The organism is Aurantimonas sp. 22II-16-19i (genome assembly GCF_002088275.1).
Taxonomy (GTDB): Bacteria; Pseudomonadota; Alphaproteobacteria; order Rhizobiales; family Rhizobiaceae; genus Jiella.
Window position 1 is genome coordinate 1 of the sequence record NZ_AQQS01000040.1, and the last position, 54,636, is coordinate 54,636.

Below are 54,636 nucleotides of genomic sequence, written 5' to 3' on the forward strand. Positions count from 1 at the left end.
AACGGGCGGCGCCGGATGGCGCCGCCCGCGGAAAGTCTGGCAGCCTGCCCAATCCTGGGCTGTGGCATCACTCGGCCGGCGCTTCCTCGGCCGGAGCCTCGGCGGGCGCGTTCTTGGCGGCCTCGGCCTCGGCGGCAGCGGCAGCGGCGTCCGCTTCCTTCTGCTTGCGCTCGGCCTCGCGCTCCTGCGCCTTCTTGCCCGGCAGGCCCTTGGTCGGGTTCTTGCGCTCGCCGCGCGACGCGATGCCGGCCTTGTCGAGGAAGCGCAGGACGCGGTCGGTCGGCTGGGCGCCCTCGGACAGCCAATGCTTGATCCGGTCTTCCTTCAGGGCGACGCGCTCGGCGTCCTTCGGCAGCATCGGGTTCCACGAGCCGATCTGCTCGATGAACCGGCCGTCACGGGGCGAACGGGCGTCGGCGACGACGATGTGGTAGTAGGGGCGCTTCTTCGAGCCGGCACGGGCCAGGCGCATCTTCAGGGGCATTGTTCACTTCCTTCTGAGTTTTCTCGGCACCGGCCTTCTTGTGTCGCCGGCATCCGTATCGTTGGGTTCATGGAACGTCGTGTGAGGCCGGAGCCTCGGTTACTTCTTCTTGCCCGGCAGGCCGGGCAGGCCTGGAAAGCCGCCGGGCATTCCGCCGCCACCGCCGAAGCCGGGGGGCATGCCCTTGGGCATTCCCGGCATGCCGCCGGACTGGGCGGCCTTCGCCAGCGCCTCGAGCTCCTTCGGGTCCATCTTCGACAGGTCGGGCATCCCGCCCCCGGGCATCCCGCCGCCGGGCAGGCCCATCTTGCCGGCGAGGCCGCCCATCATCTTCTGCATCATGCCGCCCTTGCCGCCCTTGCCCATGGCCTTCATCATGTCGGCCATCTGGCGGTGCATCTTCAGGAGCTTGTTGATGTCGGCGGCGCCGGTGCCGGAGCCCGCCGCGATGCGCTTCTTGCGGGAGTGCTTGAGAAGGTCGGGATTGGCGCGCTCGGCCGCCGTCATCGAGGAGATGATCGCCAGCTGGCGCTTCAGCATCTTGTCGTCGAGCCCGGCGGCGGCCATCTGGCCCTTCATCTTGCCCATGCCGGGCATCAGGCCCATCATCCCGCCCATGCCGCCCATCTTCTGCATCTGGCGGATCTGATCGGCGAGGTCGTTCAGGTCGAACTTGCCCGACTGCATCTTCTTGGCCATCGCCGCGGCCTTTTCCGCGTCGATGTTTTCCGATGCCCGCTCGACCAGCGAGACGATGTCGCCCATGCCGAGGATGCGGTCGGCGATGCGCGAGGGGTGGAAGTCCTCCAGCGCATCCATCTTCTCGCCGGTGCCGATCAGCTTGATCGGCTTGCCGGTGACGGCGCGCATGGAAAGGGCCGCACCGCCGCGCCCGTCGCCGTCGACGCGGGTCAGAACGATGCCGGTGATCCCGACGCGCTCGTCGAAGGAGCGGGCGAGATTGACCGCGTCCTGGCCGGTCAGCGAGTCGGCGACGAGCAGGATCTCGTGGGGCCGGGTCCTCGCCTTGATGTCGGCCATCTCGACCATCAGCGGCTCGTCGATATGGGTTCTACCGGCGGTGTCGAGGATGACGACGTCGTAGCCGCCGAGGCGGGCGGCCTGTTCGGCGCGGCCGGCGATCTCGACGGGGCCCTGCCCCGCGATGATCGGCAGGGTCGCGACGCCGGTCTGCTCGCCCAGGATCTTCAGCTGCTCCTGCGCGGCCGGGCGCCGCGTGTCGAGCGAGGCCATCAGGACCTTCTTCTTCTGGCGCTCGGTCAGCCTTTTCGCGATCTTGCCGGTGGTCGTCGTCTTGCCGGAGCCCTGCAGGCCGACCATCATCACCACGACCGGGGCCGGCGCGTTGAGATCGATCGGCACCTGGGTTTCGCCGAGGGTGGCGACCAGCTCGTCATGGACGATCTTGACGACCATCTGGCCGGGCTTGATCGACTTCAGGATCTCGGCGCCGACGGCCTTCTCGCGCACCCGGTCGGTGAAGCCGCGCACGACTTCGAGCGAGACGTCGGCCTCCAGGAGCGCCCGTCGCACCTCGCGCAGCGCCGCCGACACGTCCTTGTCGGAGAGAGCGCCGCGGCCGGTGAGGCCGTTCAGGATGGACCCGAGGCGGTCCTGGAGCGAATCGAACATCAAGCTTCCTTCCGTCCTTCCGGTGTCACCCGAAAGGTGGGGCGGACAGGACCGGCTCGCAAACCCTCAGTGCCCGGCCGAGCGAACGGCACACAGCATGAGCGCATCCCCGGGCGAAACTCGCTGGGGGATGGGGACCTCCGGGCGGCTCGTGATCATCGAGAGGATCAGTCGAGGGGCCCGGTCGGCGGATCGCGGACGGCATGTCGCGGATTTGAGGGCGGTTTCAATCAGGAAGAGGGGCGGATGTCAAGTTTGGCGGCAAAGCGGGCGTCGAAAGCGCCCTCCTGCGTCTCGCTGACGCCGGGCTTTCGGGCGAGGCCAGACATCCGGACCACGCCAGACGCCGGGACCAGGAAAGCGGACGCTCGGTCATTGGCTCCGTCTGCCCTTGTCCCGCATGGTCGGCGGCATCGAGGCCGCCGGCCGGCCCGCTCCGCGCGGGAAACCGGCCCCAAGCCGGGATCGGCCCCCATGATACGAAGAGAGCTTCCCATGCGCCAGATGCTCGCATTCGCCATCGTCCTGTCGGCTGCCGCTGCGAACCTTTCGCCCGCAGGCGCCCAGCCCGCCGGCAAGTCGGTGCCGCCCTCAGCCTTCGTCGATCCGCTGGTGGAGACCTGCTTCGCCCGCTCCTATTCGCCCGAGCACATGCGCAGCCATCCGCGCCAGACCGTCACCGACATCGCCGTGATCTACCGCCCCGTGCTGGTCCTCGACGGGGTCGAGACGCCCCAGTGGGACGCCAGCGGCCCCACCACCCTGATCAACGTCGCGATCGCCGTCCGGGTGCGGGGCGGCCCGCCGGCGCCGATGCTCGGCTTCGGCTACTGCCAGCCGACGTCCCGCGACAAGCTCGACTGCGGCATCGACGAGGATGGCGGCCAGTTCAGCCTGCGCCGGACCAAGGGCGGCTATATGCTCGAGAACCCCGACCGCCTGCTGGTGATGCCGGCGGGCAGCCGCAACGACGACGGCACGAGCCACAGCGTGACGATCGCCCGCGCCGACGACAACGGCGAATTCCTGGTCAAGCCGGGCAAAGGCGGCCTCTGCGACGCCAAATATCCGGCGGTCAACCAGGGCGACTGGAACTGAGATGTGCGACGGGACCTCGGCGGAGCGCCGCCGGGCCCCGCCGAAGAGCCCCCTCACGCCCGCGTTTCTCCTGCGCGTCCCGCTGCGGCGCGAGCCCCCTCACCCCCTCTCCCCGAACAGATCCCGCTGGTTCTTCTCCATCTCCTCGGCGTAGCGTTTCCTGACGAAGCTCTCCGACAACAGCCCCAGCACCTGGCCTTCCGCGCCGATGACCGCGAGTTCGTCGGCGCTGGCGGTGTCGAAGGTCTGCATCACCTGGCTGATGTCCATCTCGGGCCGCAGCGCCGCATCGGTCAGCACCGCGACCTCGGCGATGGGAGCGGCCGTGTCGAGGCTGTCGGCATAGGCGGTGGGAGTGACGACGATGCCGGCATAGCGGTCCTGGTCGTCGATCAGGACGACGCGGGTGGTGGAGCCGAGGGGATAGCGGCGGCGGAACTCGGCGATGGTGAGGGCGGCCGGCGTCGCCCGGGTCTCGCGGCGCATCATGCGGCCGGCGGTCAGCGTCTTCACCCAGCCGACGTCGCGCGCCGAGCGGATCGTCTCGCCGCGCAGATGCAGCCGCCAGGTGGAGAAGGAATAGCCGAAGAACACCCGGACGAGGGTGCTCGCGACCAGCGAGGCGACCACCACGACGCCGGTGAGCGAGAGGTTCTGGGTCGTCTCGAGGACCAGCATCGCCATGGTCAGTGGCCCGCCGATCACCGCAACGGCGAGGCCCGCCATCGCCACCAGCGCCGCATGGGGCTGCTCGACGACGACATGGCCGAAGACGAGGAAGAGCGTATCGGCATAGAGCTGGCCGAACAGCGAGCCGACGAAGAGCGAGGCGAAGAACAGACCGCCCCGGAAGCCGAAGCCGAGCGAGATGATCGAGGCGGCGCATTTGGCGAGGATGACGGTGATCAGGAAGCCCATCGGCAGGCCCCCGGAAATGTCCAGATAGAGCGCCGAGTGGCCGGAGGAGAGCACCTGCGGGGTGATCCAGGCGAGCGGCATCAACAGCGCGCCGCCGACGGCCGGCTTGGCGAAGGCCGGCAGGCGCGCGCGCTTGATCAGCGCCTCGACCACCGAGATCGCCCGCATCAGGAAGATGCCGAGGCCGGCGCAGAGGGCGGCGAGCGCGACATAGAGGAGATAGTGGGTGAGGTCGATCGGGCCGGAGCCGCCGGAGGCGATGAGGTAGGGCGAATGGCCGAGGCCGCGGGCAGTCAGGACGGCGGAGACGCAGGCCGCGGCGATCGGCGCGATGGTCGAGGGCGTATAGGCGCCGATGACGATCTCGAAGGCGTAGAAGGCGCCGGCGAGCGGCGTGCCGAAGGCGGCAGCGATCCCCGCTCCCGCCCCGGCGCCGACCAGCGTGCGCAGGTCCGAGCGGCGCACGGCGAGGAAGCGGCCGGCGAAGGAGGCAAAGCCCGAGCCCATCTGCGCATAGGCCGCCTCCAGCCCGACCGAGGCGCCGACGCCGTTGGACAGGAGCGTCTGGCCGGAGACGATGACGCTGTCCTTCATGGACATCTGGCCGCCATGCAGCGCATTCGCCTCGACCGCGTCGACGAGGGCCCGCTTGCGCGCCCGGACCAGAAAGGTGAACAGCGCCAGCGCGGCGCCGCCGAGCGGCAAGGCGAGAAGCTGCAGCCAGGAGAGCGAGGTCTGGGTGCTGAGACGCTCGGACATGGAGAGCCCGTAGAGCAGCGCCTGGATGGCGTGGGCGGCGACCTGCAGTCCCACCGTCATCGCACCGGCCGCAACGCCGAGCAGCGCTGCCAGCGCGGTGAACCAGATCTCGCTCGAGCGCAGCTGCGCCCGCAGTCGCTCGACCAGGCGAGCGGGCAGGCGGGCCGGCAGCGGCGCGGGCGGGGCGGCATCCGCGCCTTCGGTCTCGCTCCCGCCGGTGCCCGGGGGGCCGCCGGCGCTCGAAGATGGGGTCTTGACGGAGGACATCGGACGGGCGGTGACCTGAGCTTTCGAGGGGCCGGACCTGCGGGGCCTTCGGGCTCCCGGTTCTCTGCCACAGCGCTCGCGGCGGTGCCACCCGTGCCCGCTTCGCGGCAAGCCCTGCGCCGGGCTCCGGTGGCGGGCTGGAGGGCGGTGGAGCCTCGAAGCAGGAGGTCGCCGGCCGTTGCCGATCCGACGAACTTGCAGCCTTACCAAATCGTCGATAAACTTGACATATTCAGTCGATGACGCGTCGTCGTGGTGAATTGGCGGGAAGGAACGCGGCCGAAGACTTCGCTGGCGGACGACGTCCCTGCGGCATGGATCGGAAGACGAAAGGGCCGCCGGGCGGGATGGAGACGCGACACCGCCGGAACAAGCGGCGCCAAGCGCGCCGGTCTCGCCGGGCGGGCGAACCAGTCGGCCGGCCGGCCGCGGGCATGGCCGCCGCCTCTCTCGATCGCGGGCCGAGCGTTTCGGACCCGCCGAACACGACGCCAACGCAAGAGCCGCCGGACCCTGGATGAGCGAAACCACGAGCAGACTGACCCGGGCCCTCGACGGGCTCTATGACGCGCTCGAGCACGGCAGCGACTGGCAGGAGACCGTGCGCTGCGGCGCCGAGGCGACCGGCGCCGAGCGGTTCAACCTGATCACCGCCGGCGGCGACGGGGCGGCGCGGCAGTTCAGCCATCCCTTCGACCCGGATTCGGCCCTCGAATATCTCACCGCCTATCTTCCCCGCGACATCCGCCTGCCCCGGCTCGCGGCCCGACCGAGCGGGCTGGTGACGACGCGGGACCTGATGAGCGAGGACGAGATCGCCCGCTGCCCGGTGCATCAGGAGTTCTATCGCCGCCATCCCGAATGCTGGAACATGACGATGGTGTTCGGGCGCAGCCAGGGCGGCATCGTCGCGGTGACGGCGCATCGCCGGCAGGACCGGCCGGCCCTCGACCGCGACGAGGAGGCGGCGTTGATGGTGCTGGCCAACCAGGTGGCCCGCATCGCCCATCTGAAGGACATCCTGCCGAGCGGCGCGATCGCCCGGGAAGGCGCGCTCGCCGCCTTCGACGGGCTGCCCGACCCGGTGGCGATCTTCGACGTCAACGGCCTCGTCATCCACCTCAACCCGGCGGCGCGGAGCCTCGTCGACAGCCGCAACGGGCTGCGGCTCGCCGGGCGCCGGCTGATGGCCTGCCAGCCCGAGGTGACCGACGCCATCACCCGGGCCGTCGCCCGCACGATCCGCGTCATCACCGGCCGGTCGATGACGCTGCCGAGCCCGGTCGCGGTGCCGCATCCGGCCTTTGCCGCGCCGCTCTTCCTGCGGTTCTTCGCCACGCCCTCCGGCAATGGCGGGAGCCGCTACGGCGTCGTCAAGTTCGTCGACCCGGCGGCGAGGCGCATCCCCGACATCACCTTCGTGCGCAGCGCCACGGGCCTCAGCAACGGCGAGGCAGCGCTGGCGATCGGCATCTATCGCGGGCTGACGGTGAAGGCCTTCGCCAGCGAGGCCGGGCTGTCGGAACAGACCATCCGCAAGCGGCTGAAACACGTCTGCGACAAGCTCGGCGTCCACCGCCAGCCGGAGATCGCCACGCTGATCGCAGCCCTCGCCAGCGTCTGAACGCATGTCCGAGCCAAGGCTCCGCCGCGTCTCTCGACGCGTCTTCTCGCCCTCCCCCGCAAAGATCGCTCCAGGCTTTCCACTGATCGGGCGAACGGCAGAGGAGGCCTCGATTGCCCCCGTTTGGGGGCTGGCGAAACGCTCGCGCACGCGCATTGTGTAAGCGTTCCAACAACGAGCTCACGGAACTCTTTCGCTCGCTTCAACGCCCCAAAAGCGAGCCGAAAGGTGGGACCAGCGCGGCCGAGAGGCCGCGCTGTCTCGTTTCGGGATGGGCTTGCGGCACATCGCGGGCCGGTCGGGCCGGTATGATGCGGGATATTTCTCCGCTCCAGCCATGGAAGCTGCGCGGCGGGTGAATAGTTGGCACCGTGCAATCCCGGGGCTCGTCAGCGCCGTGCATCGCCATCTCACCGATCCAGCCGGAGCCCTCGAACGACATGACGTATCTCTTCGCAGCTCTCACCCTGTTCCTCCTGGCTGCGACGGGCATCTCGTTCCTGCGGATCTCCCACGGCTTCGTGCGGGTGTTCTCCTTCCCAAGGCTGCAGATCCTCGCCATAGCGATGATCCTTGCCATCCTCGCCATCTGGCTGCTGGCCTGGCCGGCGCGCGAGTGGATCGTCGGCGGCCTGCTGGTCGTCGCCGGAACGCAGCTCGCCTGCATCGCCCAGTTCTCGCCGCTGCGCTCGCGGCAGTCGAAGCGCTACGAGGGCGATCCGAACGGTCCCGACACGGTCTCGGTGATCTCCTCCAACGTGAAGATGTCGAACCGGCGATATCAGGACGCCATCGACATGGTGCGGCGGGAGGAGCCGGAGATCGCCCTGTTCATGGAGGTGGACGAAGGCTGGGCCAAGGCCCTCGAGCCGCTCGGCGAGACCATGCCGCACGTCGTCTCCCGGCCGCTCGACAACAGCTACGGCATGATCGTCTATTCCCGGCTCGAGCTCTCCGACGTGCGGATCGAGACGCTGGTGATGGACGACGTGCCGTCGATCATCGCACGGGTGCGGCTGCGCAGCGGCCACGACTTTCGCCTCTACTGCATCCATCCCGAGCCGCCGGTTCCCTATGCGGATTCGGCCGGACGGGACGCCGAGCTGATCGAGGTGGCGCGGCTGGTCGGCGAGGACGACCTGCCGGCGATCGTCTGCGGCGACCTCAACGACGTCGCCTGGTCGCACACGACGCGGCACTTCCAGCGGATGTCGCGGCTGCTCGATCCGCGGGTCGGGCGCGGCTTCTACAACACCTTCGACGCGCGCTACCCGCTGCTCCGCTGGCCGCTCGACCACCTGTTCCACAATGCCCGCTTCGATCTCGTCGCCATGAAGAGGTTGCCGCATATCGGGTCGGACCACTTCCCCATGCTGTTCAAGCTGGCGCTGACCCGCAGCGCCGACGGGGCCGACTACCCCGCCGCGGCCGACGAGAACGACCGGGAGGAGTGTCGCGACATCGTCGAGGATGCCGCGCAGCTCGACCGCAAGGCGATCGGCACCGACTGGGAAAAATGAGATCGCCGCGTCCTCCCGGGACGGAACGATAGGCGCCTGGCGACATTCATGCGGATGAAGGGTAACGCCGCACGCCGTCCCTTTCGCGGCACGACTGCCGCGCAGAGGGACGCCCGGTCGCGGCCAATTTGGAGGACATCACCATGAGCAATACGGGCGGACGCAGGCCGGACGGAGATCGCGCGACGATCGTCAACAACGACCGCGGAACCGGCGGTGGCGGCGGCGGCGGCGGTTCCAGCTGGCTGATCGCGGGCATCGTCATCGTCGTCGTGATCGTCGGCGGGTATTTCCTGCTCAACGGCAATTATTTCGGCACGCAGACGGCCGGCGACGGCGTCGTGACCACCGAGGAGCCGGCAACCACCGGCGACGCCGCCGCTCCCATGACGACCACGGCACCCGATGCCGCGGCGCCGACCACCACCGGCACCGATACGGGCGCTACGACGGGCACGGGCACGATGGGCACGGGTACGATGGGCACGGGTACGGAGACCGCCCCGGCCGACGGCGCGACGACGGCTCCCGCCACGGGCGGCGAGACGACCCCGCCGGCGACGAGCAATTGATCGCGGCCAGCGCACAGTCCAGGAGACACCCATGAGGAAAGGCGCAACCGCGCTCGCAGGGCTGCTTCTCGTCGCATCCGCCGCCTCGGCCGAGGCGGCGGGAGCATGCGGTGCCCAGGCGGAGGTTCGGCCCGGCGACACGATCAGCTCGATCGCCAGCCGCTGCGAGGTGAGCGAAGGGCTCATCCTGCGGGCCAATCCCAGCGTCGACAGCTCGGCCGACCTGCAGATCGGCGGGACCGTCAGCCTCACCGGCCCGATGGACCGGCTGAAGTCGATGGCCTCCGACGCCGGCGAGGGACTGTCCCAGGCAGCCGGCGATGTCGGCTCCAGCGTGAGATCGTCGGTCGACGGCTTCCTGAACGACAATCCGCAGCTGCAGTCGAACATCCGCGACATCGGCACGCGTCTGGGACTGTCGGAGGGCGAGCAGCCGGCCGAGGTGACCCTGGAACCGGCGGCGCCGGCGCCGGGCGGAACCGTGACGGTCTCGGCCACCGGCCTGCCCAAGGACACGCCCGTGGTCATCGGCGGCGGCAGCCCGGGGGCCGCCTTCGCCGAGCTCGACACCACGCGCACCACGCCGGAGGGAACGCTGCAGGCGGCCATCAAGCTGCCGGTGGACCTTCAGGGGGATCGCTACCAGATCTCGGTGCGCGGCGAGGACGGCGCCTGGAAGGCCGTGGCGCCCGCCTTCGCCGTCACCCGCTGAGCTTCGCCTGCCCCCATCGTTGAACATCCAGACGCCGCCGGATCTCCGGCGGCGTGTGGCGTCGTATCGGCCGGCACGGCCCCCCGGTAGCAATCCGGGAGGTTTCTTGCCATATACGCTGCGATTTCGCTCGAAGCGTCCGGCAGGAAAGTCTTGGCAGTACCCTCCGTCCCCTTTGCCCGCATGAATGGCTGCGGCAACGAGATCCTCGTCGCCGACCTGCGCCAGACGAGCGCGCGCGTCGGTGCCGCGGCGGCGCAGGCGCTCGCCGCGCGGCCCGAGACGCGCTTCGACCAGATCATGGCGATCCACGCCCCCGTCACCCCCGGCACGGACGCCTATGTGCGCATCGTCAACCGGGATGGATCCGAGGCGGGGGCCTGCGGCAACGGCACGCGCTGCGTCGTCCAGGCGCTGGCCGCAGAGACCGGGCAGACCCGCTTCACCTTCGAGACGCAGGCCGGGCTGCTTCTGGCCGAGGAGCATCCGGACGGCACGATCTCCGTCGACATGGGGCTGCCGCGCTTCGGCTGGCAGGACATCCCGCTCGCCGAGGAGTTCCGCGACACCCGGGCGATCGAGCTGCAGATCGGGCCGATCGACGCGCCGGTGCTGCATTCGCCCTCCGTCGCCTCGATGGGCAATCCGCATGCGATCTTCTGGGTGAAGGGGGACGTTGCCGCCCTCGCCCTCGACCGCTTCGGGCCGATCCTGGAGAATCATCCGATCTTTCCCGAGCGGGCGAACATCTCGATCGCACAGGTGACGTCGCCGTCCTCGCTGACCATGCGGACGTGGGAGCGCGGCGTCGGGCTGACCCGCGCCTGCGGCTCGGCGGCCTGCGCCGCCGCCGCCTCCGCCGCCCGCACGCGGCGCACCGGGCGAACGGTCGCGGTCACCCAGCCGGGCGGCACGCTGACCATCGTGTGGCGCGACGACGACCATGTGGTGATGACCGGGCCGGCGGAATGGGAATGGTCGGGCCGCCTCGACCCCGAGACCGGCGCCTTCTCCCGCGATGATGCGGCCGAGACGCGGGACGTCGTCTGATGGGCGTCGAGATCGTCTCCTTCGGCTGCCGGCTCAACACCTACGAGGCGGCGGTGATGAAGCGCGAGGCCGAGGAAGCGGGCCTCGGCGAGGACGCGCGCGGCGCCATCGTCTTCAACACCTGCGCGGTGACCGCCGAGGCCGTCCGCCAGGCCCGCCAGCAGATCCGCAAGGCGCGGCGCGAGAATCCGGACGCCCGCATCGTCGTCACCGGCTGCGCGGCGCAGACCGAACCCGGCCGCTTCGCCGGAATGGACGAGGTCGACGCCGTCATCGGCAACATGGAGAAGCTCTCCGCCGAGACCTACGCCAGGCTGCCGGATTTCGGCGTGTCGGCCGAGGAGAAGGTCCGCGTCAACGACATCATGAGCGTGACCGAGACCGCCGGCCACATGATCGACGCGATCGAGGGCCGCTCGCGGGCGATCGTCCAGATCCAGAACGGCTGCGACCATCGCTGCACCTTCTGCATCATCCCCTTCGGCCGGGGCAATTCGCGCTCGGTGCCGATGGGCGCCGTCGTCGAGCAGATGAAGCGGCTGGTCGATACGGGGTACAACGAGGTCGTCCTGTCGGGCGTCGACATGACCAGCTGGGGCGCCGACCTGCCGGGGACGCCGCGGCTCGGCGACCTCGTCCAGGCCATCCTGCGGCATGTCCCCGGGCTCAAGCGGCTGCGGCTCTCCTCCATCGATTCCATCGAGGCCGACGAAGCGCTGATCGAGGCGATCGCGTCCGAGCCGCGCTTCATGCCGCATCTGCACCTGTCGCTGCAGGCCGGCGACGACATGATCCTGAAGCGGATGAAGCGCCGGCACAGCCGAGACGATTCGATCCGCTTCTGCGCCGAGATCCGGGCGAGGCGCCCGGACATCGTCTTCGGCGCCGACATCATCGCCGGCTTTCCGACCGAGACCGAGGCGATGTTCGAGAATTCGCTGGCGATCGTCGAGGCATGCGGGCTGACCTTCCTGCACGTCTTTCCGTTCTCGCCGCGCGAGGGAACCCCGGCGGCGCGCATGCCGCAGCTGGAAAAGAGCGTGATCAAGGCGCGCGCGGCGCGCCTGCGCGCCGCCGGCGAAGAGGCCCATGCGGCCCACCTCGCCCGGCTCGTCGGCAGCCGGCAAAGCGTGCTGGTCGAGCGCGAAGGGCTTGGCCGGGCGGAGAATTTCACCCTCTGCCAGATCGATTGCGGCCTCCCCGGAGAGGTCGTCGACACTATCATTACGGGGGCAGCCGATGGCGCCCTCGTCGCCCGGCGGATGCCGGCTGGCGGCAATTGAACTTGCGAAGGACGGGCATGGCAGAGAAACAGGGCTTCTTCCGGCGGATCTTTTCCTTCGGCACGGCGAGCGAGGAAGCGCGCACGCCGGAGCACGGCACGACGCCGCGGCCGACGGATACCGAATTCGGCCGCGAGGACGCGCCCGACCCCGACGTGCGCTCGAACGCGGCGGCCAGCTCCGTCGCCGATGCCGAGGCCGGCGCCATTCCCTCGGACGAGGGCGGCATCACGCCGCTGAAGCCACGCGACGACGATGCGACGGCGGCGGGCGACGACGAGGCTCAAAAAAAAACTTCGCCGTCCGGGACGAACTAGCACCGTCACAGGCTGAACTCTCCGAAAGCCCCGGACCGGCCCTGGGCGAGGAGGCACCGGACGAGGAAGCCGAGGTCGCGGACTTCTCGTTCCTGGAATCCGCCGAGCCGGTGCCAGACGCCCCGGCCGACTTCTCCTTCCTCGACGAGCGCGTCGAGCCGGTGGAGACCGCCACGAGAGAGCCCTCCCCGGAGGCCGAAGCCGTCGCGCCGGCGGTCGAGCCCGCGAGCGAGGACGACCATATCGGCGTCGAGCCGGCCAAGCCCGGCGAGGAAGACGCCCTCGACGACGCGGACAGCGCGGCCGATTTCTCCTGGCTGGAAGCCGACCTGCCGCCCGAGGAGGAAGACGAGGACCAGCGTCCGGTAGTGGACGCCGCGTCCGACACCGCCGTCGTTCCCGCGCCTGCCCCCCGTCCCGCCATTCCCGGAGACGCCGGATTTCGCCTGCGCGAGAAGCCCGCCGAGGCCCCCGCAGCGCCGGCGCCGCGGATCTCCTGGGCGGACCGGCTGCGCCTGGGGCTCGCCCGCTCCTCCAGCCAGCTCACCGATTCGATCACGTCGCTGTTCACCAAGCGCCGGCTCGACGAGGAGACGCTCCAGGATTTCGAGGACATCCTGATCCAGGCCGATCTCGGCGTCGAGACGGCGATGCGCATCACCGACCGGTTGTCAGAAGGCCGCTTCGGCAAGGAGATCGCCGGCTCGGAAGTTCGCCGTATCCTCGCCGAGGAGATCGAGAAGACGCTCGCCCCGGTCGCCCAGCCGCTGGAGCTGGATCTGGAAAAGAAGCCGCATGTCATCCTCGTCGTCGGCGTCAACGGCACCGGCAAGACCACCACGATCGGCAAGCTGGCGGCCAAGCTCACCCGCGGCGGCCTGAAGGTCACGCTCTGCGCCGGCGACACGTTCCGCGCCGCGGCCGTCGAGCAGCTGAAGATCTGGGGCGAGCGCACCGGCTCGGAGGTCGTCGCCAAGCAGATCGGCGCCGACGCGGCGGGCCTCGCCTTCGAGGCCTATGACCGGGCGGTCGAGAACGATTCCGACGTCCTCATCATCGACACGGCGGGCCGGCTGCAGAACAAGGCCGAGCTGATGGCCGAGCTCGAGAAGATCAACCGCGTCCTCGCCAAGCGCGAGCCCGACGCGCCGCACACGGTGCTCCAGACCCTCGACGCGACGACCGGGCAGAACGCCCTCAACCAGGTCGAGATCTTCCGCAACGTCTCGGGCGTCAACGGGCTGGTGATGACCAAGCTCGACGGGACGGCGCGTGGCGGCATCCTCGTCGCCATCGCGGCGAAGCACCGGCTGCCGGTCTATTTCGTCGGCGTCGGCGAGGGCATCGACGACCTCGAGCCCTTCAAGGCGAAGGATTTCGCCAGCGCGATTGCGGGGACGCCGCTGAACTGAGACGGTCGGGGCGGCGGCAACGCCATAAATCGACCGGCAAAATCATCCAATGTCGTCATCCCGGCCTTGAGCCGGGATCCGTTCCAAGCCATGTCGGCGACGGGCGGTTCGAGAATGTCGATGACCGCCGGCCGAAACGGCCTTCCGCGGCGATTTGGAATGGATCCCGGGTCAAGCCCGGGATGACGAAGCTGAAAAGGCAAAACCTCTTCCATGACCGAACACATCATCGAGCGTGAACCCAACAAGCCCGGCCGCAAGGAGATGAACCCGCTGCTCAAATTCGCGCTGGAGCTGGGGCCGCTGCTGGTTTTCTTCTTCGCCAATTCGAGGGGCGAGGATCTGGCCGCCGCCTTTCCGGTGCTGGGCGATCTGGGCGGGCCGCTGTTCATCGCGACGGCGCTGTTCATGGGCGCGATGGTGATCGCCCTGTCGGTCTCCTGGGCGGTGACGCGCACCCTGCCGATCATGCCGCTGGTCTCCGGCGCCGTGGTGCTGGTGTTCGGCGGGCTGACGCTCTGGCTGCAGGACGAGACCTTCATCAAGCTGAAGCCGACCATCGTCAACGCGCTGTTCGCCGCCGTCCTCCTCGGCGGGCTGTTCTTCGGCAAATCCTTCCTCGGCTACGTCTTCGACCAGGCCTTCAAGCTCGACGACGAGGGCTGGCGCAAGCTGACCTTCCGCTGGGGCCTGTTCTTCGTCTTCCTGGCGGTGGTCAACGTTGTCGTCTGGAAGGCGGCCGATGCCTATTACGGCCCCGGCCAGATCGCCGACGACGCCTGGGTCGACTTCAAGGTCTGGGGCATCATGCCGATCACCTTCGTCTTCATGATGACCCAGATCGGCCTGATCAAGCGGCATTCGCTGGAGCCGCTCGGGGGGAAGAAGGAGTAGGGTTTCGGTTTCTGCCGCTGCCTCTCCCTTTCGAGGCCCGCGTCGAGGCACCCCCCTCTGCCCTCCTGAGCCAGTCGAAGGGCGGGCATCTCCCCCACAAGGAGGGAGATCGGCGGCTTCGGCTTCTGGCTAAACGGCGCCCGCGCGAACTGAAGCATCCAAGATCGTGGCGACAGGTGGGAGCGCGGGTGCCGCTCTCCCCCCTTGAGGGGGAGAAAGCGATTTCATCGGCTTAGACGCGGAGCGGCTAAACGATCGAAATCGCAAGAGAGGGGTTCGAAGCGTGTCGGCTTGGGCCCCCGGCGGCGGCTTGGGCGGTGAAAACCCCTCTCTTGTCATTCTCAAGGTTTGGACCTCGGCAAGCCGAGGCCCAACTCCTTGGAATGACGTTCTCTCCCGCAAGGGGAGAGAGGGCGCCAAGGTATTCGAGCGCTCACCCCTCGCCCGCAACCATCCGCTCGTGCCGCTCGCGCAGGGCGGCGATCTCGTCGTCGCTCTTCGTCCCGGCGCAGGCGGGACAGGCGACGCCCGCCTCATACTCCGGCGCCGCGCGGTCCTCCTCAGACAGCGGCGCGCCGCAGCCGAAGCAGGCGGTCCAATCCGTCTCCGTCAGCCCATGCCCCAGCGCCACCCGGCCGTCGAAGACGTAGCAGTCGCCCCGCCAGCGGCTCTCGGCCTCCGGCACCTGTTCGAGATAGGACAGGATCCCGCCCTTCAGCTGGTAGACCTCGGCGAAACCCTTCTCCAGCATGAAGGCCGAGGCCTTCTCGCAGCGGATGCCGCCGGTGCAGAACATCGCGACCTTCGGGGTCGTCGCGGGATCGAGCGTCTCCTCGACATAGCGCTTGAAGTCGGTGAACTGGTCGATGCCGGAATCGACCGCGCCCGCAAAACCGCCGACCTTCGTCTCGTAACGGTTGCGGGTATCGAGGAGGAGGACGTCGGGGTTCGAAATCAGGGCGTTCCAGTCCTGCGGCGCGACATGGATGCCGGTTCTCGCCAGCGGATCGCCCGCTTCGTCGCGAAGCGTGATGATCTCCGGGCGGATGCGCACCTTCATGCGGGCGAAGGGCCAGTCGGAGGCGGCGGAGATGCGCAGGTGCTCGGGCGAGAGGGCGAAGCGGCGGGAGAGCTCGGCGCAGAGCTCGGCCATCGCCTCCGGCGCGCCGGCGACCGTCCCGTTGACGCCCTCCGAGGCGATCAGGATGGTGCCGCGCAAGGCCCGCTCGCGGCAGAAGACGAGGAGCGCAGTGCGCGAGGCCTCGAGGTCGTCGAGGGGCAGGAAGCGATAGAAGGCGGCGACGGTCAGCTGCATGGGCGGCGTGATAGCCCCGGCGCCGGAGGAGCGCAATTCGTGCCGTCGCAGGCGATGCCCCGGATTGCTGCGGCACGCCGTCTCGGCCCCGACAGGGCCCGGTGCGGCGCGGGCGGAGCACGCGGCCCCGCTCAACACGCGGCCCCCGCTCCAAAAGGCGCCGGGCGCAATTCTTGCGTCCACCACCGTTGGCGTTATGGTCGCTCTTCTCCGCCCCCGCGATCCGCGCCGGGCCCCGTGTCCGCTCCCCCGCCCGACTGGTTCAGCCCGTGCTCGACAAAATCCTCGGCGCCCTCCTCATCTTCATCGGGGTCGCCGTCATCGTCCGCGAATGGCTCGGCTCCGAGATCGGCGCCATGGCGGCCGCCTGCGGCCTCGTCGTCTTCCTCGCCGTGGCGACGCCCTTCACCAGCTGGTCGCGCAAGGCCTTCGTCGCGATCGGCCTCATCCTGGCCGGCCTCACCGTCGCCCTCCTCGACGACTGGCCGGAGGTGTTCGCCCAGGCCGCGGCCCAGGGCGCCTTCATCGCCACCTTCTTCATCGCGCTGGCCAGCCTGCGCACCCCGGCCTCCGCCTCGCCGGCGATCGAGCGTTGCGGCCAGTATCTCGCCAGCCAGCCGCCGGGCAAGCGCTACATGGCGCTGACCATCGGCGGCCACCTCTTCGCGCTGATCCTCAACTACGGCGCGATCACCCTCCTCGGCGGCCTCACCGAGGCGATCGCCGGCCGGGAGAAGAACGCCGAGATCCGCGAGATCCGCAACCGGCGCATGCTGCTGGCGGTGCAGCGCGGGCTCTGCGCGTCGCTGTGCTGGTCGCCGCTGGCCTTTGCCACCGCCATCACCACCAGCGTCGTCGCCGGCTCCAGCTGGGGCGGCACGGCGCCCTACGCGATCCTCTTCGCCCTCGTCTTCCTCGTCACCGGCTGGGCCCTCGACACGCTCTACAAGCCGACGCTCAGCGCCCCGCCGCCGGCGCGCCAGACGCCGATCGGCAGCATCCGCGATCTCGCGCCGCTGCTGACGCTGCTGGTGCTGCTGTTCGCCGGCGTCGGCATCCTCGAATACCTGACCGGGCTGCGGATCATCGCGGTGGTCATGCTGTTCGTGCCGGTGATCTCGATCGGCTGGATCGCCGCCGAATCGGGCAGCGCCGCCGAAACCCTCCGCCGGCTCCAGAGGCTGTCCCTCGTCGAATTCCCCTCCTATCGCTCCGAACTCGTGCTGCTCGTCATGGCCGGCATCATCGGCACGCTGGGCGCCGCGCTGATCCAGCCGCTGACCGTCGGCCACGCCCTCGATCTGTCCGGCGTGCCGGTCTGGCTGGTCCTCGTCGCCCCGGTGTGGATCATCCCGCTGCTCGGCCAGCTCGGCATGAACCCGATTCTCTCGGTCTCGATGCTGGCGCCGCTTCTGCCGGCGCCGGCCTCCCTCGGCCTGCCGCCCAACCTCTTCGTCGCCGCCGTCACCGCCGGCTGGGCGCTCGCCGGGGCCACCTCCCCCTTCACCGCGACGACGCTGCTGGTCGGCCGGCTCGGCCATGTGAGCGCGCTCACCGTCGGCCTCGTCTGGAACCGGGCCTTCACCGTCTGGGTCGGCGCGGCGGTCTCGCTGATCCTCGTCGGCTTCGCCGGACTGTCATGAAAGCGGCCGGCGCAGGCAGCATGAAAGCGCCTCGCCCCGGCGAAAACTGCGGGCCCCGCTAGTGACAAACCGGCGAAACGCGTATATGAGCGCACCCGATTTCCTCAGAATAACCTGACCGTCACGGCGGCCATGTCGGGTTGCAAGATACCCCGGCGTGAAACGAATTGAGGCTATGCCATGAACATCATCCAGGAACTCGAGGCCGCTGAAGCCTCCCGCATCGAAGCCATCCGCACGATCCCGGAATTTTCCGCCGGCGACACCGTTCGCGTCAACGTGAAGGTCACGGAAGGCACGCGCACGCGCGTCCAGGCCTATGAAGGCGTCTGCATCGCCCGCTCCGGCGCCGGCATCCAGGAGAACTTCACCGTCCGCAAGATCTCCTATGGCGAGGGCGTCGAGCGCGTCTTCCCGGTCTATTCGCCTATGGTCGATTCGGTCGAGGTCGTGCGCCGCGGCAAGGTCCGCCGCGCCAAGCTCTATTACCTGCGCGATCGCCGCGGCAAGTCGGCCCGTATCGTCGAGGCCACCAATGTGCGCGCCCGCAAGCTGAACGACGACGCCCGCCAGATCGCCGCCGCCGAGCGCGACCGGGCCAAGGCCGAGAAGGAAGCGGCGAAGACCACCGCGGCCGAGTAAGCCGAACGCTGAAAACCTGATACGATTCGATTCTGATACGATTCAATTCTGATACGACGCAAAGGCGGCTTCGGCCGCCTTTTTTTGTGCCCGGCTTCGGATCGCCGGACCCATTGTCGGGGACGGACGGGCCAGCTGCGGGCCGACGAGAACCCCAAAGCCCCTGCGGCTTCGACGGGTGCGCACGCAGGCGGCCGCGCCCGCGGCCACCCGGGTCCCGGATCCGGCTGCAAAGCCCCCCGCGAGGGAGGCGCCTCAGCTTCCCGTCGGCGCCGTGCCGACGGGCTGCGACGCGGCGGCCGATGCCCTGTTCAGGCCCCAGCGGATGCCGGCCCAGACCCGTTCGTGCAGGACATACATGACGAAGCCGATGGCGCAGGAGGTCAGGGCGAGTTCGCTGCCGGCGAAGAATGATCCGGTGAACACCTCGCCGAGGATCGCCATGGTGACGAGCCCGACCATCTGCCAGGAGACCGCCTTTGCGAGGCTTCGTTTGCTGGATTCCATGGGTTCGCCTTCCTCTGCATCAGGAACCATTGCCGGTGATGCTCCGCTGCCGGAGCGTCGTGATCGACGGATGGTTCATTGATGGCGACGAAATGCCAAGATCGTTTTAAAGACCAGGGATAAAGAATCCTGCAGGCGTTGCCTCGGGAACGCCCGCTTGAACACGGCAAGCGCCTTCGCGCCGCACTTTGGATTTCGGCAAGCTTCGCCGAGACAACGCCTTGCAAGAACTGCGGCGTGTTCGGGCGCGTCGGCGCGGCGGGCGCCGGCGGAAACGCAACGGCATCGACGGGCCGTCCGACGAGCATTCTCAGCCGGCAGCGCCCCCGCGACCGGCGGCTCGCATCGCTGCCTCCGCGCTCACGAGGTGGCGCGGGATGCGTTGCCGGCGACGGGAAGGCGGGGCCTTTCGGCTCCGGTGGCGGTCTCGGAGGCCCCGCGAGGCGATGTCCCGGCCATGCCCCAGCCGATCGAAGCCCAGACCCGCTCGTGGGCGAGATAGGAGACGAAGCCGAGGAGGCTGGAGAGCACGGCCAGCGCACCGCCGGACGAAAGCGAGCCGGTGAAGAGAAAGCCGAGCATCGACATCGTGACGATGCCGAAAACCTGCCAGGACGCGGCCTTGGCCAAGCTTCGCCTGCGGGTTTCCATGGTGAACTCCTGACTGTGACGGCGGCGCACTTCCGCAGCGCCGGGTTCGCCGCGGGCCTTGCGCCGGGGACACTCGGCCGGGCGGGGAGACGGCGGCTCGCCGGAGCGGCCCGGTCCTTTGCTGCGGCGACGGCCCGATCCTTAGCCGAACGGTCATCCGATGGGCATTCTGAGAATTTTCTTTGTTGCGGTCACGATCCGGGATAACATGCCCGTATCGTGATTTTTCTCAACTGACCTTCATGGACAAGCGCGACCGATCCCGCCTCTTTCGCGACCGGCTGGCCGCGGCGATGCAGACCGCCAACGTCACCAAGAGCGGCCTTGCCCGGGCGACGGGCGCCGATCGCTCGACGGTGTCGCTGGCGCTTTCGGCCGAGGACGGCCGGCTGCCGAACGCCCAGTTCGCCGCCGAATGCGCCAGTGCCCTCGCCGTCTCGGCCGACTGGCTGCTCGGCCTGACCGACCGGCGCGAGCGCGGCGCCGACGTCCTGCAGGCGGCGATGCGCATGGAGGAAGCGGCGCGGGCGCCCTCCGACGAGCGCATCTTCCGCTGGCACGAGGAGGCGCGCGGCTACAAGATCCGCCACGTCCCGGCCACCCTGCCCGACATGCTCAAGTCGGAGGACGTGCTGCGCTTCGAATATGGCGACTTCGTCGGCCGGACGTCGGACCAGGCGATCGCCGACATGCGCGACCGTCTGGCCTATCTGCGCGCCCCCGACACCGACTACGAGATCGCCCTGCCGCTGGACACGCTGGAGGGATTTGCCGCCGGCGAGGGCTACTGGCGCGGCCTCGGCGCGGGCGAGCGGCGCAGCCAGCTGAAGCGCCTCGCCGAGCTGACGGACGAGCTCTATCCTTCGCTGCGGCTCTATCTCTTCGACCGCAAGAAGGTGTTCTCCGCGCCCGTGACGATCTTCGGCCCGCTGCAGGCGAGCGTCTATGTCGGGCGATTCTACCTGATCTTCTCCGAGCGCCGGCAGGTGCTCGAGCTGACGCGGCATTTCGACGGGCTGGTGCGCGAGGCCGATGTCGAGGCGAAGAACACCCCGCGCTTCATCGAGGCGATGCGCGTCGCTGACTGACACCTGCTCCGCTCAGGCAGCGCAGGCACCGCGCGGGCTCGATGCAGGGTCCCATCGGCTGGACTTCTCATGATCCCGGTCACCGGGACTTCAGCGCCAGAACGGCTTGCGCGCCTCCTCCAGCGCCAGATCGCGGGCGACGCCGATGTCGCGCAGCTGGCGGTCGGAGAGCTCGGCGAGGTCGAGGCGGCTGCGACGGCGGCAGGCCCATCTCCGCAGGAGGCGAAACGCCGCGACGGAGAGGCTTGCGCACCCGGCCCACAGGATGGCGGCCTTCGCCGAGACGGTCGCACCCACAGGCCTCGCGGCATCCGCCGGCCGGGTCCGCCCCTGCCTTGCGGAGTGTCCAAAGATCTCGTCCGCCATCGCCGGCTCCCGGGTTCGCTGCTGGGGGCCAAGCGATAGCGGCTTGCGGCGGGCCGATGCTTCGACCAAGGACGAAGCGATGACGCTGGGCTCGACGGTCGTTCCGGGCTAGCCTCGCCTCATGACCAGCCTCGCCTCTCCCGTCACGCTCGCCGCCACCGCCAGCCTCATCGGCGACGTCGCGCGGGCGAACATCCTCTGCGCGCTCACGGGCGGCCAAGCGCTGAGTGCCGGCGAACTCGCCTTCCATGCCGGCGTCAGCGCCCAGACCACCAGCGGCCATCTCGCCAAGCTCGTCGATGCCGGGCTGATCGTCGGCCTCAAGCAGGGACGCCATCGCTATTTCCGGCTGGCGGGCCCGCGGGTCGCCGAGATGCTGGAGATGCTGATGGGGGCGGCCGACCTCGGGCCGGCGCGCCACCGGCCCGTCGGCCCCCGCGACGAGGCGCTGCGGCGGGCGCGCAGCTGCTACGACCACATGGCCGGACGCTTCGCCGTGGACCTCGCCGAACTCCTGGAGGCGCGCGGCATGGTCGTCCTCTCCGACGAGGGTGGGGCGATCACCGAGGCGGGCATGACGTTCTTCGACCGGCTCGGGCTCGAGCTCGGCGATCAGGCGGGGCGTCGCCGGCCACCCTGCCGCTGCTGCCTCGACTGGAGCGAGCGGCGCTACCACATCGGCGGGCGGCTCGGCGCGGCACTGTTCGCCCATGCCGAGCGCGAGGCCTGGGTGATGCGGGCGGCGGACAGCCGGGCGCTGCGGGTGACGCGCAACGGCGAGGAAGCGGTCGCGGGCGGCCTGTTCGCCTGCGTCGCCGTCGATGCTCCAGCCCCTCGTCCCGAAAGGCTCAGAGCGTCAGCTTGAAGCCCAGATGCGACTGCTCGAAGCCGAGCTTTTCATAGAAGCGGTGGGTGTCGAGCCGGGTCTTGTCGGAGGTCAGCTGCACCATGCGGCAGCCGCGGCTCCGGCAGGTATCGACCGCCCAGGCGATCATCTCGCCCCCGAGCCCCTGCCCCCGCAGCTGCGAGGCGATCCGCACCGCCTCGATCTGGCCGCGCCAGGCGCCCTTGTGGCCGATGCCGGGGATGAAGGAGAGCTGCAGCGTGCCGACGATGGCGCCGTCGCGCACGGCGACGGCGAGAAGCTGGCGCGGATCGGCGTCGACCGCCGCGAAGCCCTCGAAATAGGCCGGATCGAGCGGCAGCGAGGCGTCGTCGCGGCTGCGCCCCCTAACGTCGTCGGCAAGGAGCGCGACGATCGCCGGCAGGTCGTCCCTCGTCGCGCGCCGCATCTCCATCGCCATGTCCCCTGCCCTCCGCCATGGAGCCCGCGGCCGGTCGCCGGAGCCATCCCCGAACCCGCGCCGGGCCCGCCCGGGCAGCGTGATAAGCCGCCCGCTCGGCGCCGTAAAGCCGGATCGCGGAGCCACCGCGGGCGGGCTGCCGTCAGTTCTGGACGGCCTGCACCGAGCCGCCGTCGACCCGCATGTTGGAGCCGTTGATGAAGGAGCCGCGCTCCGAGACGATCAGCGCGATCGCCGCGGCGACTTCGTCCACCCGGCCGCGACGCTTCAGGGCGATTCCCGGGCGCTCTTCATCGAGGAAGCTCGTCACCGCCTCCTCCATGGAGACGCCCATTTCCTTGGCGCGCTGTTCCATCATGCCGTCGGTCATGTCGGTCTCGATGAAGGCGGGGGAGACGGTGTTGCAGAGGATGCCGTGCCTCGCCTCCTGATAGGAGAGGTTCTTGACGAAGGCTGCCAGCGCCGCCTTGGCCGTGTTGTAGGTCGCCTCCTCCCAATAGGGCTGGACGGCGTTTTCCGAGGTGATGCAGACGAAGCGGCCCCAGCCCTTCTCGCGCATGGCCGGGAAGGTCGCGCGGGCGAGGCGCACGGCGGAGAAGAAGTCGATGTCCCAGGCTTCGCGGTAATCCGCGTCGGTCATTTCCAGCGGATCGCCCTTGGCGCCGGTGATGCCCGAAGTGTGGACGACGATGTCGACCGACCCGAATTTTTCGCGCCCCTTGCGGGCCAGCGTGTCGACCGCCGCCTGGTCGGTGACGTCTGCGGCGATGCACAGAACCTCGGTCGGGAGCGACGACGCGTCCTTCTCGAGCCGCTCGATCCGGACGTCCGAAAGGACCAGCCTGCAGCCCTCGTCGGCCAGAATCCTCGCAGTGGCAAAACCGATGCCGCCGGTCGCGCCGGTGATCAGCGCGACCTTGTCTCTGATCTGCAAATCCATGAAACGTCCCTTCGGATGAAATGATTGATTTGTGCCGACAACGGTGCGCCGCAGCTTCGGTTGCGCTGCGGGATGGAGCGAGACGCAATGCCCGACCACGATTTCAGGAGCCCGCGCCTCTTCGTCGAGGCCGACCTTTGCGCCGGCGCCGGGATCGGCCTCGACCCGGCCAAGGCGAACTACCTCCTCAACGTCATGCGCCTCGATGCCGGCGCCGTCGTCCTCGCCTTCAACGGCCGGGACGGCGAATGGCGCTGCCGGATCGAGAGGACGGCCAAGAAGAAGGCCGATCTCGTGCCCGAGCAACGGTTGCGCGAGCAGACGCCGGCGCCGGCGCTCGCCTATCTCTTCGCGCCGCTGAAGCACGCCCGGCTCGACTACATGGTGCAGAAGGCCGTCGAGATGGGCGCCGGCATCCTGCAGCCGGTGATGACCCAGCACGTCCAGGCGAGCCGGGTGAATGTCGAGCGGATGCGGGCGAACGCCATCGAGGCGGCCGAACAGTGCGGCATCCTGACCATCCCCGACTGCCGCGAGCCGCTGAAGCTCGACGCGGCGCTGGAGGCGTACCTGCCGCACGGCCCGATGATCTTCTGCGACGAGCGGGAGGATGCCGAAAGCCCGGTCGCGACGCTGGCAAGGCTGCCGAAGGGCCCGTTGTCGCTGCTGATCGGGCCGGAGGGCGGATTTTCCACCGAAGAGCGGGCGCGGCTTCATGCCGAGACGAGCGTCACGGCGATCTCGCTCGGACCGCGCATCCTCAGGGCCGACACCGCCGCCGTCGCGGCGCTGGCGGTGGTTCAGGCGACGATCGGGGACTGGGAATCGGCGGGCTGAACGCTGCGCACCGGCTCGCTGGCCGCACCGTCAACCGATGCAATCTTGCGCCGGATGAAAATTCGGGGCACGACGCGGTCCTGTGGAATGGCCGGTTCCGCGCGCCGGAGCGCCGGCGCTTGCGCAATGAATGGAACGAGAACAATGGCGCGCGACACGACCGATCTGACACCCGTCGCCTCGATCGAGGACCTGGTCGGACATCTGAAGGACGGCGAAAAGCCGGTCGCGGACTTCCGCATCGGCACCGAACACGAGAAGTTCGGCTATTACGTCGAGGATCTCTCGCCGGTCCCCTACGAGGGCGAGCAGGGCATCCGCGCCATTCTGGAAGGCATGCAGTCGCTGTCCGGCTGGGAACCGATCGTCGACGACGGCCGGATCATCGGCCTCTACGGCGCCGAGGGCCAGGGGGCGATCTCGCTGGAGCCCGGCGGCCAGTTCGAACTGTCCGGCGCGCCGCTGGAGACGATCCACCAGACCTGCCGGGAATCCAACGCCCATCTCGCCGAGGTGCGCGCCGTCGCCAAGGAACTCGGCATCGGCTTCCTCGGCATCGGCTCCTCGCCGAGCTGGACGCTCGCCGAGACGCCGATCATGCCGAAGTCGCGCTACGACATCATGCGCCGCTACATGCCGAAGGTCGGCACGCGCGGCCTCGACATGATGCTGCGGACGGCGACGATCCAGGTCAATCTCGACTTTTCGGGCGAGGCCGACATGCGCCGCAAGATGCGCGTCGGCATGAAGCTGCAGCCGGTCGCCTCGGCGCTGTTCGCCCATTCGCCCTTCACCGAAGGCAAGCCCAACGGCCTCGTCTCCTGGCGGTCGGAGGTCTGGCACGACGTCGACAACCAGCGCTCGGGGCTCTTGCCCTTCGTCTTCGAGGACGATTTCACCTACCGGCACTATGCCGAGTGGGCCCTCGACATCCCGATGTATTTCGTCACCCGGAACGGGCGCTACCACGACGCCACCCACGTCACCTTCCGCCAGTTCATGGACGGCGCGCTGAAGGGCGAGATCGACGATCCCGAGCCGCAGATGGGCGACTGGACCAACCATCTCTCGACGCTGTTTCCGGACGTCCGGCTGAAGCGCTTCCTGGAGATGCGCGGTGCCGACGGCGGCCCGTGGCGGCGGATCTGCGCCCTGCCGGCCTACTGGGTCGGGCTGCTCTACGACGAGGCGACGCTCGCAGCCGTCGACGACATGACCGCCGACTGGAGCTTCGAGGAGGTCCAGGCGATGCGCAACGACGTGCCGCGCGAGGGCTTCAGGACGAAGTTCCGGGACGGCTCGGTGCTCGAACTCGCACGCGAGACGGTGAAGCTCGCCCGCCAGGGTCTCAGGGCGCGCGGCCGGATGAACGACGAGGGCAACGACGAGAGCTTCTTCCTCGCCCCGCTCGAAGAGGTCGTCGCCCGCGGCACCACCTCGGCCGAGGAGCTGGTGCGGCTCTACGAGGAACAGTGGGACCGCTCGATGCCGCGGGTGTTCAAGCATCTGAGCTACTGACGGCGCCCGGCCCGAGCGAGATCCGGTCCCGCGGCGAGAGGCCGCGCGGCTCTTTGCCGGCCGCCTTGAAGGACCGACCACCGGTTCTTCTTGTCGAATGGCACGCGCCTGACGCCTCGCATCGGCCGGCGCCGCCGGGGTCGCCCACCCCATGTGAAGCGTGCCGCCCCGCCCTGGCGATCGCCCCGAACAGCGCTGGATCGGGCCAAACCGAAAAATCGGCAGTTTCCCCGCGCCCGCAGCTTGGCGTCGGGACACTTCGTCCCATCTATCCATACTTGGCATTCGCGACGTTCGACGGGGACTGGGCACCCAGCCGACAGGGCCGATCATGACGGATTTCTTCGACTGGCTGACGGCAAGCGACAGCGGCATCGGTGCCGACCGCCTCGCCGACGCGTTCAAGCTCAGCCATCAGGAGCTGCGCAAGACGACGACGGCGCTGGCGCCGGCCTTCGCCCTCGCCCTGCAGCGGGCGATGATCGTGCCCGGTGCGTGGGGCGAGATCTCGCGGCTCTACAAGCCTTTCATCGGGGACGGCTCGTCCGATCTGGCGCAAGGGGCGACGACCAGCCCGGCGGCCAAGGATCTCGCGACGGCGCTGTTCGGCTCGCAGGACCTGGTGTCCTCGGTGGCGCGGCAGGTCTCGGTGGCGAGCGGCGTCGCGCCGGACACGGTCGAGATCATGATCCGCAACATTTCGGTGATGACCATCGGCACCATGCTGCGGATGATGATGGCCAACCTCACCCGCAACCAGCCGCGGGAACTCGCCGAGGGCAACTATCCCGGCGCCATGGCCGAGATGCTGCGCCGCAGCGCCAATGCCGTCGAGGCGATGGGGCGGCCGTCCAACGCGCCGCAGCGCCGGCCTCCGCCGCAGATGCCGGGATCGGACTATCTCAACAAGCTGTTCAGCGACGCCTTGACCGGCACGATTCCGTGGCTTCCCCCGGAAACCGCCAAACCCGCCGACAGCGCCCGTCCGGCGGATCCGGCCGGCGCCGGCGCGTTCTTCGGGCTCTACCCGGCGCTGATGGAGCAGTTCGCCCGCAGCTTCCAGGTCGACATGCCCGGGGCTGGCGGGACGGCCCCGGCGAAGGCGGCCCATACCCCCCCGGATGCCGCTCCTGCCGGTACCGCTTCTGCCGGGAAGTCCGGCGACGGCGCGGCGAATCCGGCGGCATCGAAGGGCGCTGCCGACGATCTCGCCGAGGCGGCGCTCGCCTTCCAGAAGGATTATGCCCGGCGGATGATGGAAATCTTCGCGCCCGGCCCGGCCGGCAAGGTCGCCGACAAGGACGGCTGAGGCTTCCGGCGACATCGGCCCCGGCGGCCTCCGGGACCCGGTTGCGGCGTCCGTCCGCGGCGCTCGCCTGCTGGCTGGTGCCGTCCTCGCTTCGTCCTGCCCGGCCGATGCCGCGCCGGACAACCGGGCGCGGCCGAGGAGCGGTCACGGGAATTGGATGGAACCTCCCATGGCCTGGCAACTTGCGATGAGGGCAGCCCCTGTCGCCCTGTCCGCTCCGCGCCTATATCCGCTTCCTTTCCTCCGTCGCCCCGATTTCGGCATCTGCCGCCGGCCGACATGCCAGATCCGGAACCCGTCTTGCTCTTCGTCAATGCCGCCATCGTCTTCGCCCTCATCCTGCTCAACGGCTTCTTCGCCATGTCGGAACTGGCCGTGGTCTCGGCCAAGAAGAGCCGGCTCGAGCAGATGGCCAAGCAGCGCCGGCACGGCGCGCGGGCAGCGCTGAAACTCGCCGAGAACCCGACGACGTTCCTGTCCTCGGTCCAGATCGGCATCACGCTGGTGGGAATCTTCGCCGGCGCCTTCGGCGGCTCGGTCTTTGCCGGCCCGCTGGCGGAGGTGATCCAGGACTGGCCGGTGCTGGGGCCGGTCGCCGACGATGCCGCCTTCGTCATCGTCGTCATCGTCATCACCTATTTCTCGCTGGTCGTCGGCGAACTCGCCCCCAAGCGCTTCGCCCTGTCGCGCCCGGAAGGCGTCGCCTGCTTCGTCGCGCCGACGATGCGGCTGGTGGCCATGGTCGGCCGGCCGGTGGTCTACGTCCTCGAACAGTCCACCCGCGCCCTGACGGCGATCTTCGGGCTGAAGGAAGACGAGAACGACACGGTCACCGAGGACGACGTGCGCGCGATGATCGCGGAAGGCACGGAGCGGGGCGTCTTCAAGGTGAAGGAGCGCGAGATGCTGGAGGCGGTGATCAGCGTCGCCGATCGCAACGTCCGCTCCATCATGGTGCCGCGCCCCGACGTCGACTGGCTCGACGTGACCGATGCCGCGACCGTCTCGATCGAGGAAATGGTCAAGACCGGCCATTCCCGCTATCCCGTCATCGACACGGACGAGGACGCCGTGGTCGGCATCATCCAGACCAAGGACATCCTCGAGCGCCAGCACAAGAACGGCAAGCTCGTCCTTGCCGACCTCATGCGCGAGCCGCTCTACGTCAACGAGGGAATGCCGATCCTGAAGCTTCTGGAGCGGTTCCGCTCCCATGGCGTCCACATGGCGATCATCCTCGACGAATACGGCTCCTTCGAGGGCATCGCGACGCCCCAGGACATCCTCGCGGCGATCGCCGGTTCGCTGCCCGAGGGGGAGGTGGAATCGCCCGAGGCCTTCCGTAGGCAGGACGGCTCCTGGCTGGTGGACGGTGCGATGGCGGTCGACCGGCTGGCTCGCACGATCGACGAACTCGAATTCCCCGCCGAACGCGAGTACCAGACGGTGGCGGGTCTGGTGCTGGAACTCTTCGGTCATATCCCGTCCGTCGGCGAGCGCGTCCAGTGGGACGGCTTCGAGATCGAGGTCGTCGATCTCGATGGACGGCGCATCGACAAGCTGATGTTCCGCAAGCTGGTCGAGGGCGAAGTGGTCGGCGAGACCGACGATCCGGACGATACGCGGCTCTGATACCGGCGGCACCGGTCTTCGGGCGGCGCCAAGGCGAATCCATTCGAGCACCGTGCGGGCCAGATCCCGGCGGCCCGGGGAGCGATCTCCCGGCCGCAGCTATCAGACGGGGTTCCGGCCGGCCGCGGGGGACGGACCGGCCGGGTTCTCCTGCGCCATGGATGGGCGCAGCTCTCCTCCGGCTGTGGCGGGATCAGCCGTCGAGAGTGCCCCGGCGCCGGTGCGCGGCGATCAGGGCGAGCTTGTAGCTCGGATCCTCGCGCCAGCTGGCGCCGAGGGCGACGGAAATGTCGTCGCGGCGGATGCCGATGTCGTTCAGGACATAGTCCGGCATGTCGGCGAGCTGGTGCACCCGGCGCCGGTTGAGCGCGGTTTTGACGATCGCGCGAGCGGCCGTGGCAAGGACGCGGACGCCGGCGGTGATGCGGCCGGTGGCGGAAATCGTGGGGGTCTGCCTCGCTGTGATCGTCATGGCCTGTCTCCTTTCGCAGCCATCGAAGTCGGAAAAAAGCGGGAGCGCTTCTTCCCACCGCTGGAGCGATGGGCAGCAGCGACTCCCGAATTGTTCCTGACTTGATCACCCTACGTCTGTGTTATTGATCACGCCAACGAATGTTCGTAATGTGTGACATCAGTTTCGTTCATGGATGTCGTCATGGCCAGTCCGCTCGATCTCGATCAGCTCCGCACCTTCGTCGCCATCGTCGATACCGGCAGCTTCACCAAGGCGGCCGAGGACGTGTTCAAGACCCAGTCGGCGGTCTCGATGCAGATCCGCCGGCTGGAGGAGCGGCTCGGCACCTCGCTGTTCGAGCGCAGCGGCCGGTCGATCCAGGTGACCGACGCCGGCTCGCGGCTGCTCGTCTATGCGCGGCGGATGCTCAGCCTCAGCCGCGAGACGCTCTCGGCCTTCGACCAGGAGGCGATCCAGGGCCATGTGCGGATCGGGCTGCCGGACGACTATGCCGAGCGCTTCCTGCCGGAGATCCTCGCCCGCTTCACCCGCTCCAACCCGCTGGTCGAGCTGCAGATCGCCTGCGAGCCCTCCTCCAACCTCGCCGACCATGTCGACAAGGGCCGCCTCGACGTCGCCCTCGTCGCCGACTGCACGGTGGGCCTCGCCGTGCCGGAGATCGTCCGGCGCGAGCCGCTGCATTTCATGACCTCGGCGGCCCACGACGTGCATGAGGAGACCGTGCTGCCGCTGGCGCTGGGGCGGCCGAACTGCTGCTGGCGGGCGGAGGGGCTGAAGGCGCTGGAGGCGGCGGGGCGCCGCCACAAGGTGCTGTTCTCGTCCTGGTCGGCGCAGATCGTCGCCTCGGCGGTGCTCGCCGGTCTTGCCGTCGGCGTCCTGCCGGAATGCGCTCTCAGGCCCGGCATGCGGGTGCTCGGTGAGCAGGACGGGTTCCCGCGCCTGAGGGACAACGAGATCGGCGTCATCCGGGCGCGGACGGCGGACGGACCGGTGGTCTCCGCGCTGATCGAGCACATCCGCGACAGCCTCGCCAACCTGCCGGCCAGCGAGAAGGCGGCCAAGCCCTCGCACCTGCCCGACACCCGGCTGGTGCGGGCGCAGCGCACGCGGCTCGGCGCCATGGCGGCGGAGTAGGCGGGCGGAGCGGAACACGCGGGACCGCGCTTGAAGGCGCGGCGCAAGCCTTGCCGTAAGAGGGCTCCGCCACCACACTACCCGCCATGAGCCTCCTGTCCGAATCGACCCCTGCGAGCAATGTCGCCGAATATACGGTGTCGGAGATCTCCGGCGCGCTGAAGCGCACCGTCGAGGACACCTTCGGCCATGTCCGCATCCGCGGCGAGGTGTCGGGCTATCGCGGCCCGCATTCGTCCGGCCACGCCTATTTCACGCTGAAGGACGACAAGGCGCGGATCGACGCGGTGGTCTGGCGCACCAGCTTCGCCAAGCTCGCCTTCAAGCCCGAGGAAGGGCTGGAGGTGATCGCCACCGGCCGGCTCACCACCTATCCGAACTCGTCGAAATACCAGGTGGTGATCGAGACGATCGAGCCGGCTGGCGCCGGCGCCCTGATGGCCCTCCTCAACGAGCGGCGGCTGAAACTCGAGGTCGAGGGGCTGTTTTCCGCCGAGCGCAAACGCCCCCTGCCCTTCCTGCCGCGCGTCATCGGCGTCGTCACCTCGCCGACCGGCGCCGTCATCCGCGACATCGTCCACCGGATCTCCGACCGGTTTCCCGTCCATGTCGTGGTCTGGCCGGTGCGCGTGCAGGGCGAGACCAGCGGCGCGGAGGTCGCCGCCGGCATTGCCGGCTTCAACGCCATCGAGGCGGGCGGCAAGCTGCCGCGGCCGGACCTGATCATCGTCGCGCGGGGCGGCGGCAGCCTCGAAGATCTCTGGGGCTTCAACGACGAGGCGGTGGTCCGGGCGGCGGCGGCCTCGGCGATCCCGCTGATCTCGGCGGTCGGCCACGAGACCGACTGGACGCTGATCGACCACGCGGCCGACATGCGCGCGCCGACGCCGACCGGGGCCGCCGAGATGGCGGTGCCGGTGCGCGCCGAGCTGGTCGCCGCGCTGGCCAGCCACCATGCGCGGCTGTCCGGCGCGGTGTCGCGCCGGCTCGACCAGGAGAAGAAGGGCCTCGCCGCGCTCGCCCGGGCGATGCCGGGCATCGACGCGCTGCTGCAGCTGCCCCGCCGCCGGCTCGACGAGGCGACGACGGGGCTCGGCGCCAACCTGCGCCACGCCGTCGGCGAGAAGCGGCGGCTGTTCACCTCGGCCTCGGCCCGGCTGGTGCCCTCCACCCTCGAGGCCGGCCTGCGCGACAAGCGCGCGACGCTGCGCCATTTCGGCCTGCACGCCGAGCACGGGATGCGGCTGCGGCTCGACGCGGCGCGGCGACGGCTCGACCGGGTGGCCGCCGATCTGAAGCCCCACACGCTGCGGGCCCGCAGCGAGGCGGCCCGGCTGTCGCTGGTCCAGCTGTCGGAGCGGCTGGAGCGGACGGAGGCGCTGCAGCGCCAGGCCCGCCGCCAGCGGGTCGACACCGTCTGGCGGCTGGCGGCGAGCCTGTCGCCGCTCAACGTCCTCGAACGCGGCTACGTCATCGTCCGCGACGAGTCCGGCGGTGCCCTGACGCGGGCGGCGGATCTGTCGGCGGGCATGCCGGTGACGCTGGAATTTGCGCGGCGCGAGGTCAGGACGGCGGTGGTCACCGGCGACGACGCACCGCCGGCACCCGCGCCGCGATCGCGCCAGCCAAAGTCCGAGCCGGCCGTCGCCAAGCCGCCCAAGCGCCGCTCGAAAGCCGCGCCGGAGGGTCAGGGCTCGTTGTTCTGATGACGAGGCGGCACCGAGCCCGCCACCGTTGCAAGGCCGCATGTCGCCTGCGGGCCGAGCCCGCCGCAAAGCCGCGCGCTACCCCTCGACGCCGAGCTTGCCCAGCATCGCCCTGGTGATCGACTGGCGCAGGGTCGGGCGCTGGAAGGCTTCGCCGGCCTCGATCCGCGCCAGGACGCGCTCCATGGTGAAGGCGTTCGCAGCTTCCAGGTCCTTGAGTTCGTCCCAGGCCAGCGGCACCGCGACCCGCGCGCCGGGGCGGGCGCGGACGGAGTAGTCGGCGACCGAGGTCGCAGCGTGGTCGTTGCGGAAATAGTCGATGAAGATCCGGCCCTTGCGCTTCGCCTTCGACATCGTCGCGACATAGGCTTTCGGTGCGTCGCGGACCATCTTCTCGGCAAACGCCGCGCAGAATGCCTTGATCTGCGGGAACTCCCGCCGGCGGGCGATCGGGACCACCACATGCAGCCCCTTGCCGCCGGTGCATTTGACGAAGCTGTCGAGGCCGAGGCCGTCCAGCCGGTTGCCGAGATCCTCGGCCGCGAGCTTCACCGCCTCAAAGGGGATGCCCTCGTCGGGATCGAGATCGAAGACCAGACGGTCCGGCACGTCGACCCGGTCCACCGCCGAGGCCCAGGGATGCAGCTCGATGCCGCCCATCTGGGTGAGTTCGAGAAGCCCCCTGGCGTCGTCGACGTGGAAATACTCCGTCGTCTTGCCGCCATGGGTGACCTCGACCGGCTTGATGTCGGCGCCCCAGCCCTTGCCGACCGAGCGCTGGAAGAAGCACTCCTCGCCGATCCCGCCGGGACAGCGCAGCAGCGACACCGGATGGCCGCCGATGTCGGCGAGGATCAGCTCTGCCACCTTGCCGTAATATTCGGCGAGGTCGCCCTTGGTGGGACCATCGGCATCGTCGAAGATCGGCCGGTCCGGATGGGTGATCGCAACGCCGGCGACGCGGATCGGCTGGCCCGGACGCTTGCTGCGGGCGGCCTTGGCCTTCGCCGGCGGCTTCGCACCGGCCTCGTCTGCTTCCGCCTTCTCGGGAGTTGCCTGCTTCTTCTCGGCCTTAGAGGACTTGGCCGCAGCGGCTTTCTTCCTCACACCGCCACGGCCGGGTTGCTTCGCCGTCTCGCCCTCGGCCTCGCGTTCCGCCGTCGCCTCGTCCTCGGGCGCCTCGCGCACCACCTCCTCCGCCGGCTTGTCCTCGCGCAGGCCCTTGAAGGACGGGTGGCGGATCTTGCCCTCGCCGGTCCATTCGGTGAAGGCGATCTCGCAGAGGAGTGTCGGCGTCACCCAGGTGGCGCCGCGCTTCTCGGCGGCGGAAAGCCCCTCCACCGGCGGCGTCTTGCGGGTCATCTCGTCGAGCCGGTCGCGCAGCATCTGCGCCGACACGTCGGTAAAGCCCGTGCCGACCTTGCCGGCATGAACGAGGCCGTCCTTGCCGGAATAGCCGAGATGCAGGGCGCCGATCGCCCGGGCGCCGCCGGCCGCCTTGGTGAAGCCGACGATGACGAATTCCTGGCGCTTGACGCATTTGGACTTCAGCCAGCCCTTGGTCCGGCCGGCTCTGTAGGGCGCGTCGGCCTTTTTCGAGATGACGCCCTCGAGCCCCATGGAGCAGGAGCGGGCGATCATCTGGTCGCCCCTGCCCTCGATGTGATCGGAATAGCGCAGGGTCTTCTTTTCCCGCGCCGGCAGGGTTGAAAGCGCCGCCTTCAGCCGCTGCTTGCGCTCGGTCAGCGGCGCCGTCGCCAGATCCTCGCCGTCGAGATGCAGGCAGTCGAACAGGAAGGCGACGATGCCGCGGTTGCGGTCCTCGGGGCCTGCCTCCCCGGACAGGGCATTCTGCAGCTTCTGGAAGTCGCTGCGGCCGTCGTCGTCGAGCACCACCGCCTCCATGTCGACGACCGCCGCCTCGACGTCCAGCTTCGCGAGCGCCCTGGCGATCCGCTCGAAGCGGTCCGTCCAGTCGTGGCCGTTGCGGGTGACGAGGCGGACGGTGCCGCCCGAAACGAGGCCGATGAGGCGGTAGCCGTCGAACTTGATCTCGTGCAGCCAGTGGTCACCCGTGGGCGGCGCGTCGACGAGGGTGGCGCGTTGCGGCTTGCCATGGTCTCTGGCCAGCGCGTCGAGGGAGGCGGCCTTGCCGGAGGATTTTTTCGCCGATTTCGCGGAAGACTTGGCGGACGCGGCCTTGTCTGCCTTCGCGACCACCGGGGCCGGTTCGCCGTCGTCGGCAACGCCCTTGCGGCGTCCCGATGCCGCCCCGCGGCCGCCCTTGCCGCGGGTCGCCTTCGACGACCACTGGTCGCCGCCCTCGCCGCCCTCCTCCTGCGCGATCACCTCCATTGCGCGGCCGGAGACGACGCTGGTCATCTCGCCCGCCAGAAACTCCTCGCCGTCCTCGTCGGGCCGGGCGAACGCGTCCTTCTCCTTGATCAGGAGCCAGTTCTCGCGCTTCTCGCCCTTGCGCGGCTTCATGCGCACCAGCACCCAGCGGCCGGTGAGCCGCTGGCCGCTCACCTCGAACTTGAGTTCGCCGCGTTCGAGCCCCTCGGCGACATCGCCGAGCGGTTTCCAGCTGCCGGTGTCCCAGAGCATGACCGTGCCGCCGCCATACTGCCCCTTCGGAATGGTGCCCTCGAAGGAGCCGTAGTCGAGGGGATGGTCCTCGGTGCGCACCGCGAGACGCTTGTCGGACGGGTTGTAACTCGGGCCGCGGGTCACCGCCCAGGACAGGAGCACGCCGTCGTGCTCGAGCCGGAAGTCGTAATGCAGCCGTGTCGCGGCGTGTTTCTGGATGAGGTAGGCGTTGCCGGTCTTGCGGCCGGCCTTGCCGCTCGGCTCCTTCGTCCGGGCGAAGTCGCGCTTCCGGTTGTAGGTGTCGAGCGAGGCCATGGCTTACGCTGCCCGGGAGCTCTTCGAGCGTCCACCCGATTTCCTGGCTGCCGTCTTCGAGGACGATTTCGCGTCGTCTGACGACGACGAGCCCTTGGCGGTCGAGGACTTGGAAGCCGAGGATTTGGAAGCCGAGGTTTTCGAGGCGGATTTCGCCGAGCCGGACGACTTCGCCGGAGCCTTCGATTTCGCCGCCTTGCTTGCGGCCGGAGCCTTCGACGCCGACTTCGCGCCGGACGCGCCCTTGCCGCCGGAGGTTCCGCCCGACTGTTCGAGGCTGCGGCGCAGCGCATCCATGATGTCGATGACGTTGCCGCCGTCTTCCTCCGGTGCCGCCTCGGCTTCCGGTTCCTTGCCGGCGATCTTGGCCTTGATGATCTCCATCAGGCCCTGCTGGTAGGTGTCGCGGAAGGACTGCGGGTCGAAGGGCTTCGACTTCTTCTCGATGAGAAGCTGGGCGAGTTCGAGCTGCTCGTCGTCGATCTCGGCGTCGTCCTTCACCTCGTCGAAGAACTTCTTGGCGTCGCGCACTTCCTGGGCGTAGCGCAGCGTCTCCAGCATCAGCCCGTCGCCGCAGGGCTTGATCGCCGCGATCCGCTCCTTGTTGGCGATGACGATGCGGCCGAGCGCGACCTTCTTGGCCCTTCGCAGCGCCTCGCGGATCGTCACATAGGCGTCCAGCACCCCGTCCTCGTCGGGCGCGACATAATAGGGCCGATCGTAATAGATCGGATCGATGTCGGCAGCGTCGGTGAACTGGGTGAGTTCGATGACATGGTTGCTCTGCGCCTTGAGCGCCTCGATCTCCTCGTCCTCGATGGGGACGAACTGGCCCTTCTCGTATTCGTAGCCCTTGATGATGTCGTCCTTCTCGACCGGCTCCTCGTCCGACCCGGACACCTTCTGATAGCGGATCCGCTTGCCGGTGTTCTTGTCGTATTGGTGGAGCTGGATCGTCTTGGCCGGGCTGGTCGCGGCGAACAGCCGAACCGGGAAGGAGACGAGGGAAAGCCGGATGTGACCGGTCCAATAGGCGCGCGGAGTACTCATGACTCGCCAAACGGGAATCCCGATGAGTGGTTCAGGCGCGGCGAAAAGAATCTGATTCTCGGTAAACGAGTGGCCGGGTAACGGGCCCTCTAATATCGGACCGCCGTTGCCGAGCCGCCGAGTTCGCTCACCGCGCCGCGATAGCGCGGCCGGTCGGTGCCGCAGGCAAAGCCGCCGGCCTCCTCGTCCGCCACCTTGCGGGCGAGGACATTGGCATCGGCATTGACGCTGGCGTCGACATAGCCGACCGGGCAGCTCTCCCGCCCGTTCCCGCCGATCGTATGGACGCCGAGGACGCTCACCGTCTGGCCCGAGCCATCGCCTGGATCGAGATGGAAGCGCAGGATCGCGGCGAAAGGTGTGCCGCCCGAAAGGCGCCATTCGACGGTCGTGCCCGGCGAGTTGAACGGGGCGAAGGTGCCGCCGGTCTCGTTCTGCGTGCCGAAGCCGACGACGGTGCGCAGGTCGCCTTCCGAGACGAAGACAGGAATGCCCCTGTAGCCGGCGCATTGCAGGTCGACGCCGCCGCCCTCCTCATATTCCTTGAGCACCTCGCAGCCGTCGAGGTCGAGTTTTGTATAGGCGCTGTCGAAGCCGGCGGCATGGGCCGGGGCAAAGGTCAGAACCAGCAAGGCCGGGAGCGCGAGGACGCAAAGCGCCCTCGCCATGCGAAGGAAAGCACGATTGCCCCGTGACGCCTGCCGGACATGCGCTGTCATTGCCGCTTCCCCTCCCGATCCGCCTCGATGGCTGCAAGGATCGGCACCAGACTATCATGCGAAACCGCGAGCCGCAGCGTCTTCTGCCGCATGGTGAGGCCGGAGACCACGGCGATCGCCGATTTCGGGATCTTCCAGCTTTTCGCGAGGAGGGCGACCAGCGCCTTGTTGGCCTTGCCGTCCTCGGGCACGGCCCGCAGCCGCACGCCTAGACGCGCCTCCCCGGCGGCATCGACGGTGACGCCCTCGACGGCGTCCCGGGAGGCGCGCGGCGTCACCCGGACGAAGACGAGGACGCCGTCGTCATCCGCCCGGAAGAACGGCTGCCCGCTCACGCGCCGGCCAGGGCCAAGATGCCGGGCTCAGATGCCGGCGCGCATGATCGCGGGATCGATATAGGCGAGGATGAAATACTGCAGGAACATGATGGCAAAGAGCACCACCAGCGGCGACAGGTCGATGCCGCCGAGATCGGGCATGAAGCGCCGGATGCGGCGATAGACCGGCTCGGTCATCTGCCAGAGGAAGCGCCCGATGGCATCGACGAAGGGGTTGCCCGGATTGACGATGTTGAAGGCATAGAGCCAGGACAGGATGGCCGAGGCGATGACGATCCACCAATAGAAGTTCAGCGCCTGGTAGAGAACGAAGGTGACAGCCAGCATTGATCCCGTGCCTTGGTTTGAGCTCCGCCCGATGTAGACATGACGGTCGGGGGGCGCAAGCAGGCGCGGCACCGCAACATTAACGCGGCGGCAGGCGGAGCCCGCCTCGCGGCGCCCGCCGGGGAAGCACCGCCCGCCGCCAGAATTCCTCGCGCGGCCCGAAGCCGTGTGTTGACATGAGCCACGGCGAAGCTCTAAAAGCCGCTTCGCATCGGTGGATGGGGCTGTAGCTCAGTTGGGAGAGCGCGTCGTTCGCAATGACGAGGTCAGCGGTTCGATCCCGCTCAGCTCCACCAATGCTCTCTCTGAAAATGCTCTCTCTGAAAAATCGTCCATGTTCTGAACATGCCCAGTCCGTCGATGTCGGGCTGATCGTGGGGATCGCGTCCGCCGTTCCGCCTGTTCGGCGTCGGGCGGGCCAGCCGGAGCGCCTTCCCGTCGCGGCGCGTCTTGAGGTTGGGATGGCCGCGGATTAGAACGGCGGCCATCGCCGGCTGCGGGAGGACGCCCGGCCGCGGTGCCGGGGCTTTGCGCGCTCCGCGCGTCATCCCTCGTCACGAAGAGTTTCATCTGGCCATGAGCCCCATCTCCTACACCGGCGCCTGGCCGGTCGCGCCGACGCCCTTCACCGCCGACGGCAGCCTCGACCTGCCCGGCATGAAGCGGGTGCTCGACTGCATCGTCGACCAGGGCGCCGACGGCATCTGCATTCTCGCCAACTTCTCCGAGCAGTTCCTCTTGTCCGACGCCGAGCGCGAGACGCTGACGCGGCTCTGCCTCGAACATGCCGCCGGCCGGGTGCCGATGATCGTGACGATCTCCCACTATGCGACGCCGATCGCGGTGGAGCGCGCGCGCCTCGCCAAGGAGCTCGGCGCCGACGCCATCATGATGATGCCGCCCTATCACGGCGCGCTGATGAAGGGCACGGTGGAGCAGACCTTCGAGCAGGTGGCGCGGGTCGGCGAGGTCGGCATCCCGATCATGATCCAGGATGCGCCGCTGTCGGGGGTGGAGCTGCCGGTGTCGCTGCTGGTCAAGATGGCCCGCGAGATCGAGATGGTGAAGCTCTTCAAGATCGAATGCGCGGGCGCGGCGGGCAAGTTGCGCCGGTTGATCGCCGAGGGCGGCGCGGCGATCGAGGCGCCCTTCGACGGCGAGGAGGGCATCACCATGCTCGCCGATCTCGACGCCGGCGCGCGTGGCACGATGTGTTCGGCGATGGTGACGGAGCACATCCGGCAGGTGGTGGTCGATCACCTGGCCGGCGACCGGCCGGCGGCCTCCGCCGGCTACCAGCGGCTGCTGCCGGCGGTGAACCACGAGAACCGCCAGTGCGGCTTCCGGGCGGCGAAGGCCGCGATGGTCGAGGGCAAGGTGTTCGCCTCGGACTTCTGCCGCCATCCGATCCCGCCTCTGTCGCCGGAAACCCGCGCCGAGCTCATCGATCATCTGCGCCCGCTCGATCCGATCGCCATGCGGTGGGGCCACTGACGGCGGACCGAGGTCCGGCCCATCCGCGGGATGGGCCGGCGCTTCGCCAGTCGAGGACAAGTTCCGCCGGCTAAAGCTTCGCTTCCCGTTCCCGTGACGATCAGGAAGCGATGCGACTTCAGCTGGACCAGGCGGCCGCCAAGGCCCGCAAGCTCGAAAAGCGCGGCGAGTTCGACGCCGCGGCCGAGCTCTATTCGCAGATCCTCGGCCAGTTCCCGCAGAACCGGCGCATCGCGGCGGCTCTCGAATCGCTGATCGAGCGGACCGGCAACCCGCCGGTCGAGGCGCTCAAGGCCCTCGAGGCCGCCTATCACCGGCGCGAACATGCCGCCGTCGTGGCGGCCGGGCGCGACCTCGCCGCGCGCTTTCCCCGCTCGGTCACCCTGTGCAACATCGTCGGCGCGGCCGAGCTCGCGCTCAAGGACGCGGCCGCGGCGGAGAGGAGCTTCCGCCGGGCGCTGGCGATCCATCCGCAGAATGTCGACGCCCTGTCCAATCTCGGCGTCGCCCTGAAGGCGCAGAACCGCTTTTCCGAAGCGCTCCTGGCCTACGAGGCGGCCGCGACCTACTCGCCGGGCAATGCCAGCGTCCTGTTCAATCTCGCCAACCTCCTGCGCGAGGCGGGGCGCCTGACGGAGGCTCTCGCCGCGTTCGAGGATCTGGCCCGCGCCCGGCCGGGGGATGCCGAGCCGCGCTTCTCGGTCGCCTCGATCCTGCAGGAGACCGGCCGCGGGCCGGAGGCGGTCGAGCAGGGGCTGAAGGCGCTCGCCATCGATCCCGGCCACGGGCGGGCGCGGGCGCTGGTGATCCACCAGCTCGGCCATCTCTGCGACTTCGAGCGGCTGGCGGCGCATCTGCCCTTCATCCACCAGCTCGGCATCGACGGTGCGGCGATCGAGCCCTTCGCGCTGATCGGTCTCGACGATTGCCCGCAGCGCTTCAAGGCACGCTCGCAGAACTGGGCGAAGCGGTTTGCGACGCCGCCCGCTCTCGCGGCACCGGCCGCCCCCGCGAGAGCGGCGGGTCCGGCGGAGCCGATCCGGATCGGCTATTTCTCCGCCGACTTCCACAGCCACGCGACGATGTATCTGATGGCGCGGGTGTTCGAGCACCACGACCCCGAGCGCTTCGCGGTCACGATCTATTCCTATGGCGGCAAGGAGGACGCGGCGATCGGCGCCCGGCTGCAGGCGACCTGCGCCCGCTACCGCGACGTCCATGGCCTCGGCGACGCCGCGATCGTCGCGCTCGCGCGGCAGGACGGTCTCGACATCGCCGTCGACCTGAAGGGCTACACCAAGGCCGGCCGGCCCGGCATCTTCGCCGCGCGCCCGGCGCCCGTGCAGATCAATTATCTCGGCTTTCCCGGCACGATGGGAGCGCCGTTCATCGACTACATCGTCGCCGACGACGTCATCATCCCCGAGAGCCACCGGGCGTTCTATACGGAACAGGTGATCACCCTCCCCCACAGCTACCAGCCGACCGACGAGACCCGGCAGCTTGTCGAGGACGGGACGGGCCGCGGCGAGCACGGCCTGCCGGAACAGGGCTTCGTCTTCTGCGGCTTCAACGCCACCTACAAGATCCAGCCGCGCGACTTCGCCATCTGGATGCGGCTGCTTGCCGCCGTGCCGGAGAGCGTCCTGTGGCTGCTGCGCTCGAACGCATGGGCCGAGGGCAACCTGCGCAAGGCGGCACGCAACCACGGCGTCGATCCGGAACGGCTGGTCTTCGCGCCGCCGGTCGCCCACCTGCCCCATCTCGCCCGCCACCGCCATGCCGACCTCTTCCTCGACACCTTCGCCTGCAACGCCCACACTACCGCCAGCGATGCGCTCTGGGCCGGCCTGCCGCTGGTGACGCGGATCGGCGAGCAGTTCGCCGCACGGGTGGCGGCGAGCGTCCTTTCGGCGGCCGGGATGGCGGAGCTGATCACCCGCTCCGACGAAGCTTACGAGGCGCTGGCGCTGGCGCTCGCCACCGACCCCGTCCGGCTCGCCGGCGTCCGGCATCAGCTCCTCGCCAGCCGCGCGAGCGCGCCGCTGTTCGACAGCCGGCGCTACACCCGCCATCTCGAGGCCGCCTTCGCGGCGGCGCATCGCCGGCATGTGGCGGGCGAGGCGCCGGCGGCGATCCGCATCGAGGCGGCATGAGCATCGGGCGCCCCTCACCTACAGGCTCACGCAAGTGCTTTGCGAGTATTTCGCAGGCATCTGGAGGATGGGCTGCGAAAGTTCCCGATGGCGACCAAGACTGTGGGGCGAATGAGATCGTGAATATCGATCTAAAGACTTACGATTTCGCCCGTGACCGCGGAGCCACGGCATGAAGGTGGTCATCCTGGCCGGCGGTCGCGGTTCGCGGCTGAGCGAAGAGACGACGCTGCGGCCCAAGCCCCTGGTCGAGATCGGCGACAAGCCGATCCTCTGGCACATCATGAGCATCTACGCCCATTTCGGCTTCGACGACTTCGTCGTCTGCGCCGGCTACAAGGGCTACCAGATCAAGGAATACTTCGCCAACCTGGTGCTCCACCATTCCGACATCACCGTCGATCTCGGCGCCAACACGATCCGATACCACCAGTCGAGCCGGCCGAACTGGAAGGTCACCATCGTCGACACCGGCCTCGACACGCTGACCGGCGGCCGGCTGAAGCGGATCGCGCCGTTCCTTGCGCCGGACGAGCCCTTCCTGATGACCTATGGCGACGGCGTCGCCGACATCGACGTCGCCGCCGAAGTCGCCTTCCACCGCGCCCACGGGCTGAAGGCGACGATGTGCGCCATCGCCCCTCCCGGCCGCTTCGGCACCGTCGAGATCGAGGGGAACCGCGTGGCCGCCTTCGTCGAGAAACCGACGGCCAACCGCCAGCGGATCAATGGCGGCTTCTTCGTTCTGGAGCCCTCCGTGCTGGAGCTGATCGACGGCGACGGAACCTCCTTCGAAGGCCCGCCGCTGGAGAAGCTGACAGCGGAAGGCCAGCTCGCCGCCTTCCGCCATGACGGCTTCTGGCAGCCGATGGACACTCTGCGCGAGCGCGACCAGCTGGAAGAGCTGTGGCGGACCGGGCGCGCCCCGTGGAAGCTCTGGCCATGAGCGGTTTCTGGACAGGGCGCCGGGTCCTCCTCACCGGCCAGACCGGCTTCAAGGGCGCCTGGCTGAGCCTCTGGCTGGAGCGGCTGGGCGCGGTGGTCACGGCGGTCGGGCTCGAGCCCGAGACCGATCCGTCGCTGCATGGCCTGCTGGCGCCCTTCGACGGCCAGACGCATCATCTCGCCGACATCGGCGATCCGGCGGCGCTGGAGCGCATCGTCGCCGAGGCCCGGCCGCAGGTGGTGTTCCATCTCGCCGCGGAAGCCATCGTCCAGCGCTCCTATGCCGATCCGGTCGAAACCTTCCGGACCAACGTCATGGGCACCGTCAACCTGCTGCAGGCCTTGCGCTTCGCGCCGGAGGCGCGGGCCGCCGTGATCGTGACCACCGACAAGGTCTATGAGAACGACGAGGCCGGCACGCCCTTCGCAGAGGGCGACCGGCTCGGTGGCAAGGATCCCTACAGCGCCTCCAAGGCCTGCGCGGAACTCGCGACGGCAAGCTTTCGCGCCAGCTTCTTTGCGGCAGGCGGGCCGGCGATCGCCACGGCGCGGGCCGGCAACGTCGTCGGCGGCGGCGACTGGGCGGCCGATCGGCTGATCCCGGATTTCGTGCGCGCCATGCAGCGGGGCGAGCCGGTCCGCCTGCGCTCGCCGCTGGCGGTGCGCCCGTGGCAGCACGTGGTCGAGCCGCTCGCCGGCTATCTGACCCTCGCCGAGACGCTGGCGAGCCATCCGGAAAATGCCCCGCAGGCGGTGAATTTCGGGCCCGATCCCGAGCAGTTCGCCAGCGTCGCAAAGGTGGCGGAAGTGCTCGGCCAGGCATTCCGGCTGCCCCTGCCCTGGCTTCCGGCCGGCGGCGCGCATCCGGCGGAGGCGCGGCAGCTGCGGCTGTCGTCGCGGCTGGCGGCCGAGACGCTGGGCTGGCGACCGCTGCTGTCGCTGGAGGAGACCCTCGCCTGGACCGCCGAATGGTACGAGGCCTATCCCGCCGGCGCCGACATGCGCGCTTTGACCGCTCGCCAGATCTCCGCCTACGAGGCGCTCCGGCGCACCGCCCGGGCGAAGGCCGCCTGATGCGCTTCGTTCCGACCGCCATCGACGGCGCCTTCCTGATCGAGCCGGAGCCGGCCAGCGACGCGCGCGGGCTGTTCGCCCGCACCTTCTGCGCCGAGACCTTCGCCGGGAAGGGCCTCGCGGCCCACTTTCCCCAGCACAGCACGTCGTTCAACCCGCAGCGCGGCACCCTGCGCGGCCTGCACTACCAGGACGCCCCGAAGGGCGAGGCGAAGCTGGTGCGGGCGACGAGTGGCCGCATCTTCGACGTCGCGGTCGATCTGAGGCGGGATTCGCCGAGCTATCTCGCGCATGTGGGCGCCGAGCTCGATGCCGAGCGCCGCAACGCCTTCTACATTCCGGAGGGCTGCGCCCACGGCTTCCTGACGCTGAGGGAGGATTGCGAAATCCTCTACCTCGTCTCCGAGACCTATGCGCCGGATCTCGCACGGACCGTCCGCTGGGACGATCCGGCCTTCGCGGTCGCCTGGCCGGCCACCCCCACCCTCATCTCGCCCCGCGACGCCACCGCCGAGGATTTCATCCCATGACCATCTCCGTCGATCCCGCAAAGCTCGCACTGGCAGAGACTTCGGAGCCATCCGGCCGGCCGGCCGGCGTCGTCATGAGCCTTTGCGTCCCGACCTACAATCGCGCGCGGTTTCTCGAGCATCTCTTCCCGCATATCCGCGAGGCCGCGAAGGCCTTCGACTTCTCCTACGAGATCGTCGTCTCCGACAACGCCTCGCCCGACGACACGCGCGAGGTCGTCGCGCGCTTTGCGGCCGAGGGCCTGCCGATCCGCTATTTCCGGCAGGAGGAGAACAAGCGGCTGTCGAACCAGTTCTCGGCCTTCCGCCACGCCCGCGGCGAGTTCCTGGTCTATCTCGCCGACGACGACCTGATCATCCCGGAAGCGCTGGCCGACAACATCCGCTTCATGATGGCGAATCCGGAGATCCGGGTGCTCTACACGCCCTTCGAGATCTACAACGCCCTCAACGACGAGCGGCACTGCCTGTTCTACCATCTGCGCCAGCCCGTCGAGATGTTCCGGCCGGGCCAGGAGGTGGACCTCCTGAAGATGCTGGTCGAGAACCACGTCATGCCGGAGATCGGCATCTACCGGGCCGAGGCGGTGCGCCAGCTCGTCTCGGCGCCGCAGTTCTGCTACTGGGCCTTCACCTATCTGGCGACGATGATCTCGCAGGGGCCGATCGCCTTCCGCGACGTGCCCTACTATCGTTCGGTGACGCTGACCCCGGTGATGCCGAACCGGCACCAGGAAGGCACCCACGACAATCTCTACAACTGGGATGCGTTTCGCGGCGGCATCGAGTTCATGATCTTCAGCCTCCTGAAGCGGCTGGACCTCGCCCCGGACCGGGAGCTGCAGCGGATATTCCGCGACATGGTCGACAGTTTCCTGTCCATGCGCATGCATGTGTCGGTGCGGCTCTGGCTCGGCCGGCGGGACTATCTGAAAGCCTATGAGCTGATCACCCGGCTGAGCTATCTCAACCCGGCGAGCGTGAAGAACATCGCCGGCGTCGAGCAGCTGCTGCCGCTGGTCAGGGCGCAGGTTCTGGCGGGGCTTGCCAACGGCATCGCCGAGCTCGACCGCCTCGTCGTCGACGGCGTCGCCGATCTTGCCGGCTTCGAACGGACGCTGCGCGATCTCGGCCTCAAGCCGCACATCGCCGTCGTCGCGGCGGATGCCCCTGCGGCGGGAGACGGGCAGGCGACGAGCCTCGTCTTCACGACAAACGATGCGATGCGCCAGCGCTTCACCGATGCGGGCTTCGAGACCGGGCTGATCGTCTCGAGCCGCGACATCGACGCGAACTTTCCGATCTGACGATGATCGCCGCTGGAGCCATCCTCGCCGCGACGCCGCCTTCGCCGGACCGGCCGGCCGCGACCTCCTGCCGCCATTGCGGCGCCGCCCTGGCGAAGACCTTTCTCGACCTCGGCAGCGCCCCGCCCTCCAACGCCTATCTCGGCGAAGCCGAGCTGCGGGCGCCGGAGACGAGCTACCCGCTGCGACTCCTGGTCTGCGAGGGATGCTGGCTCGTCCAGACCGAGGATCATGCCGGCCGCGAGACGCTGTTTTCCGGCGACTACGCCTATTTCTCGTCGGTCTCCTCGTCCTGGCTCGACCATTCCCGGCGCTATGTCGATGCGATGATCGCACGCTTCGGCCTCGGGCCGGAGAGCCTCGTCGCCGAAGTCGCGGCCAATGACGGCTACCTGCTGCAATATGTGAAGCAGGCCGGCATCGCCTGCTACGGCATCGAGCCGACCGCCGGCACCGCGGCCGCCGCGCGCTCGAAGGGCATCGACATCGTCGAGGCGTTCTTCGGCCGGACCCTTGGCGAGCGTCTGGCCGCCGAGGGACGGGCCGCGGACCTCGTCGCCGCCAACAACGTCCTCGCCCACGTGCCGGACATCGACGACTTCGTCGCCGGCTTCGCCGCCCTCCTGAAGCCGGCCGGCGTCGCGACCTTCGAGTTCCCGCATCTGTTGCGGATGGTCGAGGGGGCGCAGTTCGACACCGCCTATCACGAGCACTATTCGTATCTCTCGCTCGCGGCGGTCCGCCGTATCTTCGCGGCGAACGGGCTCGCCATCTTCGACGTCGAGGCGCTTGCCACCCATGGCGGCAGCCTGCGGGTCTTCGCCAGCCGGGCGGACGGCGTGGCGCGGCAAGCCTTGCCCGAGGTCGCGCGGGTGCTCGAAGCGGAAGCCATGGCCGGCATGGGCGGGCCGGAGTTCTATCAGGGCTTCCAGCGCCGGGCCGAGACGATCAAGGACGATCTCCTCGCCTTCCTGATCAAGGCCAGGCGCGAGGGCAGGAGCATCGCCGCCTATGGCGCGGCGGCCAAGGGCAACACGCTCCTCAACTTCGCCGGCGTCAGGCCCGACCTCCTGCCTTTCGTCGTCGATCGCAGCCCCGGCAAGCAGGGCCGGTTCATGCCCGGCAGCCGCATTCCGATCGTCGGCGAGGACCGCCTGAAGGCGGCGCGGCCCGATTACGTCCTGCTGCTGCCGTGGAACCTCAGGGACGAGCTGACGGCGCAGCTGTCCTATGTCCGCGACTGGGGCGGGCAATTCGTCACGGCGGTGCCGGAATTGACGGTGGCCGAGTGAGCACTGCCGGCGAAGCGGCGCGGCGCCGGACGGCCGCAGCAAGGGAAGACGCATCCATGCAGACATTCAACGGCACCCATCAGTCCGGCATCCTGCTCGCCTGCATGCCCAAGAGCGGCTCGTCCTCCGCCGCGCGGATGATCAGCGGCTTCCCGAATGTCAGGCTCGCCTTCCTCGTGCCGGCCTTCGACATTCGCGAGCAGGAGATCGATCTGAAGATCCTCGAGCAGCAACTCTCGGCCAATGTCGGTCAGACCTTCGTCGCCCAGACCCATGTCTGTCTGTCGAACACGACGCGCACCTTCATCAATGACAAGCTGCTGGTCCCGCTGGTCTCGACCCGCAATCTGCCCGACGACCTGATCTCGTCGATCGACCACTACGCCCAGACCGACAATGCGAAGGAGAATTTCCTCGTCCCGGAGGGTTTCAACGACAGGCCGCTGGAGGAGAAGATCGACTATGTCATCCATTTCCAGACGCCGTGGCTGCTGAAATTCTTCAAGTCCTGGATCCGATATGAGCGGTTCCGGGAAGTCTGGTTGAAATACGAAGACCTTTCGCGCGACAATCTGGACTACCTGCGGAAGATTCCGGCGATGCTGGGGCTCGACCTCGTGATCGATGTCGCGGCCGACGGCCCGCAGCATCTCTCGACGCGGCGGCTCAACAGGGGCGTCAACGGCCGCGGGCGCGACCTGATGTCGCCATCGCAACTCGAGCTGATCGAGAAGATGATCGCGATGTACGACATCCCGCGCGAGTATCGCGGCTATCTGATGACCGGCGAGTGAACCGGCGTCTGAATGCCACCGCCACGCCTTGACCGGTCGCTTCGACCACGGGGAGGAATGAGCCCGATGACGCCATGCCATGCCTGCGGCGAGACCGCCCGTCCGATCGAGGGCGTCGTCTTCCGCGATTTCGACGGCTCGCTGTTCTCCCGCGCCGGGGTGATCCGCCATTGCGCGTCCTGCGGGCTCGGCGCGGTGGACACGGGCCTGTCGGACGCGGAGATCGCACGCCACTATGCCGACGACTGCCTCTATGTCGAGATGACCGGCGTCGGGGTCGGCGGCAACACGCCGGAGGACCTCGCCCGCTACGGCCATTATGCCCGGATCATCGCGCCGCATGTGGACGAGATCGCCGCCAAGGCCGGCCTCGTCGACGTCGGCTGCTCGCGCGGCGGCATGCTGCGCGACTTCAAGGCCCGCCATCCGGACCTGCCGCTCACCGGTATCGATCTCGACGCGACCAGCCTCGCCTCCCTCGCCGAGGCGGGCATTGCCGCGAAAGCCGGCAGCGCGCTCGACCTGCCACTCGAGACCGGCAGCCAGTCGATGCTCTCCTTTCTCCACGTCTTCGAGCACATCCTCGACACCGACGCGGTGCTGGCGGAGGCCTCGCGGGTTCTGGCCGAGGACGGGCTGATCCTCGTCGAGGTGCCGGATGCGGCCGACTACGGCGCGGCGGATGCGCGGGTCGGGACGATGTTCTGGCTGGCGATGAAGGAGCACGTCTATCATTTCACGGAACGCTCGCTGACGGCGATCCTCGCCCGCAACGGCTTTGCGGTTCTGGAGACGGTGCGCTCCCACCTGCCGATGCGCGCCGGCAAGGCCTATCCTGCCCTCACGATCCTCGCCCGCAAGCGCGGGGACGCGGCCGCGATTGGCCTCCCTGCCCCGGCCACGCCCGATACCGCGCTGCCCGATCACATCGCGGCGGAGAGCCAGGCCTTCGCCGAACAGGAACGGGCGCTGTCGGCCTTCATCGCGCGCCACGAGCGCCTCGCCTTCTGGGGCATGAGTCTGGAATTCCTCAGCCTCTGGGCCCGGCTGGGAGACCGGCTGAAGGAAGGCCATGGCGTGCGGCTGTTCGACGGCAATGCCGGCAAGCAGCGGCTGACGGTCGACGGCATCGCGATCGCCCCGGCCGGCCCGCCACAGCCGGCCGAGGGGCTGATCGTCTGCGCCTACATGGCCAGCGAGGCGATCATGCGGGAGGCTGTGCGCCTCGGCTGGGATGCGGACGACATCCTCGTCCTGGAATAGCGCTCAGTCGCCGCGGGCAAGGGCAAGGAGCGCGGCATCGTCCGGGAAGCAGCGGCGGAAATGGGCGAGACTGCCCTTGGCGGGCGTCGCGGCGAACAGCGAACCCGCGCCCGGTACGGCCTCGCCCGGCCCCGTGGCTGACACCCCGCCGAGGCTCGCCGCGAACCAGGCGGCAGGCGTGTCGCCGAGCGCTCCGGCATAGTCGCGCGCACGCTTCGGCGCGGCCATGGCTCGGGTCTGGATGTCCCGGAAGACGCTAAGGCTCGCCGCCGGCCTGTGGGTGCGCGCCACCCGCCGCGCCGCCTCGGCGCCGAGGCTGGCGACAGCGCCGGGATGCCCGGCCATCCAGTCCAGCCAGCCGGCGGCCTCGGCGATGCTCGCAGCGACGATCCCGGTTTCCTGGTGGGTCACGATCGCCCGTTCGGCCGGATTGTCGAGGACGAGCGGGCAGAGGCCGAGGGACATCGCCTCGATAAGGGCGTTCTCGCCGGTGCCGTAGTGGCCGGGTGCGAGGAGATGGACGAAGACGTCGAGCCCGGCGAGGGCCGCGGCCGGATCGTCGGTGTGCCCCTCGAACATGACCCGCGACGGCTGCCGCATCGCCGCGGCCCGCGCCGCGACCGCGCCGCCGGGATCGCAATGGCCGAATAGCCGGACGCCGATGTCGCAGGCCGCGCCGTCGATGGCGTCGAAGAAGCGGGGGTGGAGCTTGGCGAAGTCGAGCGTGCCGACGAGGCCGAAGCGCAGCGGCTGTCCGGCTACGCTCGGGCGCTTGGGTATGGCATCGAAACCGAAGCCGGAATTGGCCACCGCGAAGGCCTGCGGGCGGGCGGCGATCAGTGGCTTGAGGTTCGCCGCCTCGAAGGAGCAGGCGGAGGTGAAGGCCGTGACCCTGGCCAGGGCAACGAGGTCGGCCGGGATGACCGGCGGCGCGAGGCCCGAGACGTGGGTCCACAGCAGCAGCCGATGGGGCGGCAGTTCGGCCCGCGCGAGGCATTCGTAGAGCCGGGGATGGCTCCACCACTCGACCTGCAGGATGTCAGCCGCGGCGACGAGGCGGCGCAGCGCGTCCGGCGCCGGCTGGACGATCACCTCTGCGCCGGTCGCCAGGATCTGATCGGCAAAACGTCCGTCCTGCGGCGTCTCGAGGAGAACGAAGCGATGCTGCTCGGCGTTCCCCTGTTCCCGCCGGGCCTCGGCCAGCGCCGCATGGGCCTTGCCGACCCCGCCGCCGAGATGCGGCGCGAGATGCGTGACGTGCATCGGCGACTACTCGGCAGCTTCCGGCAGGCGCCTGAGGCCGCCCGGCGCCGGCACCGAGGCGTCGGGACGGACGACGTCGCGGAAGCGCGCGAGCAGGGTCTCGCGATACGGGTCGATGTTGTCGGGCAGGCAGTGGGTGAGCTGGCCGCAGCCGCCGCAGACGGCGTTCTCGCAGCGCTTGCCTTCCAGATGCTGCAGCCGCAGGGCGTTCATCTTGTCGGAGGTCCAGATATCCTTCATCGACTGCCGACGCGCGTCGCCGATCACCAGCTTGCGCTCCCAGTCGAGAAAGCAGGAGCTGACGAGACCGTCGGCATTCACCGAGTAGCCGTAGAAGATATACGGGCAAGTATCCGTATCGCCGACATCCTGCTGGTAGATGCCGCCCTGGATCTTGACGCCGGTATGGGCCTCGATGTCGAATTCCGGCCAGCAGGGCGCGAAGTTCTCGATGAAGATGCGGTCGCAGTGGTCACCGAAGGTGTCGTAGAATTCCTGGCGCTGGGCCTCGGTGATCAGTTCGCCGGGGATCTTCACCACCACCTCGCACTGGCCCTTGTTCTCGTAGAGCCAGCGGACGTTTTTCACGAACCCTTCGAAGTCGAAGTCGGTCTTGGTGAAGCGGCTGTACTGCTCGCGGGTCATGCCGTCGACGGAGATGTTGATCTTGTCGAGGCCGGCCTCGATCACCGGGCCGAGCCGTTCCGGCGTGATGAAGGTGCCGTTGGTGGTGGTGTCGATGTATTCCACATGGCCGCTCGCCTTGGCATAGGCGATCATGTCGGCGAGGCGCTTGTTGAGGAAGGGCTCGCCGTCCTTGTAGAGCCGCAGCACCTTGATCGGGCTCTCGAAGGCGCCGAGGTCGTCGACGATCTTCTGGAACAGGTCGTATTTCATCGCGCCCTGATACCGACCCGTATCGCGGATCATGTCGCGATGGCCGGTCGGGCAGAACGAGCACTGGAAATTGCAGGCGCTGGCCGGATCGACGAAGACCACGAAGGGCGTTGCCAGCGGGATCACCGTTTCGAGCCGGGTGCGGCCCTCGAGATTGATGCGCGGCTTGATCTCGGCTTTCATCGCGGGCAGCTCTTTCGGTCTATTGCGGCGCAAGGTTCGGCACGCCGACGACGGCGGCAGGATCGGTTGCCCTTGCGGGCGCCGATCCGAAGTCCAGCAGATCGCGCTGGCCGGTCTCGTCGGCGATCGCCTCGACGAACGCCCGCAGCGTGACGGCGCGACCTGAACAGACGTTGATTGCGCCAGCCTGTTCACCCGACACGATCCGCGCGATCATCCCGCCGGCAACCTGGACGTCGAGGAAGTCGCGCAGCTGCGTGCCGGCGGAGAGCTTCGCCGGCTGGCCGGCGGCGAGCGCGGCCCGCACATGCGGCACCAGGCGGGACGGATGCTCGCCCTCGCCATAAAGGTAGAAGAGGCGGGCCCAGGAAAAGCCGATGCCCTCATTGGCGAGGTGGCGCGCGAGGGTCGTTTGGAGCGCCAGCTTCGCGGTCGCATAGAGCGTCGTCGGCCCGAGCGGCGAAGCAACCGTCAGACGCTCCGACGGCAGGGCATATTCGAAGCAGGTGCCGAGGCCGACGACATGGCCGATGCCGGCACGCGCGGCGGCGCAAGCGAGCGTCAGGCTGCCGGAGAGGCAGGCCAGATTCTCCGCCGCTTCGAGATAGCGCCCGGGCTCGACATACCAGGCGGCGTGAACGAGGGTGTCGATGCCCTGGCAGGCGCGCTCCAGCGCTGCAGGGGTTTCGGCAAAGAGATCGGCGGTCTCGACGACGTCGGCGGGAGCGACGAGCCGGGCGTTCGAGCCGGGCCGGATCAGCACCCGCACGGCGTGGCCCTCGGCCACGAGGGCCCGGTGAATGTGGCGGCCGACGAAGCCGGTGGCGCCGGTGAGGAGGACGCGTTTGTCCGCGGTCTTCGGTTGGGGCATGATCGGTGGCCGGATCCTTCCTTCGGGAAGCACCGCGCGCCCTCCCGTTCCGCCCGCACCCTCGGCCGCAAGGTTTGCGCGAGTCTGACCCGCCATAAGCGCTAAGAATTCTGGCATCGGACGATCGAAGATGGACGCCGTTCTTGCGCATGGCGCGACCGCCCGGACGCTCCCGGCCATGCCGGTCGCGCAGGACGCCTTCGCGCTCCTCTGCGAAGCGAACGGCCATGCGCCGGCGGGCGGGCCGGTCCGACTGGATGGCAGGCCCCTGTGGCTCTACGGCGCCGGCAATCTCGGCCGCCTCGCCCGGGCGCATCTCGGTGTCGTCGGCCAGGAGATTTCAGGCGTCGTCGACGGGAATGCCGCGGCTCACAGGGACAGCGATGCTTGGGCTGGGCTCGACGTTCGGGATCCGGCCGACGTTCCGGCCAAGACCAAGGCGGATGCGCTGCTCGCCGTCTCGGTGGTGACGACGCCCTTCGTGCCGCTGCGCGCCGCGCTGCTTGCCGCGGGTTGGGGGCAGGTCGTGCCCTTCTACGATGTCGCCGAGGGATTTCGCGACCGCCACCCGCTGTCCAACGGCTGGTTCGCCGAGAGGATGGACGAGGCCGCACTCGGCCGGGCAAGCGAGGTGCTCGCGGGCCTTGCGGACGATGCCTCCCGCGCCCACTACCTGCGCTTTGCCGTCTGGCGGCTGTGCCGGCAGGAGTGGGATTTTCCCACAGCGCCGGTGACGACGGGCGACCGCTTCTTCATCCCCGGGACCCTCGCGGCGTTCCGACCCGGCGAGCGCGTCCTCGACGCCGGCGCCCATCGGGGCGAGCTGGTGCCGGCGTTTCATGCTGCGCTGGGGGAGCGGCTGGCGAAACTCTGGGCGGTCGAGCCGGATCCCGCCAGCCTCACGGCGCTGCATGCGGCAAGGGAAACCTGGCCTGCAGCGCTCAGCGAGCGGGTCACGATCATCGACGCGGTCCTTGCCGAGAAATCCGGGCGCTGCCGCTTTCACGCAGGCCTCGGCTATGCCTCGCAGATCGCGGCGAGTGGACAATGCGAGCGGGACGCCACGACGATCGACGCCCTCGGCCTCGAGCCGACGGTGATCAAGCTGCATCTGGAGGGCGGCGAGCTCGCAGCGCTGAAAGGCGCGATGACGAGCGTCCGGCGGCACCGGCCGATCCTCATGCTGACGGTCTATCACGACGCGGCGGGTCTTCTCGAGACGCCGCTGTACCTGATGCGCAACCTCGACGGCTACGCCGTCCTGATGCGCACGCACAGCCATTGCGGCACCGGGGCGGTGCTCTACGCCATCCCGAAGGAGCGGATGCGATGACCACGCTCTTGCCGGCGGGCGATGCCGCGCCCCCTCTCCCCCTTCTCGAGGATGCCGCGCCGGACCTGTGGCCGGAGATCGAGCGCGAGGTGGCGCAACGCTCCGCCGCCGTCGCGGCGGCCCTCGGCGCCGACCGGCTCAGCCTCCTCGGCTGCGGCTTTCACGGACGGCATGCCGCGGCGAGCCTTCAGGACGAAAACCGCCGGCCGGCCGCCTTCTTCGACAACGACCCGCGCAAGGTCGGCACGCGCCAGGCCGGGCTGCCGGTCCTGTCGCTGGACGACTACCGGCCGTCGGAGCACGGCTTCGTGCTGATCACCGCGCGCCACGTGGTGCCGGTGCTGTCGCGCCAGCTCGTCGGACGAGGCATCCTGCATCTGTCCTACGACGCCTTCTTCGTCGCGCGGCATCTCGGCCGGTTTCTGGCCGTGCGCGAGCGCTTCTTCGACGAGCCGCAGTCCCGCATGGTGTTCGACCGACTGCTTCTGGCGATGCTGACGGGCGACGCCGCGCCGCTCGCCGCCATCGTGTCGCCGGACCAGTATTTCCATTTTCCGGCAGAGGCCCGCCTGGCGCGTGAGATCTTCGTTGATGCCGGTGCCCATGACGGCGACACGATCGCAGCCTTTCTCGAGGCCCATGAAGGCCGGTTCGAGAGGATCTTCGCCTTCGAGCCGACGCCCGCGACCTTCGCCGCCCTCGCCGGCAACGTCGAGCTGCTGGCCGCGCGGTGGGGCTTTGCGAGGAGCGACGTGGCCTTGTTCAACGCCGGCGTCGGGGCGGCGAGCGAGACGCTCGGGATTGCCGCCGACCCGGCGATGCCGACCAGCAACGCGCTGGTGGCGCCTGCGGGCGGCGACGGCGAGGGCGTCGCGGTGGTGCCGCTGGACGAAGCTCTCGGCGGCGCGAAGGTGACCTTCCTCAAGGCCGACGTCGAGGGCATGGAACTCGCCCTGCTGCGCGGCGCGGCGCGCACTATCGCCACCCATCGGCCGAAACTCGCCATCAGCCTCTATCACCGGATGGAGGATTTCCTCGACATTCCGGCCGCCATCGCCGAGCTTTCGGGCGACTATCGGCTCCGGCTGCGCCATCATACGGCAAGCCTTCTCGAAACCGTCCTCTACGCCTCTTGCGCAGACCAGCCATCGGACAGGACCCCATGAACGAGAACGATCCCGTCGAACAGTTCCGCCGCTACGTCGCCGGCAACATCGAGGGCGCCGGATCCGACAGTGGCTTCCGCGGTCTCTCCGAGGTCTGGGTGCGCGAATCGATCCGGCACAACTACGCCCAGAACTTCACCTGGCTCGGCCGCCCGATCATCCAGGTGCCGCAGGACACCTACGCGATCCAGGAGCTGATCTGGGCGTGCCGCCCGGACCTCGTCATCGAGACCGGCATCGCCCATGGCGGCTCCTTGGTGATGAGCGCCTCGATGCTGGCGATGCTCGACTATTGCGACGCAGTGGAAGCCGGATCGACGCTCGATCCCGCCGCCAGCCGGCGCAAGGTCGTCGGCGTCGATATCGACATCCGCGCCCACAACCGCTCGGCCCTCGATGCGCATCCGATGCGCCACAAGCTGCATCTCCTGGAAGGCTCGTCCATCGATCCGGCGGTGGCCGACCAGATCTTCGCCCATGCCGAGGGCTACGACAGGATCATGGTGTTCCTGGATTCCAACCACACCCATGACCACGTCCTCGAAGAATTAAAGCTCTACGCCCCGCTGACCTCCAGGGGCTCCTACTGCGTCGTCTGGGACACCGGCGTCGAGGACCTGCCGGCCGACATGTGCGGCGACCGCCCCTGGGGCAAGGGCGACAATCCGAAGACCGCCGTCTGGGCCTATCTCGCCATGCTGGAGACGGACGGCGCCACGGGCCGCGACGGCGCGCCGCTGCGCTTTGCCACCGACAAGACGATCGAGACCAAGCTGATGATCACCGCCTCGCCGGACGGGTTCTTAAAGCGGGTGTAGGTGGCGCGAGAATCATAGTTGGTCCGAGGCGCGGGCCGATAATGGCCGAGCCGAGGCCCGCACGCGTCATCATCGACGCGTGATCGCGGACGGGCCGCTCGCATCGCCGATGCGCTCAGAGCAATGGCTCAGGAATGAGAAGCCTCATCTTCGGACCGCACTCTACGGGAGGCGGTCACAAGCGTCCTGACGGATCGAGGATCGCGAGGATGCTTCAGGCCAACCGCCTGAAAGGAATGGTGGGTGATGTAGGGATCGAACCTACGACCCGCTGATTAAGAG

The 54,636-nt window shown here is 68.9% G+C and carries 50 protein-coding genes and 1 tRNA gene; 33 read left to right on the forward strand and 18 right to left on the reverse strand.

Annotated elements, in window-relative coordinates:
* Positions 1–67 precede the first annotated feature (67 nt).
* Positions 68–484, reverse strand: a complete 417-nt coding sequence (gene rpsP, locus ATO4_RS22880; protein ID WP_083594092.1) for a 30S ribosomal protein S16 — start codon at positions 482–484, stop codon at positions 68–70.
* A gap of 99 nt (positions 485–583) precedes the next feature.
* Positions 584–2,137 carry a signal recognition particle protein gene (gene ffh, locus ATO4_RS22885; RefSeq protein WP_083594093.1) on the reverse strand — a complete coding sequence of 518 codons (1,554 nt, stop codon included), beginning with the start codon at positions 2,135–2,137 and terminating at the stop codon, positions 584–586.
* A gap of 495 nt (positions 2,138–2,632) precedes the next feature.
* Between ffh and ATO4_RS22890 the strand changes: the two genes are divergently transcribed.
* Positions 2,633–3,235, forward strand: a complete 603-nt coding sequence (locus ATO4_RS22890) for a hypothetical protein (RefSeq protein ID WP_083594094.1) — start codon at positions 2,633–2,635, stop codon at positions 3,233–3,235.
* A gap of 99 nt (positions 3,236–3,334) precedes the next feature.
* Here ATO4_RS22890 and ATO4_RS22895 read toward each other — a convergent pair whose 3' ends face one another.
* Positions 3,335–5,179, reverse strand: coding sequence for a chloride channel protein (locus ATO4_RS22895; protein WP_083594095.1), 1,845 nt, complete (start codon positions 5,177–5,179; stop codon positions 3,335–3,337).
* Between the two features lie 517 nt (positions 5,180–5,696).
* Between ATO4_RS22895 and ATO4_RS22900 the strand changes: the two genes are divergently transcribed.
* From ATO4_RS22900 to ATO4_RS22935, 9 genes are all read left to right on the forward strand, one after another.
* Positions 5,697–6,803, forward strand: coding sequence for a helix-turn-helix transcriptional regulator (locus tag ATO4_RS22900; RefSeq protein ID WP_083594096.1), 1,107 nt, complete (start codon positions 5,697–5,699; stop codon positions 6,801–6,803).
* Positions 6,804–7,243: 440 nt separating this feature from the next.
* Positions 7,244–8,323 carry an endonuclease/exonuclease/phosphatase family protein gene (locus tag ATO4_RS22905; protein WP_083594097.1) on the forward strand — a complete coding sequence of 360 codons (1,080 nt, stop codon included), beginning with the start codon at positions 7,244–7,246 and terminating at the stop codon, positions 8,321–8,323.
* A gap of 128 nt (positions 8,324–8,451) precedes the next feature.
* Positions 8,452–8,895: a hypothetical protein gene (locus ATO4_RS27890; RefSeq protein ID WP_083594098.1), complete on the forward strand. Its 444-nt coding sequence runs from the start codon at positions 8,452–8,454 to the stop codon at positions 8,893–8,895.
* A 31-nt stretch (positions 8,896–8,926) separates the two neighbouring features.
* Positions 8,927–9,607 carry a LysM domain-containing protein gene (locus tag ATO4_RS22915; RefSeq protein WP_083594099.1) on the forward strand — a complete coding sequence of 227 codons (681 nt, stop codon included), beginning with the start codon at positions 8,927–8,929 and terminating at the stop codon, positions 9,605–9,607.
* 183 nt (positions 9,608–9,790) lie between these two features.
* Positions 9,791–10,657: a diaminopimelate epimerase gene (dapF, locus tag ATO4_RS22920; RefSeq protein ID WP_245308900.1), complete on the forward strand. Its 867-nt coding sequence runs from the start codon at positions 9,791–9,793 to the stop codon at positions 10,655–10,657.
* Positions 10,657–11,940, forward strand: a complete 1,284-nt coding sequence (gene mtaB, locus ATO4_RS22925) for a tRNA (N(6)-L-threonylcarbamoyladenosine(37)-C(2))-methylthiotransferase MtaB (protein WP_083594101.1) — start codon at positions 10,657–10,659, stop codon at positions 11,938–11,940. The genes dapF and mtaB overlap by 1 nt, the downstream gene beginning before the upstream one ends.
* 17 nt (positions 11,941–11,957) lie before the next feature.
* A complete protein-coding gene (locus tag ATO4_RS28150) occupies positions 11,958–12,257 on the forward strand; it encodes a hypothetical protein (protein ID WP_210191127.1) in 300 nt (99 codons plus the stop codon).
* Between the two features lie 41 nt (positions 12,258–12,298).
* The gene (ftsY, locus tag ATO4_RS22930) at positions 12,299–13,669 is read left to right on the forward strand and encodes a signal recognition particle-docking protein FtsY (RefSeq protein ID WP_210191126.1); all 1,371 of its coding nucleotides are present in this window, start codon (positions 12,299–12,301) and stop codon (positions 13,667–13,669) included.
* Positions 13,670–13,882: 213 nt separating this feature from the next.
* Complete coding sequence (locus tag ATO4_RS22935; protein ID WP_083594102.1) at positions 13,883–14,563, forward strand: septation protein A; 681 nt, start codon at positions 13,883–13,885, stop codon at positions 14,561–14,563.
* Positions 14,564–14,996: 433 nt separating this feature from the next.
* Here ATO4_RS22935 and ATO4_RS22940 read toward each other — a convergent pair whose 3' ends face one another.
* The gene (locus ATO4_RS22940; protein ID WP_083594135.1) at positions 14,997–15,878 is read right to left on the reverse strand and encodes a rhodanese-related sulfurtransferase; all 882 of its coding nucleotides are present in this window, start codon (positions 15,876–15,878) and stop codon (positions 14,997–14,999) included.
* A 269-nt stretch (positions 15,879–16,147) separates the two neighbouring features.
* Between ATO4_RS22940 and ATO4_RS22945 the strand changes: the two genes are divergently transcribed.
* Together ATO4_RS22945 and rplS are read left to right on the forward strand one after the other, a co-directional pair.
* Positions 16,148–17,521, forward strand: a complete 1,374-nt coding sequence (locus ATO4_RS22945; RefSeq protein WP_139802642.1) for a hypothetical protein — start codon at positions 16,148–16,150, stop codon at positions 17,519–17,521.
* A gap of 180 nt (positions 17,522–17,701) precedes the next feature.
* Positions 17,702–18,163 (forward strand): 50S ribosomal protein L19, encoded by a 462-nt coding sequence (rplS, locus tag ATO4_RS22950; protein ID WP_083594103.1) that lies wholly within the window; start codon positions 17,702–17,704, stop codon positions 18,161–18,163.
* Positions 18,164–18,418: 255 nt separating this feature from the next.
* Here rplS and ATO4_RS22955 read toward each other — a convergent pair whose 3' ends face one another.
* Positions 18,419–18,670, reverse strand: coding sequence for a DUF2061 domain-containing protein (locus ATO4_RS22955; protein ID WP_083594104.1), 252 nt, complete (start codon positions 18,668–18,670; stop codon positions 18,419–18,421).
* Between the two features lie 360 nt (positions 18,671–19,030).
* Positions 19,031–19,321, reverse strand: a complete 291-nt coding sequence (locus tag ATO4_RS22960) for a DUF2061 domain-containing protein (protein WP_083594105.1) — start codon at positions 19,319–19,321, stop codon at positions 19,031–19,033.
* A gap of 242 nt (positions 19,322–19,563) precedes the next feature.
* Here ATO4_RS22960 and ATO4_RS22965 point away from each other — a divergent pair, with 242 nt between their 5' ends.
* On the forward strand, positions 19,564–20,409 hold the full coding sequence (locus tag ATO4_RS22965; RefSeq protein WP_083594106.1) for a transcriptional regulator: 846 nt from the start codon (positions 19,564–19,566) through the stop codon (positions 20,407–20,409).
* Positions 20,410–20,499: 90 nt separating this feature from the next.
* On the opposite strand, the gene ATO4_RS22970 is transcribed toward ATO4_RS22965, so the two are convergent.
* Positions 20,500–20,775 carry a DUF1127 domain-containing protein gene (locus ATO4_RS22970; RefSeq protein WP_083594107.1) on the reverse strand — a complete coding sequence of 92 codons (276 nt, stop codon included), beginning with the start codon at positions 20,773–20,775 and terminating at the stop codon, positions 20,500–20,502.
* A gap of 121 nt (positions 20,776–20,896) precedes the next feature.
* On the opposite strand from ATO4_RS22970, the gene ATO4_RS22975 reads away from it, so the two are divergent.
* On the forward strand, positions 20,897–21,640 hold the full coding sequence (locus ATO4_RS22975; RefSeq protein WP_083594108.1) for a helix-turn-helix domain-containing protein: 744 nt from the start codon (positions 20,897–20,899) through the stop codon (positions 21,638–21,640).
* Here the strand turns inward: ATO4_RS22975 and ATO4_RS22980 are convergent.
* Both ATO4_RS22980 and ATO4_RS22985 read right to left on the reverse strand, forming a co-directional pair.
* Positions 21,624–22,079 carry a GNAT family N-acetyltransferase gene (locus tag ATO4_RS22980; RefSeq protein ID WP_210191125.1) on the reverse strand — a complete coding sequence of 152 codons (456 nt, stop codon included), beginning with the start codon at positions 22,077–22,079 and terminating at the stop codon, positions 21,624–21,626. The genes ATO4_RS22975 and ATO4_RS22980 overlap by 17 nt on opposite strands.
* Before the next feature lie 142 nt (positions 22,080–22,221).
* A complete protein-coding gene (locus ATO4_RS22985; RefSeq protein WP_083594109.1) occupies positions 22,222–23,019 on the reverse strand; it encodes an SDR family oxidoreductase in 798 nt (265 codons plus the stop codon).
* A gap of 87 nt (positions 23,020–23,106) precedes the next feature.
* On the opposite strand from ATO4_RS22985, the gene ATO4_RS22990 reads away from it, so the two are divergent.
* From ATO4_RS22990 to ATO4_RS23005, 4 genes are all read left to right on the forward strand, one after another.
* Positions 23,107–23,856, forward strand: coding sequence for a 16S rRNA (uracil(1498)-N(3))-methyltransferase (locus ATO4_RS22990; protein ID WP_083594110.1), 750 nt, complete (start codon positions 23,107–23,109; stop codon positions 23,854–23,856).
* A gap of 144 nt (positions 23,857–24,000) precedes the next feature.
* Positions 24,001–25,374, forward strand: coding sequence for a glutamate--cysteine ligase (locus ATO4_RS22995; RefSeq protein WP_083594111.1), 1,374 nt, complete (start codon positions 24,001–24,003; stop codon positions 25,372–25,374).
* Between the two features lie 331 nt (positions 25,375–25,705).
* Positions 25,706–26,683: a hypothetical protein gene (locus ATO4_RS23000; RefSeq protein WP_083594112.1), complete on the forward strand. Its 978-nt coding sequence runs from the start codon at positions 25,706–25,708 to the stop codon at positions 26,681–26,683.
* 300 nt (positions 26,684–26,983) lie between these two features.
* Complete coding sequence (locus ATO4_RS23005) at positions 26,984–28,315, forward strand: hemolysin family protein (RefSeq protein ID WP_083594113.1); 1,332 nt, start codon at positions 26,984–26,986, stop codon at positions 28,313–28,315.
* Between the two features lie 193 nt (positions 28,316–28,508).
* Here the strand turns inward: ATO4_RS23005 and ATO4_RS23010 are convergent, their stop codons facing one another.
* Complete coding sequence (locus tag ATO4_RS23010) at positions 28,509–28,787, reverse strand: DUF1127 domain-containing protein (RefSeq protein WP_083594114.1); 279 nt, start codon at positions 28,785–28,787, stop codon at positions 28,509–28,511.
* Positions 28,788–28,970: 183 nt separating this feature from the next.
* On the opposite strand from ATO4_RS23010, the gene ATO4_RS23015 reads away from it, so the two are divergent.
* The gene (locus tag ATO4_RS23015; protein WP_083594138.1) at positions 28,971–29,924 is read left to right on the forward strand and encodes a LysR family transcriptional regulator; all 954 of its coding nucleotides are present in this window, start codon (positions 28,971–28,973) and stop codon (positions 29,922–29,924) included.
* A gap of 86 nt (positions 29,925–30,010) precedes the next feature.
* Positions 30,011–31,630, forward strand: a complete 1,620-nt coding sequence (gene xseA, locus ATO4_RS23020; RefSeq protein ID WP_083594115.1) for an exodeoxyribonuclease VII large subunit — start codon at positions 30,011–30,013, stop codon at positions 31,628–31,630.
* A 78-nt stretch (positions 31,631–31,708) separates the two neighbouring features.
* Here the strand turns inward: xseA and ligD are convergent, their stop codons facing one another.
* From ligD to ATO4_RS23045, 5 genes are all read right to left on the reverse strand, one after another.
* Positions 31,709–34,534 (reverse strand): DNA ligase D, encoded by a 2,826-nt coding sequence (gene ligD, locus ATO4_RS23025; RefSeq protein ID WP_083594116.1) that lies wholly within the window; start codon positions 34,532–34,534, stop codon positions 31,709–31,711.
* Between the two features lie 3 nt (positions 34,535–34,537).
* Positions 34,538–35,584, reverse strand: coding sequence for a Ku protein (locus ATO4_RS23030; RefSeq protein ID WP_083594117.1), 1,047 nt, complete (start codon positions 35,582–35,584; stop codon positions 34,538–34,540).
* An 89-nt stretch (positions 35,585–35,673) separates the two neighbouring features.
* On the reverse strand, positions 35,674–36,252 hold the full coding sequence (locus ATO4_RS23035; RefSeq protein ID WP_139802643.1) for a hypothetical protein: 579 nt from the start codon (positions 36,250–36,252) through the stop codon (positions 35,674–35,676).
* Positions 36,253–36,299: 47 nt separating this feature from the next.
* The gene (locus ATO4_RS23040; protein ID WP_083594119.1) at positions 36,300–36,638 is read right to left on the reverse strand and encodes a DUF167 family protein; all 339 of its coding nucleotides are present in this window, start codon (positions 36,636–36,638) and stop codon (positions 36,300–36,302) included.
* Positions 36,639–36,665: 27 nt separating this feature from the next.
* Positions 36,666–36,968 (reverse strand): YggT family protein, encoded by a 303-nt coding sequence (locus ATO4_RS23045; RefSeq protein ID WP_083594120.1) that lies wholly within the window; start codon positions 36,966–36,968, stop codon positions 36,666–36,668.
* A gap of 220 nt (positions 36,969–37,188) precedes the next feature.
* Between ATO4_RS23045 and ATO4_RS23050 the strand changes: the two genes are divergently transcribed.
* The 10 genes from ATO4_RS23050 (at position 37,189) to ATO4_RS23095 (ending at position 47,823) form a co-directional block, all read left to right on the forward strand.
* Positions 37,189–37,264 (forward strand) — tRNA-Ala (locus tag ATO4_RS23050).
* A 280-nt stretch (positions 37,265–37,544) separates the two neighbouring features.
* Entirely contained in the window at positions 37,545–38,462 is a 918-nt protein-coding gene (locus ATO4_RS23055; RefSeq protein WP_083594121.1) for a dihydrodipicolinate synthase family protein, read from the forward strand.
* A gap of 110 nt (positions 38,463–38,572) precedes the next feature.
* A complete protein-coding gene (locus ATO4_RS23060; protein WP_083594122.1) occupies positions 38,573–40,618 on the forward strand; it encodes a tetratricopeptide repeat protein in 2,046 nt (681 codons plus the stop codon).
* 172 nt (positions 40,619–40,790) lie between these two features.
* Positions 40,791–41,564: a glucose-1-phosphate cytidylyltransferase gene (rfbF, locus tag ATO4_RS23065; protein ID WP_083594123.1), complete on the forward strand. Its 774-nt coding sequence runs from the start codon at positions 40,791–40,793 to the stop codon at positions 41,562–41,564.
* On the forward strand, positions 41,555–42,637 hold the full coding sequence (gene rfbG / locus ATO4_RS23070; RefSeq protein WP_083594139.1) for a CDP-glucose 4,6-dehydratase: 1,083 nt from the start codon (positions 41,555–41,557) through the stop codon (positions 42,635–42,637). Before rfbF ends, rfbG begins: the two co-directional genes overlap by 10 nt.
* Entirely contained in the window at positions 42,637–43,167 is a 531-nt protein-coding gene (rfbC, locus tag ATO4_RS23075) for a dTDP-4-dehydrorhamnose 3,5-epimerase (RefSeq protein WP_083594124.1), read from the forward strand. The genes rfbG and rfbC overlap by 1 nt, the downstream gene beginning before the upstream one ends.
* Positions 43,164–44,474 (forward strand): glycosyltransferase family 2 protein, encoded by a 1,311-nt coding sequence (locus ATO4_RS23080; protein WP_083594125.1) that lies wholly within the window; start codon positions 43,164–43,166, stop codon positions 44,472–44,474. The genes rfbC and ATO4_RS23080 overlap by 4 nt, the downstream gene beginning before the upstream one ends.
* Positions 44,475–44,476: 2 nt before the next feature.
* Positions 44,477–45,766, forward strand: a complete 1,290-nt coding sequence (locus ATO4_RS23085) for a class I SAM-dependent methyltransferase (protein ID WP_083594126.1) — start codon at positions 44,477–44,479, stop codon at positions 45,764–45,766.
* Positions 45,767–45,822: 56 nt separating this feature from the next.
* On the forward strand, positions 45,823–46,560 hold the full coding sequence (locus tag ATO4_RS23090) for a hypothetical protein (protein WP_083594127.1): 738 nt from the start codon (positions 45,823–45,825) through the stop codon (positions 46,558–46,560).
* 66 nt (positions 46,561–46,626) lie between these two features.
* Positions 46,627–47,823 (forward strand): class I SAM-dependent methyltransferase, encoded by a 1,197-nt coding sequence (locus ATO4_RS23095; RefSeq protein ID WP_176223130.1) that lies wholly within the window; start codon positions 46,627–46,629, stop codon positions 47,821–47,823.
* A 3-nt stretch (positions 47,824–47,826) separates the two neighbouring features.
* Here the strand turns inward: ATO4_RS23095 and ATO4_RS23100 are convergent, their stop codons facing one another.
* The 3 genes from ATO4_RS23100 to ATO4_RS23110 are packed head-to-tail and all read right to left on the reverse strand — an operon-like array spanning position 47,827 to position 51,037.
* Positions 47,827–49,086 carry a glycosyltransferase gene (locus ATO4_RS23100; RefSeq protein WP_083594129.1) on the reverse strand — a complete coding sequence of 420 codons (1,260 nt, stop codon included), beginning with the start codon at positions 49,084–49,086 and terminating at the stop codon, positions 47,827–47,829.
* A 6-nt stretch (positions 49,087–49,092) separates the two neighbouring features.
* Positions 49,093–50,166, reverse strand: a complete 1,074-nt coding sequence (locus ATO4_RS23105; protein WP_083594130.1) for a radical SAM protein — start codon at positions 50,164–50,166, stop codon at positions 49,093–49,095.
* Between the two features lie 19 nt (positions 50,167–50,185).
* Entirely contained in the window at positions 50,186–51,037 is an 852-nt protein-coding gene (locus tag ATO4_RS23110; protein WP_083594131.1) for an NAD(P)-dependent oxidoreductase, read from the reverse strand.
* 130 nt (positions 51,038–51,167) lie between these two features.
* Here ATO4_RS23110 and ATO4_RS23115 point away from each other — a divergent pair, with 130 nt between their 5' ends.
* From ATO4_RS23115 to ATO4_RS23125, 3 genes are read left to right on the forward strand one after another with little or no spacing between them, the layout of a single operon-like run.
* A complete protein-coding gene (locus ATO4_RS23115; protein ID WP_083594132.1) occupies positions 51,168–52,370 on the forward strand; it encodes an FkbM family methyltransferase in 1,203 nt (400 codons plus the stop codon).
* Positions 52,367–53,536: an FkbM family methyltransferase gene (locus tag ATO4_RS23120; protein ID WP_083594133.1), complete on the forward strand. Its 1,170-nt coding sequence runs from the start codon at positions 52,367–52,369 to the stop codon at positions 53,534–53,536. Before ATO4_RS23115 ends, ATO4_RS23120 begins: the two co-directional genes overlap by 4 nt.
* The gene (locus ATO4_RS23125; RefSeq protein WP_083594134.1) at positions 53,533–54,354 is read left to right on the forward strand and encodes a cephalosporin hydroxylase family protein; all 822 of its coding nucleotides are present in this window, start codon (positions 53,533–53,535) and stop codon (positions 54,352–54,354) included. The genes ATO4_RS23120 and ATO4_RS23125 overlap by 4 nt, the downstream gene beginning before the upstream one ends.
* Positions 54,355–54,636 lie beyond the last annotated feature (282 nt).

Bases quoted from the DNA above. Each gene is read 5' to 3' on its own strand.
- rpsP (WP_083594092.1), bottom strand. From the start codon at position 484: ATGCCCCTGAAGATGCGCCTGGCCCGTGCCGGCTCGAAGAAGCGCCCC.
- ffh (WP_083594093.1), bottom strand. From the start codon at position 2,137: ATGTTCGATTCGCTCCAGGACCGCCTCGGGTCCATCCTGAACGGCCTC.
- ATO4_RS22890 (WP_083594094.1), top strand. From the start codon at position 2,633: ATGCGCCAGATGCTCGCATTCGCCATCGTCCTGTCGGCTGCCGCTGCG.
- ATO4_RS22895 (WP_083594095.1), bottom strand. From the start codon at position 5,179: ATGTCCTCCGTCAAGACCCCATCTTCGAGCGCCGGCGGCCCCCCGGGC.
- ATO4_RS22900 (WP_083594096.1), top strand. From the start codon at position 5,697: ATGAGCGAAACCACGAGCAGACTGACCCGGGCCCTCGACGGGCTCTAT.
- ATO4_RS22905 (WP_083594097.1), top strand. From the start codon at position 7,244: ATGACGTATCTCTTCGCAGCTCTCACCCTGTTCCTCCTGGCTGCGACG.
- ATO4_RS22915 (WP_083594099.1), top strand. From the start codon at position 8,927: ATGAGGAAAGGCGCAACCGCGCTCGCAGGGCTGCTTCTCGTCGCATCC.
- dapF (WP_245308900.1), top strand. From the start codon at position 9,791: ATGAATGGCTGCGGCAACGAGATCCTCGTCGCCGACCTGCGCCAGACG.
- mtaB (WP_083594101.1), top strand. From the start codon at position 10,657: ATGGGCGTCGAGATCGTCTCCTTCGGCTGCCGGCTCAACACCTACGAG.
- ATO4_RS28150 (WP_210191127.1), top strand. From the start codon at position 11,958: ATGGCAGAGAAACAGGGCTTCTTCCGGCGGATCTTTTCCTTCGGCACG.
- ATO4_RS22935 (WP_083594102.1), top strand. From the start codon at position 13,883: ATGACCGAACACATCATCGAGCGTGAACCCAACAAGCCCGGCCGCAAG.
- ATO4_RS22940 (WP_083594135.1), bottom strand. From the start codon at position 15,878: ATGCAGCTGACCGTCGCCGCCTTCTATCGCTTCCTGCCCCTCGACGAC.
- rplS (WP_083594103.1), top strand. From the start codon at position 17,702: ATGAACATCATCCAGGAACTCGAGGCCGCTGAAGCCTCCCGCATCGAA.
- ATO4_RS22955 (WP_083594104.1), bottom strand. From the start codon at position 18,670: ATGGAATCCAGCAAACGAAGCCTCGCAAAGGCGGTCTCCTGGCAGATG.
- ATO4_RS22960 (WP_083594105.1), bottom strand. From the start codon at position 19,321: ATGGAAACCCGCAGGCGAAGCTTGGCCAAGGCCGCGTCCTGGCAGGTT.
- ATO4_RS22965 (WP_083594106.1), top strand. From the start codon at position 19,564: ATGGACAAGCGCGACCGATCCCGCCTCTTTCGCGACCGGCTGGCCGCG.
- ATO4_RS22970 (WP_083594107.1), bottom strand. From the start codon at position 20,775: ATGGCGGACGAGATCTTTGGACACTCCGCAAGGCAGGGGCGGACCCGG.
- ATO4_RS22975 (WP_083594108.1), top strand. From the start codon at position 20,897: ATGACCAGCCTCGCCTCTCCCGTCACGCTCGCCGCCACCGCCAGCCTC.
- ATO4_RS22980 (WP_210191125.1), bottom strand. From the start codon at position 22,079: ATGGCGATGGAGATGCGGCGCGCGACGAGGGACGACCTGCCGGCGATC.
- ATO4_RS22985 (WP_083594109.1), bottom strand. From the start codon at position 23,019: ATGGATTTGCAGATCAGAGACAAGGTCGCGCTGATCACCGGCGCGACC.
- ATO4_RS22990 (WP_083594110.1), top strand. From the start codon at position 23,107: ATGCCCGACCACGATTTCAGGAGCCCGCGCCTCTTCGTCGAGGCCGAC.
- ATO4_RS22995 (WP_083594111.1), top strand. From the start codon at position 24,001: ATGGCGCGCGACACGACCGATCTGACACCCGTCGCCTCGATCGAGGAC.
- ATO4_RS23000 (WP_083594112.1), top strand. From the start codon at position 25,706: ATGACGGATTTCTTCGACTGGCTGACGGCAAGCGACAGCGGCATCGGT.
- ATO4_RS23010 (WP_083594114.1), bottom strand. From the start codon at position 28,787: ATGACGATCACAGCGAGGCAGACCCCCACGATTTCCGCCACCGGCCGC.
- ATO4_RS23015 (WP_083594138.1), top strand. From the start codon at position 28,971: ATGGCCAGTCCGCTCGATCTCGATCAGCTCCGCACCTTCGTCGCCATC.
- xseA (WP_083594115.1), top strand. From the start codon at position 30,011: ATGAGCCTCCTGTCCGAATCGACCCCTGCGAGCAATGTCGCCGAATAT.
- ligD (WP_083594116.1), bottom strand. From the start codon at position 34,534: ATGGCCTCGCTCGACACCTACAACCGGAAGCGCGACTTCGCCCGGACG.
- ATO4_RS23030 (WP_083594117.1), bottom strand. From the start codon at position 35,584: ATGAGTACTCCGCGCGCCTATTGGACCGGTCACATCCGGCTTTCCCTC.
- ATO4_RS23035 (WP_139802643.1), bottom strand. From the start codon at position 36,252: ATGGCGAGGGCGCTTTGCGTCCTCGCGCTCCCGGCCTTGCTGGTTCTG.
- ATO4_RS23045 (WP_083594120.1), bottom strand. From the start codon at position 36,968: ATGCTGGCTGTCACCTTCGTTCTCTACCAGGCGCTGAACTTCTATTGG.
- ATO4_RS23055 (WP_083594121.1), top strand. From the start codon at position 37,545: ATGAGCCCCATCTCCTACACCGGCGCCTGGCCGGTCGCGCCGACGCCC.
- ATO4_RS23060 (WP_083594122.1), top strand. From the start codon at position 38,573: ATGCGACTTCAGCTGGACCAGGCGGCCGCCAAGGCCCGCAAGCTCGAA.
- rfbF (WP_083594123.1), top strand. From the start codon at position 40,791: ATGAAGGTGGTCATCCTGGCCGGCGGTCGCGGTTCGCGGCTGAGCGAA.
- rfbC (WP_083594124.1), top strand. From the start codon at position 42,637: ATGCGCTTCGTTCCGACCGCCATCGACGGCGCCTTCCTGATCGAGCCG.
- ATO4_RS23080 (WP_083594125.1), top strand. From the start codon at position 43,164: ATGACCATCTCCGTCGATCCCGCAAAGCTCGCACTGGCAGAGACTTCG.
- ATO4_RS23085 (WP_083594126.1), top strand. From the start codon at position 44,477: ATGATCGCCGCTGGAGCCATCCTCGCCGCGACGCCGCCTTCGCCGGAC.
- ATO4_RS23090 (WP_083594127.1), top strand. From the start codon at position 45,823: ATGCAGACATTCAACGGCACCCATCAGTCCGGCATCCTGCTCGCCTGC.
- ATO4_RS23095 (WP_176223130.1), top strand. From the start codon at position 46,627: ATGACGCCATGCCATGCCTGCGGCGAGACCGCCCGTCCGATCGAGGGC.
- ATO4_RS23100 (WP_083594129.1), bottom strand. From the start codon at position 49,086: ATGCACGTCACGCATCTCGCGCCGCATCTCGGCGGCGGGGTCGGCAAG.
- ATO4_RS23105 (WP_083594130.1), bottom strand. From the start codon at position 50,166: ATGAAAGCCGAGATCAAGCCGCGCATCAATCTCGAGGGCCGCACCCGG.
- ATO4_RS23110 (WP_083594131.1), bottom strand. From the start codon at position 51,037: ATGCCCCAACCGAAGACCGCGGACAAACGCGTCCTCCTCACCGGCGCC.
- ATO4_RS23115 (WP_083594132.1), top strand. From the start codon at position 51,168: ATGGACGCCGTTCTTGCGCATGGCGCGACCGCCCGGACGCTCCCGGCC.
- ATO4_RS23120 (WP_083594133.1), top strand. From the start codon at position 52,367: ATGACCACGCTCTTGCCGGCGGGCGATGCCGCGCCCCCTCTCCCCCTT.
- ATO4_RS23125 (WP_083594134.1), top strand. From the start codon at position 53,533: ATGAACGAGAACGATCCCGTCGAACAGTTCCGCCGCTACGTCGCCGGC.